General features: G+C 66.2%; 40 protein-coding genes and 3 pseudogenes. 16 read left to right on the forward strand and 27 right to left on the reverse strand.

What is annotated here, in order from left to right:
- Window positions 1-258: transposase (locus D577_RS0112910; protein WP_026289074.1), on the forward strand; the 258-nt coding region annotated here is incomplete at its 5' end.
- A gap of 70 nt (window positions 259-328) precedes the next feature.
- Here D577_RS0112910 and thiI read toward each other — a convergent pair.
- The 3 genes from thiI to D577_RS0112925 form a co-directional block, all read right to left on the reverse strand.
- On the reverse strand, window positions 329-1,828 hold the full coding sequence (thiI, locus tag D577_RS0112915; protein WP_018947885.1) for a tRNA uracil 4-sulfurtransferase ThiI: 1,500 nt from the start codon (window positions 1,826-1,828) through the stop codon (window positions 329-331).
- Window positions 1,825-2,793 carry a DUF523 and DUF1722 domain-containing protein gene (locus tag D577_RS0112920; protein ID WP_018947886.1) on the reverse strand — a complete coding sequence of 323 codons (969 nt, stop codon included), beginning with the start codon at window positions 2,791-2,793 and terminating at the stop codon, window positions 1,825-1,827. The genes thiI and D577_RS0112920 overlap by 4 nt, the downstream gene beginning before the upstream one ends.
- Before the next feature lie 158 nt (window positions 2,794-2,951).
- Window positions 2,952-4,157: a diguanylate cyclase domain-containing protein gene (locus D577_RS0112925; protein ID WP_026289075.1), complete on the reverse strand. Its 1,206-nt coding sequence runs from the start codon at window positions 4,155-4,157 to the stop codon at window positions 2,952-2,954.
- Window positions 4,158-4,332: 175 nt separating this feature from the next.
- On the opposite strand from D577_RS0112925, the gene D577_RS0112930 reads away from it, so the two are divergent.
- Window positions 4,333-5,271 (forward strand): pentapeptide repeat-containing protein, encoded by a 939-nt coding sequence (locus D577_RS0112930; protein ID WP_018947888.1) that lies wholly within the window; start codon window positions 4,333-4,335, stop codon window positions 5,269-5,271.
- A gap of 33 nt (window positions 5,272-5,304) precedes the next feature.
- Here D577_RS0112930 and D577_RS0112935 read toward each other — a convergent pair whose 3' ends face one another.
- Entirely contained in the window at window positions 5,305-5,982 is a 678-nt protein-coding gene (locus D577_RS0112935; RefSeq protein WP_018947889.1) for a hypothetical protein, read from the reverse strand.
- A gap of 117 nt (window positions 5,983-6,099) precedes the next feature.
- On the opposite strand from D577_RS0112935, the gene D577_RS0112940 reads away from it, so the two are divergent.
- On the forward strand, window positions 6,100-6,645 hold the full coding sequence (locus D577_RS0112940; RefSeq protein ID WP_018947890.1) for a hypothetical protein: 546 nt from the start codon (window positions 6,100-6,102) through the stop codon (window positions 6,643-6,645).
- A gap of 103 nt (window positions 6,646-6,748) precedes the next feature.
- Here D577_RS0112940 and katG read toward each other — a convergent pair whose 3' ends face one another.
- The 4 genes from katG to D577_RS0112960 all read right to left on the reverse strand — a co-directional run bounded on the left by katG (window position 6,749) and on the right by D577_RS0112960 (window position 11,845).
- Entirely contained in the window at window positions 6,749-8,974 is a 2,226-nt protein-coding gene (gene katG / locus D577_RS0112945) for a catalase/peroxidase HPI (protein WP_018947891.1), read from the reverse strand.
- Window positions 8,975-9,135: 161 nt separating this feature from the next.
- Window positions 9,136-9,978: a PH domain-containing protein gene (locus D577_RS0112950; RefSeq protein ID WP_018947892.1), complete on the reverse strand. Its 843-nt coding sequence runs from the start codon at window positions 9,976-9,978 to the stop codon at window positions 9,136-9,138.
- A gap of 58 nt (window positions 9,979-10,036) precedes the next feature.
- Entirely contained in the window at window positions 10,037-10,927 is an 891-nt protein-coding gene (locus D577_RS0112955; protein ID WP_244263472.1) for a hypothetical protein, read from the reverse strand.
- A 48-nt stretch (window positions 10,928-10,975) separates the two neighbouring features.
- Complete coding sequence (locus tag D577_RS0112960; protein ID WP_018947894.1) at window positions 10,976-11,845, reverse strand: hypothetical protein; 870 nt, start codon at window positions 11,843-11,845, stop codon at window positions 10,976-10,978.
- Between the two features lie 180 nt (window positions 11,846-12,025).
- On the opposite strand from D577_RS0112960, the gene D577_RS0112965 reads away from it, so the two are divergent.
- The 3 genes from D577_RS0112965 to D577_RS0112975 are packed head-to-tail and all read left to right on the forward strand — an operon-like array spanning window position 12,026 to window position 16,955.
- Window positions 12,026-12,748, forward strand: coding sequence for a TetR/AcrR family transcriptional regulator (locus D577_RS0112965; RefSeq protein WP_018947895.1), 723 nt, complete (start codon window positions 12,026-12,028; stop codon window positions 12,746-12,748).
- Entirely contained in the window at window positions 12,745-13,857 is a 1,113-nt protein-coding gene (locus tag D577_RS0112970; protein WP_018947896.1) for an efflux RND transporter periplasmic adaptor subunit, read from the forward strand. The genes D577_RS0112965 and D577_RS0112970 overlap by 4 nt, the downstream gene beginning before the upstream one ends.
- 14 nt (window positions 13,858-13,871) lie before the next feature.
- Complete coding sequence (locus D577_RS0112975; protein WP_018947897.1) at window positions 13,872-16,955, forward strand: efflux RND transporter permease subunit; 3,084 nt, start codon at window positions 13,872-13,874, stop codon at window positions 16,953-16,955.
- On the opposite strand, the gene D577_RS0112980 is transcribed toward D577_RS0112975, so the two are convergent.
- From D577_RS0112980 to D577_RS0112990, 3 genes are all read right to left on the reverse strand, one after another.
- A complete protein-coding gene (locus D577_RS0112980; RefSeq protein ID WP_026289076.1) occupies window positions 16,945-17,478 on the reverse strand; it encodes a macro domain-containing protein in 534 nt (177 codons plus the stop codon). The genes D577_RS0112975 and D577_RS0112980 overlap by 11 nt on opposite strands.
- Before the next feature lie 248 nt (window positions 17,479-17,726).
- A complete protein-coding gene (locus D577_RS0112985) occupies window positions 17,727-18,674 on the reverse strand; it encodes a nitroreductase family protein (protein WP_018947899.1) in 948 nt (315 codons plus the stop codon).
- 4 nt (window positions 18,675-18,678) lie between these two features.
- Window positions 18,679-19,815 carry a glycerate kinase gene (locus tag D577_RS0112990; RefSeq protein WP_018947900.1) on the reverse strand — a complete coding sequence of 379 codons (1,137 nt, stop codon included), beginning with the start codon at window positions 19,813-19,815 and terminating at the stop codon, window positions 18,679-18,681.
- A gap of 104 nt (window positions 19,816-19,919) precedes the next feature.
- On the opposite strand from D577_RS0112990, the gene D577_RS14385 reads away from it, so the two are divergent.
- Together D577_RS14385 and D577_RS0113000 are read left to right on the forward strand one after the other, a co-directional pair.
- Window positions 19,920-20,072 (forward strand): hypothetical protein, encoded by a 153-nt coding sequence (locus D577_RS14385; RefSeq protein ID WP_018947901.1) that lies wholly within the window; start codon window positions 19,920-19,922, stop codon window positions 20,070-20,072.
- A 39-nt stretch (window positions 20,073-20,111) separates the two neighbouring features.
- Window positions 20,112-20,876, forward strand: a complete 765-nt coding sequence (locus tag D577_RS0113000) for an SDR family NAD(P)-dependent oxidoreductase (protein ID WP_018947902.1) — start codon at window positions 20,112-20,114, stop codon at window positions 20,874-20,876.
- 9 nt (window positions 20,877-20,885) lie between these two features.
- Here D577_RS0113000 and D577_RS0113005 read toward each other — a convergent pair whose 3' ends face one another.
- Together D577_RS0113005 and D577_RS14470 are read right to left on the reverse strand one after the other, a co-directional pair.
- Complete coding sequence (locus D577_RS0113005; RefSeq protein WP_018947903.1) at window positions 20,886-21,218, reverse strand: DUF3634 family protein; 333 nt, start codon at window positions 21,216-21,218, stop codon at window positions 20,886-20,888.
- 208 nt (window positions 21,219-21,426) lie between these two features.
- A complete protein-coding gene (locus D577_RS14470; protein WP_018947904.1) occupies window positions 21,427-21,966 on the reverse strand; it encodes a hypothetical protein in 540 nt (179 codons plus the stop codon).
- A gap of 494 nt (window positions 21,967-22,460) precedes the next feature.
- Here D577_RS14470 and cfa point away from each other — a divergent pair, with 494 nt between their 5' ends.
- Entirely contained in the window at window positions 22,461-23,591 is a 1,131-nt protein-coding gene (cfa, locus tag D577_RS0113015) for a cyclopropane fatty acyl phospholipid synthase (RefSeq protein ID WP_018947905.1), read from the forward strand.
- Window positions 23,588-24,925, forward strand: a complete 1,338-nt coding sequence (locus D577_RS0113020) for an FAD-binding oxidoreductase (protein WP_018947906.1) — start codon at window positions 23,588-23,590, stop codon at window positions 24,923-24,925. The genes cfa and D577_RS0113020 overlap by 4 nt, the downstream gene beginning before the upstream one ends.
- A 208-nt stretch (window positions 24,926-25,133) precedes the next feature.
- Here the strand turns inward: D577_RS0113020 and D577_RS0113025 are convergent, their stop codons facing one another.
- From D577_RS0113025 to D577_RS14475, 3 genes and pseudogenes are all read right to left on the reverse strand, one after another.
- On the reverse strand, window positions 25,134-27,398 hold the full coding sequence (locus tag D577_RS0113025) for an EAL domain-containing protein (RefSeq protein ID WP_026289078.1): 2,265 nt from the start codon (window positions 27,396-27,398) through the stop codon (window positions 25,134-25,136).
- Between the two features lie 213 nt (window positions 27,399-27,611).
- A pseudogene (locus D577_RS14160) lies at window positions 27,612-28,085 on the reverse strand (transposase); the annotation flags it as partial.
- Window positions 28,086-28,112: 27 nt separating this feature from the next.
- The gene (locus D577_RS14475; RefSeq protein WP_018947909.1) at window positions 28,113-28,292 is read right to left on the reverse strand and encodes a hypothetical protein; all 180 of its coding nucleotides are present in this window, start codon (window positions 28,290-28,292) and stop codon (window positions 28,113-28,115) included.
- 167 nt (window positions 28,293-28,459) lie between these two features.
- On the opposite strand from D577_RS14475, the gene D577_RS0113040 reads away from it, so the two are divergent.
- Both D577_RS0113040 and D577_RS0113045 read left to right on the forward strand, forming a co-directional pair.
- Window positions 28,460-28,780 (forward strand): hypothetical protein, encoded by a 321-nt coding sequence (locus tag D577_RS0113040; RefSeq protein WP_018947910.1) that lies wholly within the window; start codon window positions 28,460-28,462, stop codon window positions 28,778-28,780.
- Window positions 28,770-29,075 (forward strand): DNA-binding transcriptional regulator, encoded by a 306-nt coding sequence (locus D577_RS0113045; protein WP_018947911.1) that lies wholly within the window; start codon window positions 28,770-28,772, stop codon window positions 29,073-29,075. Before D577_RS0113040 ends, D577_RS0113045 begins: the two co-directional genes overlap by 11 nt.
- 787 nt (window positions 29,076-29,862) lie before the next feature.
- Here the strand turns inward: D577_RS0113045 and D577_RS0113050 are convergent.
- Genes D577_RS0113050 through D577_RS0113065 form a run of 5 tightly spaced genes read right to left on the reverse strand, consistent with a single transcriptional unit; the run spans window position 29,863 to window position 32,732 of the window.
- Window positions 29,863-30,150, reverse strand: a complete 288-nt coding sequence (locus D577_RS0113050) for a DNA-binding transcriptional regulator (protein WP_018947912.1) — start codon at window positions 30,148-30,150, stop codon at window positions 29,863-29,865.
- Window positions 30,143-30,454, reverse strand: coding sequence for a type II toxin-antitoxin system RelE/ParE family toxin (locus tag D577_RS14165; RefSeq protein WP_081618849.1), 312 nt, complete (start codon window positions 30,452-30,454; stop codon window positions 30,143-30,145). The genes D577_RS0113050 and D577_RS14165 overlap by 8 nt, the downstream gene beginning before the upstream one ends.
- A 36-nt stretch (window positions 30,455-30,490) precedes the next feature.
- Complete coding sequence (locus tag D577_RS14480; protein ID WP_244263474.1) at window positions 30,491-30,733, reverse strand: hypothetical protein; 243 nt, start codon at window positions 30,731-30,733, stop codon at window positions 30,491-30,493.
- The gene (locus D577_RS14485; protein WP_018947914.1) at window positions 30,664-30,945 is read right to left on the reverse strand and encodes a hypothetical protein; all 282 of its coding nucleotides are present in this window, start codon (window positions 30,943-30,945) and stop codon (window positions 30,664-30,666) included. The genes D577_RS14480 and D577_RS14485 overlap by 70 nt, the downstream gene beginning before the upstream one ends.
- On the reverse strand, window positions 30,942-32,732 hold the full coding sequence (locus tag D577_RS0113065) for a DUF262 domain-containing protein (RefSeq protein ID WP_018947915.1): 1,791 nt from the start codon (window positions 32,730-32,732) through the stop codon (window positions 30,942-30,944). The genes D577_RS14485 and D577_RS0113065 overlap by 4 nt, the downstream gene beginning before the upstream one ends.
- 104 nt (window positions 32,733-32,836) lie before the next feature.
- Between D577_RS0113065 and D577_RS0113070 the strand changes: the two are divergent.
- The 3 genes and pseudogenes from D577_RS0113070 to D577_RS0113080 all read left to right on the forward strand — a co-directional run.
- Window positions 32,837-33,316 (forward strand): annotated as a pseudogene (locus D577_RS0113070) (SOS response-associated peptidase); the annotation flags it as partial.
- 165 nt (window positions 33,317-33,481) lie between these two features.
- Window positions 33,482-33,832 (forward strand): annotated as a pseudogene (locus D577_RS13745) (type II toxin-antitoxin system RelE/ParE family toxin).
- Complete coding sequence (locus D577_RS0113080) at window positions 33,829-34,110, forward strand: helix-turn-helix domain-containing protein (protein WP_018947918.1); 282 nt, start codon at window positions 33,829-33,831, stop codon at window positions 34,108-34,110. The pseudogene D577_RS13745 and the gene D577_RS0113080 overlap by 4 nt, the downstream one beginning before the upstream one ends.
- A 291-nt stretch (window positions 34,111-34,401) precedes the next feature.
- On the opposite strand, the gene D577_RS14170 is transcribed toward D577_RS0113080, so the two are convergent.
- From D577_RS14170 to corA, 3 genes are all read right to left on the reverse strand, one after another.
- Complete coding sequence (locus D577_RS14170; protein ID WP_155985583.1) at window positions 34,402-36,006, reverse strand: AAA family ATPase; 1,605 nt, start codon at window positions 36,004-36,006, stop codon at window positions 34,402-34,404.
- Between the two features lie 233 nt (window positions 36,007-36,239).
- Window positions 36,240-39,749 (reverse strand): DNA methyltransferase, encoded by a 3,510-nt coding sequence (locus D577_RS0113085; RefSeq protein ID WP_018947919.1) that lies wholly within the window; start codon window positions 39,747-39,749, stop codon window positions 36,240-36,242.
- Between the two features lie 376 nt (window positions 39,750-40,125).
- On the reverse strand, window positions 40,126-41,202 hold the full coding sequence (gene corA, locus D577_RS0113090) for a magnesium/cobalt transporter CorA (protein WP_018947920.1): 1,077 nt from the start codon (window positions 41,200-41,202) through the stop codon (window positions 40,126-40,128).
- 381 nt (window positions 41,203-41,583) lie between these two features.
- Here corA and D577_RS0113095 point away from each other — a divergent pair, with 381 nt between their 5' ends.
- Complete coding sequence (locus D577_RS0113095) at window positions 41,584-42,210, forward strand: hypothetical protein (RefSeq protein WP_018947921.1); 627 nt, start codon at window positions 41,584-41,586, stop codon at window positions 42,208-42,210.
- A gap of 11 nt (window positions 42,211-42,221) precedes the next feature.
- On the opposite strand, the gene D577_RS14175 is transcribed toward D577_RS0113095, so the two are convergent.
- The 3 genes from D577_RS14175 to D577_RS0113110 are packed head-to-tail and all read right to left on the reverse strand — an operon-like array spanning window position 42,222 to window position 43,683.
- A complete protein-coding gene (locus D577_RS14175; protein WP_081617446.1) occupies window positions 42,222-42,485 on the reverse strand; it encodes a DUF2442 domain-containing protein in 264 nt (87 codons plus the stop codon).
- Complete coding sequence (locus D577_RS14180) at window positions 42,445-42,684, reverse strand: DUF4160 domain-containing protein (RefSeq protein WP_018947922.1); 240 nt, start codon at window positions 42,682-42,684, stop codon at window positions 42,445-42,447. The genes D577_RS14175 and D577_RS14180 overlap by 41 nt, the downstream gene beginning before the upstream one ends.
- 54 nt (window positions 42,685-42,738) lie before the next feature.
- On the reverse strand, window positions 42,739-43,683 hold the full coding sequence (locus D577_RS0113110; protein ID WP_018947923.1) for a LysR substrate-binding domain-containing protein: 945 nt from the start codon (window positions 43,681-43,683) through the stop codon (window positions 42,739-42,741).
- Window positions 43,684-44,232 lie beyond the last annotated feature (549 nt).

A 44,232-nucleotide genomic window follows, 5' to 3' on the forward strand; every position in this document is an offset into this window, starting at 1 on the left:
GGCACCTCGATCCAGCGGCAACCGCGGCTGGCGAAGACGGGGTCAAGCGGTCTGCGACGCAAGCTCTACATGGCAGCGATCGCCGCCGCGCATCACAACGCCGACGTTCGGGATCAATACCAGCGCCTGTTGCGGCGTGGGAAGGCGAAGATGGCCGCGATCGGCGCCGCAATGCGGAAGTTGCTCCACATCGCCTTCGGTGTGCTGAAGTCGCAGCAGCCGTACCAACCTCGCTGTAGCACCGGTTGCAACCAGTAAGCGAGACACGGTATCTACGGTCAAATCCTGCCGGTAGGAGGCCGGCCCTCCGGCCGATTCCGCATCCGGGCTACCCCTGCGCCGGGTCGGCCAGGGGGCTGGTCTCCTGCCTTTTCAGGCGGTTCAGCCCGCCGCGGAAGGCCCGCGCGCGGAACCCGGCCCGCTGCATGCGCTCGGCGATCACCGCCGAATTGCTGCCGCGCTGGCAGTAGAGCACGTATTCGCGGTCGGCGGGCCAGTCGGCGAAGGCCTGCAGCAGGGTGTCGGCCGGATGGTTCTCCGCCCCCGGCCAGTGCCAGCGCCGGTAGGCCTCCGGTGGCTGGCAGTCGATCACCGTGGCCCCCTCGGGGATGCGGTCCACGAAGATCCCCTCGCCCTCGCCCTCGCCCTCGCCCTCGACCCCGTCCGGTCCGTCATCCACCGCCAGCGGATCGCGCTCGCACACCGCGTCGATCGCCTGCTGCAGAATGGCCGGATCCAGCGCCGCCTCGGCGCGTTCAATGCGCGAGGTGCGGCTCTCGACCAGCGGCGGCTGCTCCGACAGCGCGCAGAACTCCGGCACCCGCTCGCACAGCTCGAAGGTGCCGATCGCCCGCGCCCGGTCGGTGATCTCCTGCTTGTCGAAACCGATCAACGGCCGCAGCACCGGCAGCGTGGCCACCGCGTCGATGGTCTGCAGATTGGACAGGGTCTGCGAGGACACCTGACTCAGGGCCTCGCCGGTGACCAGGGCCTCGGCCCCGCTGCGCGCCGCCACCGCCTCGGCCGCGCGGTACATCAGCCGTTTGAGCACGATCTGCCACATGTCGCCGGGGACGTTGGCGCGCAGGTCCTCCACCACCGCCTCGAAGTTGACCACGTACAGCCGCGGACGGGTGCCGTGCGCCCAGTCGCCCGCCAGACGCCGCGCGATCGCCGCCACCATCGCCTCGTGGGTGGCCCCGCCGAGGTTGCAGAACACGAAATCCGCCGTGGTGCCACGACGCATCATGTACCACGCGGCCACCGCCGAATCGAAGCCCCCGGACAGCAGCACCAGCGTGCGCCCCTGCACTCCCAGCGGCAGCCCACCGGCTCCCCGCCGGCGTTCGCTGAACAGCCAGGCCCGATCCTCCTGCAGATCGATGCGCACGGTCACGTCGGGCGCATCCAGGTTCACCTTCCCGGGGCCATTGAGGGCCGCGCCCGCCTCGCGCTCGATGCGGGTGGCCGACACGCGCTTGGTCCCCTGGCGCTTGCAGCGCACCGCGTAGGTCCGGCCGCGCACCGCCTCGGTGAAATGCCGCCGCACGCCGTCCACGATGGCCTCCAGCTCGGGTTCGACCTCGGCCACCACCGGCGAGAAGGTGCTCAGGCCGAATACCCGCGGCAGGATCTCCAGCGCCCGCTCGCGCTCCGCCGTGCGCAGCAGCAGGCGCCCCTGCGCGGTGGCCAGACGATGCGGAATCCCTTCCAGCGCCTTGCGCAGGTTGCGCTGCAGGATGCGGGTGAAATGGCGCCGCGTGCCGGGCGCCTTCAGGTGGATCTCCGGCGCCTGGCGGAGAATGATCAGATCGGATTCGGCAGTCATTCGTTCGCGGGGTCTTCACCCGTCAGCAGTTCATCCGGCGCCGGCCGCAGATAGCTCTGCCGGCGCACCCAGTCCAGTTGCAGCGCGTCCGCATCTTCCCGCAGCCGGCGCACCACCGACATGCGGTCCCGGCGGCCCGCGCCGAAGTCCTCGATGGCGGTCTGCAGGGCCGCGCGTTCGTCCGCGGGCAGGTGCTCGCGGAAATGCCCCAGCAGATGCTGCAGCACGTTCACGTGGGCGCCGCGCGTGGTCCCGCGCGCCAGCGCCCGGGCAAACACCTCTGCATATTCGGCCGCCAGCTCCGCGCGCGGGCGCGTCCCGGCGGCCGCCACCAGGCGACCCAGGCGGTCGTAGTCCGGCCGGCCATGGGCCAGCAGCAGCATCTTCTCGCGCGCATGGAAGGCCGACAGGTCACCGGCAGTCCACTCCGTGGCCAGGCGTTCGCGCAGCCGCGCCAGGGCGAACAGCCGGATCACGAACGCCTCGCGCGCCGCTGCATCGTGCAGCGCGGTCTCGTCCACCAGCAGCCGCGACGGATCGGCCGTTTCCAGCGCGGCTGCGAACAGGCCCGGACCCGGCTCGCGCTGGCCGTTGACCGGCACCGCGCGCCCGCAACTGGGCGAGCGCGCCTTCAGAACGTAGCCATCCGGACCCGCGGGCCCTTCCAGTTCCGGCAACCGCCCATCGACCCAGGCACGCAGGGCCGGCGCATGATCCTGCCCGCTTTCGCGTCCGCGCAGTCGCTGCGTATCCCCGGGCCCGCGTTCCAGCTGCATCGGCTCGCGTGGAGTGCCCAGACCGGCCTCGGCCTCCGGACACAGGGCCACGAGCTCCACATGCGGGAGCAGCACCTGCGTCAGCCAGTCGTCGCGGCGGTGACCGCCATCGTAGCGCACACGCTCGCCCAGCAAGCAGCGCGAGACCCCCAGACGGGGTCGTGGCGGGACAGTGTCGGGATCGTTCATCGTTGCGCGCCGTAGCCTTCCACCGGCCCCGGTTCTCGGTACTTCGGAGCGCATATGGTAGGCGCCCCCGAAGGTCAAAGGAAATGGAAACCTCCGGGAAAGTGCGTCGGCAGGGTCCGGCCGAGCTCTGGCGGGCCTCTTCGCACGGTGCCCCGCCGCTACAAGGACGGCGTCGGGGTACGACCCGCCTTGCGGGCATACATCTCGCGATCGGCGCGCCCCAGCAGCGTATCCGGATCACCGTCCCCCGGCCCGTCGGCCCAGCCCAGGGTCATCGCGGGCGTCACCTCGCCCGCGGCCAGCTGCGCCGGCCGGCTCACCGCTGCTTTCAGCCGCTCGCCTGCCGTCTCCGGCGAGGCCTCGCCCGCCAGCAGCACGGCGAATTCGTCGCCGCCCACGCGCGCCACGCACGCGGTCTCCGGAACCGCTTCTTCCAGCCGCCGGGCCACCACCCCCAGCAGCTCATCCCCCGCAGCATGCCCCAGGCGGTCGTTCACCGGCTTGAAATGGTCCAGGTCGATGAAGGCCACCGAGAACGTTTCGCCGGTCTCGCGGCCGCGCTCGATCGCGTCCTCCAGCTGTCGATAGAAGGCACGGCGGTTGGGCAGGCCGGTCAGGGGATCGTGCGTGGCCTCGTGCTCCAGCCGACGGCCGGCTTCCTCCAGCCGGGAGGCCTGTTCACGCAGGTCATGATGCATCGCCACCAGCGTCCGGCGGGTCACCAGCGTCAGGGCCAGGGCGAACACCAGTCCGCCACCGCCGAACACGAGCATGAACCGCTGCGTATTGGCCCCGACCTCGCGCGCACGTTCGGCCGCGGCCTCCATCTGCGCCCGCTCGTGGGCACGCAGTGCCTCGATCGATGCATCGAATTCGCGATCCAGGTCGAACAGGCGCTCACTGAGGATCGCCATCGCAGGCTCGATCTCGTCGCGCGATGCCAGGTCCACGACCTCGTCCTGCAGCTCCACGATCTCGGGGATCAGCGCATCCTGCTCCTCCAGCCGCTCGCGGGCCACCGGCTCGGTCACGCGCTCGTCCAGGGCCGCGCGAACCTCACCGACGCGGTGACCCCAGCGGTGGTACTCCATCAGCAGGTCGTCACGCTCGAACGGATCATCCGTCAGCACCTGATTCACCATGGTCTGGTGCCGGTTGTAGGCCGCCTCGAGCAGATCGGACGCCAGCTGGATCCGCTGGGCCCGTTCCTCGGTCATGTGGTGGAGCTCGTCCAGCAGCCGCTGGTTCTGCCAGACGCTGTTGGCCACCACCACGAGCATGCCCGCCAGCAGGATCACGAACGCCAGGGTGATGGCACTCACCAGCCGCCCGCCGATCCGCTTCACCCTTTGCGAAAACTGCATGCATCCCCCACGAACGACGCGCGAAATGCACTATGCGAACGCCATCACACCCCCGGCAACACAACCGCGCAAATCGGGCGGTCTTGGACGGATCCCGCCATACGGCGGCGTTCCCGGGTGTCGCGACCCGGCAAGGAGGCCACTACACTGCACGCAGGTGCGGAAGGGGACAGCCATGAGCGATGAGCCGGGCGAGACGCCGGAACGGGACAGCGAGGGCTACGAGCTGTGGTACACCCGGCGCGACGGCGAGGTGCACGGGCCGTTTCCGGCGCATCTGATCCGGCGCTACCTGATCCTCGGTCGGCTCACTCCGGACGACGAAGTCGGGCCGACGCCGCACCTGTGGTACCCGCTGCGCGAGGTACCCGAGCTGATCCCGGAGGAACTGCTGCATGCCGACACCCCGGAGGGGCTGGAACGCCTGCAGCAGGCCCGACTGCGCGAGGACGAGCGCCTGCGCGAACGCCGCGCCCCGGACGAGGACACCCCGCCGGAACTCCTCGAACGCCGCGAGGGCGAGCGGCGCCGGCCCGAGTCGCCGGAAACCCTGACCCATCGCCGGCAGTGGGTGGAGCTTCTGACCCTCCCGGCACAACAAATCCCCGCGATACTCCGCGGGCCTCGCCGCTGGGCCACGCTGGGGGCGACGCTGGCGGTGGCGATCCTCCTGCTGTGGCTGCTGCGCGAACCGCCGCCGGAGACCACCGGCCGCGACTGCTCGGCCCCGCCGGCTCCGGAGGTCAACTGGAATCGCTGCGAGATGCCGGTGGCCGACCTGCGCGAGGCGGACCTGACACGGGCCAGTCTGCGCGAGGCCCGCCTGGGCGGCGCCCGCCTGCAGGGGGCCCGGCTGGACGGGGCCCTGCTGGAGTTCGCCGACCTGACCCACGCAAGCCTCGCCGACGCACGCCTGACGGACGCCCGGCTGCGGGGCGCCACCCTGCGTGGCGCGGAGCTGGCCGGTGCGGACTTCTCGGGCGCCGACCTGCGCCACGTGGACTTTCGCGAAGCCAACCCGCAGGACGCCGACCTGAACGGGGCCCGCCTGGGCCGTGCGCTGTGGCCGGACGGCTCGCGCTGTCCGCCCGAAGCCGTCGGCACCTGCGAGTGATACGCGGTCCGGGCGGTGCCGGACAGACTGGTTTCAGGCAGCCCGATCGAGGGCGTTGCGGATGTCGGGGATGCCCTTGACCCAGTAGAGCAGCGCCACGCAGCCGGCGAAGAAGGCGATCGCGCCCCAGTCGAACAGCTCCTTGTAGCGCACGGTGTCGGCGGCCAGCAGCAGGGTCATCATGGCCAGGTAGGCCAGCGCGAAGGCGAGGTGGATCAACATGTCGCGGTAACCGCCGCGGGCCACCCGGTACCAGACCAGTACGGTCAGATGCCACAGCGCCAGGAACAGGAACAGGAAGGGCAGCATGGTGGCGCCCAGCTCCACGCTGATGGTGGCCTCGCGCCCGCCCAGCGAGGTCAGGTGACCGATCAGCAGGATGGCGTACAGCCAGGCCACCAGCGTGACCTCGACCAGATCCAGCAGGAACAGGACCACGATGCGGCGCGGGCTGAGCCCGGCCAGGCGGGCGCCGTTGTCGGGATTGCAGAAATAGGCCGAGTAGGCGATGAATTTATAGGCAGTGAAGACCGTGACCAGCGCCGTCAGCACGATGCGCTTCCAGAACTCCGGGTCCCGGATGGTGGACGGGTGATCGGTCAGGAACTGCACGTATTCGACCGAAACCACCAGCAGCCCCAGCGCGATGACCGCGAGGATCAGGTCGCTGATCTTCTCGGAAAGGCGGTTGTAGAAGGTATTGGTGTTCATCGCGGATTCTCGTCCCTGTGCATGCGGTGGCTCGATCGATCTCCCCTGCGTTTGAGGGGCGACGGCGGGAGGGGCGCAGTTTAGGCTGTTCGCAATATCCCTTCCACTGGAGGCAGCATGCAGCCGACGAAACCGAATACCCGCACCCGAGCCACCCTGCTGGCGGGTCTGGCGGCCGGTACCACCCTCGCGCTGACCGGCGGACAGGCCGTCGCCGGCGAGGTCGTAATGAGCGGCACGATCGATGGCGACGAACGGACCTGGGAACGTTTCGACACGGATGACGGAGGACCGGCCTTCTTCACCGACCTGCCAGCCGGGGCCCGCCTGTTCAACCTGCACGGGCTGCGCGACGGCAGCACGCCCAACCCCCTGGGCTCGCTGATCGTCAGCGTGACGACCTTCAACGACAACGTGGGCAGGGTGGAGGTCAGCTATTATCACGAACAGGCCGGCGGCCCCGATTTCGTGGGCAACGACCAGCTCGAGAATGTGGAGTACGAGTTCGACCGCCTGGAGGTCGACGGGGATACCGCCCGCATCAGCGGCCGGGTTTCGGGCGAGCTGCACCACCGGGAGAATCCGCTGAGCGAGGAGACGGATCCGTCGCGCACGCGCTCGGTGGAGGTGGAGTTCGACACCACCCTGCCCGAACAGAAGTAAGGTCGGGGCCCGAAAAGGACCGGGCGCCCGCCCTCTGTTCGCCTGCAAGCAGGTTCCCACAGGCGAACAAAGCGGGGCGGGCTCCGGTTTTACGGCAATCGACTTACATCAGATCGAAGCGATCGGCGTTCATCACCTTGTTCCAGGCATCGACGAAGTCCCAGACGAACTTCTCCGCCGCGTCGTCCTGGGCATAGGCCTCGGCCAGGGCCCGCAGCTGCGAGTTGGAGCCGAACACCAGGTCCACGCGGGTCCCGGTCCACTTCTTCTCGCCGGTGTGGCGATCACTCCCCTCGAACAGCTCGCCATGCTCGTCCACCGGCTGCCATTCGATGCCCATGTCGACCAGGTTCACGAAGAAGTCGTTGGTCAGCTGCCCGGGACGCTCGGTCAGCACGCCGTCCTTCGAACCGCCGTGGTTGGCACCCAGTGCCCGCATGCCGCCTACCAGCACCGTCATCTCGGGGGCCGTCAGGCCCAGCAGCTGGGCGCGGTCCAGCAGCATCTCCTCTTCGGCCACGGTGAAGCGCGCCCGGCGGTAGTTGCGGAAACCGTCGGCTTCGGGCTTCATCGGCTCGAAGGACTCGGCGTCGGTCTGCTCCTCGGTCGCATCCGTGCGTCCGGGGACGAACGGCACGTACACCGGGTGCCCGGCATCCGCCGCGGCCTTCTCGATCGCGGCCGCTCCGCCCAGCACGATCATGTCGGCCAGGGAGATGCGCTTGTCCCCGTACTGCTCGTCATTGAAGGACTTGCGCACGCCCTCCAGCCGGTCCAGCACCTTCGCCAGCTGCTGCGGTTCGAACGCCTCCCAGTCCTTCTGCGGCGCCAGACGGATGCGGGCCCCGTTGGCCCCGCCACGCTTGTCCGACTGACGGAAGGTGCAGGCCGAGCACCACGCCGTGGCCACCAGCTCCTGCACCGACAGACCGGTCGCGAGGATCCCGGCCTTCAGCCGTTCGGCGTCCTGCTCGTCGATCAGCACGTGATCCACCGGCGGCACCGGGTCCTGCCAGATCAGATCCTCGGCGGGGACTTCCGGTCCGAGGTAACGATCCTTCGGCCCCATGTCACGGTGCGTCAGCTTGAACCAGGCGCGCGCGAAGGCGTCGGCGAACTCCTCCGGGTTCTCCTTGAAGTGCAGGGCGATCCTGCGGTATTCGGGATCCTCGCGCATCGCCATGTCGGCGGTGGTCATCATGATGCCCACCTTCTGCGACGGGTCCTCGGCATCCGGCGCGCGGTCCTCGTCGGCGAGGTTCTTCGGCACCCACTGCGAGGCGCCGGCCGGGCTCTTGCTCAGCTCCCAGTCGTACTTGAACAGCACCTCCAGGTAGCTCATGTCCCACTGCCGCGGGGTCGGGGTCCAGGAGCCCTCCAGCCCGCTGGTAATGGTGTCGCGGCCCTTGCCGGAACCATAGCTGCTCTTCCAGCCCAGGCCCATCTCCTCCAGCGGCGCGGCCTCCGGTTCCGGTCCCACGTGGGCGGCATCGCCCGCGCCATGCACCTTGCCGAAGGTGTGCCCGCCGGCGGTCAGCGCCACCGTCTCGTAGTCGTTCATCGCCATGCGCTCGAAGGTCTCGCGGATGTCGAATGCCAGCTTCAGCGGGTCCGGGTTGCCGTCCGGGCCCTCGGGGTTCACGTAGATCAGCCCCATCTGCACCGCGGCCAGCGGATCCTCGAGTTCGCGCTCGCCGGAATAGCGGCTCTTCGCGTGATCACTGGTCGCCAGCCACTCGTCCTCGGCACCCCAGTAGATGTCCTCTTCCGGGGCCCAGATGTCCTCGCGACCGCCGCCGAAGCCGAAGGTCTCGAAGCCCATGGATTCCAGCGCCACGTTGCCGGCCAGGATGTACAGGTCGGCCCAGGAGATCTTGTTGCCGTATTTCTGCTTGATCGGCCACAGCAGACGCCGCGCCTTGTCGAGGTTGGCGTTGTCCGGCCAGCTGTTGATGGGGGCGAACCGCTGGTTGCCGGTGGAGGCCCCGCCCCGGCCGTCGGCGGTGCGATAGGTCCCGGCGGCGTGCCAGGCCATGCGGATCAGCAACGGGCCGTAATGGCCGTAGTCGGCCGGCCACCAGTCCTGGGAGTCGGTCATCAGATCGGCCAGGTCCTGCTTGACCGCCTTCAGATCCAGCTGGCTGAAGGCCCCGGCATAATCGAACTCCGGCCCCAGCGGATCGGACTCGATCCCGTGCTGGTGCAGGATGCCCAGATTCAGCTGGTTGGGCCACCAGTCACGCGGACCACCGCCGCCGGCATCGTTGCGGGTACGGCTTCCGTGCATCACCGGGCACTTGCCTTCGGCGTTCGCTTTGTCTCCTGCCATCTCTCTCTCCTCGTTCGGTTGCATTCAGCAGGGAGGGCGCAAACCGGACTCCGGGTCACGGCATCGCCTTCCTCTGTCATGAGGTATAGCAGGATTGAGAATAGATGCCATTATCGTTTGCACATTGTTGTATTAGGCATCAACTATTTCGCCGCTTTGCTTCACAACCGGGCCCGGACGCGCTGCACCAGGCCGGCCGGATCGCGCAGGCCGGGCACGACCTTCGCGTGCCCGTCGGCATCGACCACCGTGACCTTGCCGAAGCCCAGGCGCCGTCCCAGCCAGTGCTGTTTCACCCCGATGTCGCCGACTCGCTTGAGATCGAAGCGCAACGCGCGCTGCCACAACAGCCCGCTGGCCACGTGGAGGTAACGATCGGTCAGCACCGCCTCGGAGTTCACGAAACTGGCCAGCCCCCGAATCGCCAGCCCCGGCAGGACCACCAGGTAGAGCACTGCGGCCGCGCCCAGGCCCCACACCCCGAGCGGGCCGATAGCCAGCAGCGCCGTGATCCCCAGCACCCCCAGCGCCGGCAGAAACACCGCCCAGTGGGCGTTGGTCTCCAGCTCCACATGCGACCCGGGCTCCAGCTCTTCGCGCAGTTCGATGGAACGCCGCCCCAGGATCACCAGCAGGCTGATCAGCACCGCCGGCGGCAACAGCAGGATGCCCGCCACCAGCAGCATGTTGCCGACGCGCGCCCCGGACCACGCGACCCCGGCCACCAGGGTGATGACCGCCGAGATCATCAGCGCGGCCGCCAGCATCCACAGCGCCCGGCGCACGCGCTCGCCACGGCAGACCTCGCGCGCCGTGCGCCCGCCCGGCCACCAGCGGATCAGCGCCGCTGCCAGTGTCAGCGGCAGCAGCACCACGAACGCCGCCACGAACCCGAGGGAACTGCCACCTCGAACCAGCATGGCCCCCAGCAGCGAGATCACCGTTGCCACCGCCAGGATCAGCGGCATCTGCCGCCCCAGTCGTGCCCAGAAACCCTGCGCCATCAAGCCCTCTCGCGATTATCCGTTCCCGAAAAAGGACGCCAGTCTATCAGCGAACGGCTTATTCCTCGGCGGCCGGCGGCTCGGCCGCGCCCGAGAACCCGGGTCCGCGCACGTCCTCGATCTCCCAGCCACGATCCATGTCGCGTCCGGTCACCCACCAGTCATGCACGTGCAGGCGCAGCGGCCCGCGCACCCGTTCCTCGAAGCGCGACGGCAGGACATACGGCCCGACTTCCTCGTACTCCAGGAACGTGGTGTCCACGTGCGCCCCCTGCGTGCGTTCGAAGCCCTCCAGCGTGATGTGTACGCGGTAGAGCCGGTCGGTCTCCGGATGGATCCACATCACCACCTCGTCGCGTTCGGCAAAGCCGAAGCCCGGTTCGATGGTCGCCAGCACCCGATGGTAGCCCACGCCATCCTCGCGCCGGTCCGGCAGGCGCTGCAGATCGGTGGCGCGGTGCTTCACGAAACTGGGGCCGAAATGGAACAGCTCGCCGGCGTCGATGGTCATCGCGGTGGCGGCGACCCGGTCCGGATCGGTCTCGAACTCCCCGTTGTAGTACACGCTGATCGTGCCCTCGTGGCGAAACACGTGCTTCACCCCCTCGGGGCCGGTGTACTCGCGCACGTAGAGCGAATCCGCCGGGCGATAGCGTTCTTCCGAGCGTCCGCGGAAACCGGTATCCGCCACCAGCGGCTGCACGCGCTGTATCATGCGTCCCCATTCGCCGTCGGTGGCCATGTTGAAGTCGCGCGGGTCCTCGCGCAGATCACCCCCGTGGGCCTCCAGCGTGCGCTCGAACAGGGTCTCGGCCGACAGCCCGTCGGCGAACTCGCGCTCCGGCGCGGGCTCCGGAAAGGCGCGCCCGCAGCCCGCCAGCAACAGAATCAGTCCCGCCACACCCGCAAGCCGCCAGCCCGCGGCCACTGTCCGTCCCGTCCGTACCATGGCCATCCTCCCCTGCGTGCGACCCGGGCCCTGCGGCCCGGTATCCGTCTACTCGGGATCCGGGGGCACGCCGGAAAGTTCCACGTGCTCCGACCCCACAAACTCCCACAGCTCCGGCATCAGCCGTTCCATGCGTTGCTGGATCGCATCGGAGACCAGCAGCGTGTGGTCGATGCCCTCGGTCCGGCCGAAGATCGAATGGGTCAGCTCCTCGCGGGTACGCACGCGGTTGCGGATGTCGTCCAGCAGCCGCTGGAACTCCGACGGCGTGGGCTGCACACCCAGCGCCCGGAACAGCTCCCCGAGGCCGCACATCAGGCCCTCCGCCTCCGGCCCCAGGCCGAAGTCCTCCGGGCGGTAATCCGCCTCGCCCACCGAGGCGCGCGGAACCCACACGCTGAAACCGACCTTCTTCAATGAATGATAGACCGGTTCTTCCGAGATCAGGACCAGCATCAGCCGCTCCGGACTGGCCACGAACGACGACCCGCCCATCGACCACTCGCGATCGACCACGAAGCGGTACAGCCGCAGGTGCTCGCGGAAATCCGCCGCCTGCAGCTGATCCAGGATCAGGATGGTGCGCTCGCCCTCGGAATACGCACAGGCACTGGAGACCTCGCGGTCGAACGCCGGGATCGGCGGTTCCTCGCGCCCGCCCTCCTCCGGGTTGGATGCCGGCTGTGCGGTCGGCACCGGATCCTGCGCCTGGGTGAAGTCGTGATAGAGCACGTGCGGGACTTCCAGTGCCGCGGCCAGCGCGTTGGCAAAAGCCGTCTTGCGCCGGCCCGAATCTCCCTCGACGTTCAGCGTGGGGATCACGCCGCCCGCCTGGGCCAGCACGCAGTCCACATGATGGGCGTAGTCGATGTTCGACTCGAACCCGTTGTCCGCCATCCGTTCGCGCAGTGTCTTCATGGGCCTTCCTCGTGGCCTGCCTTCCCCTCAAGGATACTTTCCCGACGGCCGGCAGGGGTATGGGGCCGACCCTCCAACAGACGCCGATCGGCCGCAGCGTGTTCCAGTCGATGGAACGAACCCGAAACAATCCATGAACTCGGTTCACAAATCGTTCCGGGTTCGCTAGCCTGCAGCGTCATGGGAACCGAAGACCGCAAGCAACGCGAGCGCCAGGCACGCGAACAGCTGTTCATCGACAAGGCCCACGAGCTGATCCGCACGGACGGCCTGCTGGCCCTGCAGATGTCGAAGCTGGCCGCCGCCTGCGAATACGCCACGGGCACGCTGTACCAGCACTTCGCCTCCAAGGAGGACCTGCTGGCCGCGGTGGCGACGCGCACCACCATCCAGCACGCCGAACGCTTCCGCCGGCTGCCGGAGCTGCCGCTGGGCACGCGCTCGCAGATGCTGGCGATCGTACTGACCGACCTCGATTTCGCCACCGCCAACCCGGACCACTACCGCCTGATGCAGTACCTGCTCACCGAAGCGGTCTGGGCGCAGATCTCGCAGGAACGCCGGGAGGCCCTGCTCACCGCCGCCCAGCCCATCAGCGATGCCGTGAGTGGCGTGGTGGAAAGGGCCCGGGAAAAGGGGGACCTTCCCGCGGCACGGGAGATCTCCGCCGAAGAGATGGGGCTCGGCCCCTGGGCCCTGAACCAGGGCATGCAGAGCCTCGCGAATGCCCGCGGCCTGCTGGAGGCCTATGACATCGGCCAGCCGCTGGACCACCTGATCCGCCATTTCCACGCACTGATGACCGGCTGGCGCTGGGAGCCGCGCGTGGACCCCGACGAACCCTCGGTGGTGCGCGCGGAGACCGAGCGCGTGCGCGCCGTGCTGCAGGAGACCTTCCAGTGAGCCGCCGTTTCTTCTACATGCTGTTCGGCGTGGCCGTGGTACTGGGCGGGATCTTCGGGTTCAAGGCCTTCATGGACCAGCAGATCGCCGAGTATTTCGAGGACATGCCCGAACCCGAGGCGACCATCAACGCGGCCACCGTCGAGACCGACGCGTGGACGCCCGAGACCCGCGCCATCGGCAGCCTGGAGGCAGTGCGCGGCGCGACCCTGAGCTTCCAGAGCCAGGGACTGGTGGATCGCATCCGGTTCTCCAGCGGCACCGAGGTCGCCGAAGGCGAGACCCTGGTGGAACTGGACACCGCCCTCGACCGCGCCGAGCTGGAGAGCCTGCAGGCCGCGGCCATGCTGGCCGAAAGCGAGCTGCAGCGCGCCCGCGGGCTGGCGGCGCGCGACAGCATCTCCGACTCCGAACTGCAGCGCCGGCAGACCGAGGCGGAACAGGCCCGCGCCGCCGTGCGCTCGCAGGAAGAACGCATCCGACAGAAGAGCCTGCGCGCCCCGTTCGACGGCCAGCTGGGCATCCGCCAGATCGACGAGGGCCAGTTCGTCGGCCCCGGCGACCCCGTGGTCGAACTGCAGACCCTGGATCCGATCCACCTCAACTTCACCCTGCCCGAGCGACGCCTGAGCGAAGTCGAACCGGGCCAGGAAGTGCGTATCCGGACCGATGCGCACGACGCCGTTTTCACCGGCGTCATCACCGCCATCGAGCCGCGGGTGCGTCCCGCGTCGCGCATGTTCCGCGTGCAGGCCACCCTCGACAACGAGGACCATCGCCTGCGCCCGGGCCAGTTCGCCCGCGTGACGCTGGAACGCGGCGAGGCCGAGGAAGGCCTGGTGGTGCCGCAGACCGCCATCCGCCACGCCCCGTGGGGCCAGTCGGCGTTCGTGGTGTTCGAGGACGATGACGGGCAGAAGCGGGTGGAACAGCGCCTGGTCGAGACCGGCGAACGGCGCGGCGACCTGATCCGCATCCGCGACGGGCTGGAGGAAGGTGACACCGTGGCCGCCAGCGGCCTGCTCAAGCTGCAGAACGACACCCCGGTGAACATCACCGAAGACGCCCAGCCGGATGCCGAGCGCGACCCGCGCCCGGACACTCGCTGAGCCGGACCGCGATCATGCGTTTCACCGACGTCTTCATCCAGAAGCCGGTTCTGGCCACGGTGGTCAGCCTGTTCATCCTGCTGTTCGGCATCCGCGCGGTGGTGGACCTGAACGTCCGCCAGTTCCCCGAGGTGCAGAACGCGGTGGTGACCGTCAGCACCTCGTATATCGGCGCGGAAGCCGATCTGGTCGAGGGCTTCATCACCACCCCGATGGAGCGCGAGGTCGCCGAGGCCGAGGGCATCGACTACATCGTCTCCTCCAGCATGGCGGGCACCAGCACGGTGCAGGCCCATCTGGAGCTGGACTACGACCCCAACGAGGCGCTGACCCAGATCTCCGCACAGGTCGACAAGATCCGCTCCGAGCTCCCGGCCGAGGCCGAGGACCCCGTGGTGGACCTGTCGGTGGGCGACGACGTCGCGGCGATGTACCTGTCGTTCTATTCCGAACAGCTCGACAACAACCAGATCACCGACTACCTCGTGCGCGAGGTCCAGCCGGAGCTGTCCACCGTCAACGGCGTGCAGCGTGCCGAGATCCTCGGCGGCGAAGCGTTTGCGATGCGGGCCTGGCTGGACGCCGACCGCATGGCCGCGTACGGGGTCAGCGGGCGCGACGTGCGCCAGGCACTGGAGGGCAACAACGTGCTCTCCGCGGTCGGCCAGACCCGGGGTTCGATGGTCAGCCTCGACCTCACCGCCGACACCGACCTGCAGAGCGTCGAGGAATTCGAGCAGCTGGTACTGTTCGAGGCCGACGGCGACCTGGTGCGCCTGGCCGACGTGGCCGAGGTAGAACTCGGCTCGGAGACCTACGACTCCTCGGTGCGCTTCAACGGTCAGGCGGCCACGTTCATGGGGATCGAGCTGGCGCCGGACGCCAACGCCCTGGACGTGATCGCCGAGGTGCGCGAGGTCTTCGGCGAGCGCGTGGAACCACGGCTGCCGTCGGGGCTGAACGGCGAGATCGTCTACGACTCCACCGACTACATCGAGAGCGCGATCAACGAGGTGCTGATCACCATCGCCCTCGCGCTGCTGATCGTGCTGGTGGTGATCTACCTGTTCCTGGGCTCGCTGCGCAGCGTGATCATCCCCGCGGTGGCGGTGCCACTGTCGCTGGTCGGCACCTTCATGCTGATGCTGCTGATGGGCTTCTCGCTCAACCTCCTGACGCTACTGGCGATGGTCCTGGCGATCGGCATCGTGGTGGACGACGCGATCATCATGCTGGAGAACATCTCGCGGCATATCGAGGAGGGGATGTCGCGCATGGAGGCCGCGCTGCAGGGTGCGCGCGAGCTGGCCTGGCCGATCGTGGCCATGTCCACCACGCTGGTCGCGGTGTTCCTGCCGCTGGGCTTCATCGGCGGGCTGACCGGCACGCTGTTCATCGAGTTCGCCTTCACCCTGGCGGCCACCGTGGTGATCTCGGGCATCGTCGCCATCACCCTCTCGCCGATGATGTGTTCGAAGATCCTGCGCCACGGCGACGGCCAGCGGCGCGGACGCATCGAGACCTGGCTGGATGACCGCTTCGACGGCCTGCGCCGGCGCTACCGGCGGCGTCTGCACGGGGCCCTCAGCGACCGGTTCACCATCGCGGTGTTCGGCGCCATCGTGCTGGTCTCGTGCTATTTCCTGTTCGTCACCTCGCAGTCGGAACTGGAACCGCCCGAGGATCAGGGCTTCGCCTTCTCCATCATGGAGGGCGACCCGCACATGGGCATCGACTACCTGGAGCGCAACACGGCGCTGACCGACCGCCTGTTCGACGAAATCCCGGAGATGGACAACATCTTCATCGTCAACGGCTTCGGCGGCGGCCCGGGCATGGCCGGCGCGACCAACCAGGCGCTGGGTGGCTTCGTGATGACACCGTGGGAACAGCGCGAGCGCGATACCGATACGATCCTGGAAGAAGACCTGCAACCGGCGCTGGACCGCATCCCGGGGCTGGAGGTGTTCGCGGTCCAGCCACCGCAGCTGCCGACCCCGGGCGACGGTGCGCCGGTCAGCGTGGTGTTCAACTCCACGGCCTCGTTCGAGGAACTCGAGACCTTCAGTGACGAGATCACCGAACGCGCGATGGCGACCGGGCGCTTCATCTTCCTGGATACCGATCTCGACTTCGACAAGCCGCGGGTGGACCTGAAGATCGACCGCGAGCGCGCGGCCCAGCTCGGCATCGACATGACCACGCTGAACGCCGACCTCGCCACGTTCCTCTCCGGGGGCTACACCGGGCGCTTCGCGATGGAGAACCGCAGCTACCGGGTAATCCCCCAGGTGCAGCGCTCCGACCGCCTGACCCCGGAGCAGCTGGAGGAGCTGTTCACCCGCACCGCCGACGGCACGCCGGTGCCGCTGTCCAGCATCGTGACCCTCGAGGAGAGCGTCACCCCGCGCCAGCTGAACCGCTTCCAGCAGCTCAACGCCGTGACCCTGCAGGGCGTGCCGGCCCCGGGCGTGACCCTGGGCGAGGCGCTGGAGCTGATCGACGAGATCGCCGCCGAGGTGCTGCCGCCGGACGTGAACGTGGACTACGCGGGTGAATCCCGCCAGCTGAAGGCCGAGGGCGGCGACCTGGTGGTGACGTTCTTCTTCGCCCTGCTCGTGATTTTCCTGGTGCTGGCCGCGCAGTTCGAGTCGTTCCGCGACCCGCTGATCATCCTCACCACGGTGCCAATGTCCATCGCCGGCGCGCTGATCTTCATCAGCCTGGGCGTGACCTCGCTGAACATCTATACCCAGGTGGGCCTGCTGACGCTGATCGGCCTGATCGCCAAGCACGGCATCCTGATCGTGGAGTTCGCCAACCAGCTGCAGCGCCAGGGGCACCCGCTGCGCGACGCGATCGAGGAGGCCGCCAGCCTGCGCCTGCGGCCGATCCTGATGACCACCACCGCCACCGTGGTGGCCATGGTGCCGCTGCTGATGTCCACCGGCGCCGGCGCCGGCTCGCGCTTCGCCATGGGGCTGGTGATCGCCGCCGGCATGGCCATCGGCACGCTGTTCACCCTGTTCGTGGTCCCGGCGATCTACACCTACGTCGCCCGCGACCACTACGCCGACAGCCTCGCCGCTACCCGGTAAGTTCCTTGAGGATGCGTGCGTGGATGTCGCGGTCCTCGTCCTTGCTCAGCACGAAGCGGATGTAGCGCACCGACTCCAGATGCGGGGTCCGGTGCACTACCGTCTCCAGAGCGACACGCGCCGCGTCCTCGACGGGGTAACCAAACGCCCCGGTGGACAGCGCCGGGAACGCGATGCTGAAGATCCCCGCCTCCTCGGCGCGCGCCAGGGCCTCGCGATAGCACGAGGCCAGCAGGCGACTGGCCGGTTCGTCACGCCCGTACACCGGACCGAGGCAATGGATCACGTAACGGTTCAGCAGCCGGTGCCCATCCGTTATGACCGCCTGTCCCGGCTCGATCGGCGCCAGCGGCTCGCACTCACGTTCCAGCTCCGGCCCCGCCGCATGGTGGATGGCGCCGGCCACGCCCCCGCCCGGGCGCAGCCAGGCATTGGCCGCGTTGACGATGGCGTCCATGTCGTGCTGCTCGACGATGTCACCGGTAACGCACTCGATCTTCACTCCCCGAACCACAACCTGCATCATTCTTCCCCCGTCTTTCCCTGATCATTTCCGTCTCAAGCATAGGCCAGCCGGCCCACCCCGTACACGCCCCCCCGGTCCCGCAGGAGGCCAGCCCCCTGGCCGACCCGGCGCAGGAGATTCCCCGAACGCACAATCGGCCGGGGGGCCGGCCTCCTACCGGGGGCAGGGCCCCATCCGTCGTAGGAGGCCAGCCCCCTGGCCGATCCGACGCCCCGCAGGAGGCCAGCCCCCTGGCCGATCCGGCGTCACGTCCGGAGCAGCAATTCCACCGGCCGCCGGGGCGTCGCCCGCGGGGTCCCGTCCGGGCGCCCCAGCGCGAACAGCAGCTGCGGTTGCCCGCGGCCCAGCTGCTCTGCCAGCTCCGCACGTCGCTCCGGCAGCTGCAGCGGCTGATTCAGATAGCGCGCGCAGAACCCGTGACGCGCGGCCTCCAGCAGCACCCGCTGCAGGCCCTGCCCGGCGGCCAGCGACTGCATCGGCCCGTCGATCCCCGTCCCCAGCGCCAGCAGGACCGGCGCCCGGCTCGCCACCCGAGCCTCGGCACGGGCCATCCGCCGGGGCGACACCAGCCGGCGCACGGCCCAGCGGGTCAGACCGCCGGTGAAGCGCCCCACCGGCAGCCCGTCGCCTGCGGCCGCCGGGCGCATCCAGTGCGCCAGCTCCGCCCGCCAGGCCGGGTTGCGCCACTGCTCACGCGTCGCCTCCCGCACCAGCCTTACGATCTCGCGACGCGGCTCCGTCCCGGTCACCGGCCGCAACCAGACGCCCTCCTGGCGCGCCGCGGCGACCAGCGCATCCACCACCTCCGGCGGCACCGGGTCCGGACGGAAACGTCCGCGCCACGAGCGGCGCCGAGGGATCCACTCCTTCAGTAGCGGCAGCGTCTGCAGATCGGCGCCTGCGTGGGTCGTGTTCAGCAGGCGCACGTACGGTCCGGGACCGGCCTGTTCCGGACGCACGTTCAGCCCCCGGCCGTCAGCCGCCGCAGCCACCCGCAGGTTCATCACCGCGCAGCCCACGCTGATCACCCGCTCGCGCCCGCCGGGATCGGAGACCGGCAGGACCCGCTCCGGGTCGGTCCAGACCTCCACCCCATCACGCGCCACGCGGAACCGCCACGGCTGGCTGTTGTGCGACGACGGGGCCTGCGCGGCAAGCTCCAGCCAGTTCCGGATGACGGGGTCGAGATCCATGGGGTCATGCCTCTTCGATCAGGGAACGGGTGCGCGCCGCAATAGCATCGGCCGGATGCGCCATGGCTTCTTCCAGGGTCAGACTCCCGTCACACAGGGCGCGCACGTCGGTCAGGCCCAGCGCGGCCAGTTCGTCCGCATCGGCATCCACGGAACCGGCCACCGCCGCCACCGGCACGCCCGGCCCCTCGGCGCGTCGCAACACCTCGGCCACCACCTTGCCATGCGCGGTCTGGCCATCCAGCCGGCCCTCGCCGGTGATCACCCGGTCCGCCTCGCGCACCGCCGCATCCAGACCGATCAGGTCGGCCACGTACGTCGCCCCCATGCGCGCGGTCCCGCCCAGCACGCAGCCCAGCGCGAAGCCCAGCCCGCCGGCCGCCCCGGCACCCGGTGCATCCACCGGCCGCTGCAGCCATCCGGCGGCCTCGATGACCCCCGCCAGGCGCTGCATGCAGGCATCCATCGCCGCGACGTCGTCCACCGCCAGGCCCTTCTGCGGTCCGAACACCGCCGCCGCCCCCTGCGGGCCGATCAGCGGGTTGTCCACGTCGCTCAGCAGCGTGATATCGACCTCGCCCAGGCGCGGATCCAGCTCCGCGAAATCGGCCTGCACGAGGGCCCCCAGCGCCGCCGGATGCGGCGCCAGCGCACATCCGTCCGCATCCCGGAACCGCACGCCCAGTGCTGCCAGCAGGCCCGCGCCCCCGTCCACCGTGCCACTGCCGCCCAGGCCCACCAGCAGATGCCGGGCCCCCGCATCCAGCGCCGCGCGCATCAGTTCGCCCACGCCCCGGGTATCCAGCTGCCAGGGATCGCGGCGCCCCGCGGGGATCCGGTCGAGACCGCAGGCCGTGGCGACGTCCAGCACCGCCCGGCGACCCTGCGGGTCCAGTCCCCAGCCGGCCTGCAGCGCCGTTCCGTCGGGGCCGGTGACCCGCGCCTGGCGCCATTCCCAGCCCGCCGCCCGGCTTACACGCCATGCGGTGCCCTCGCCGCCATCGGCCATCGGCAGGGCTTGCACCCGGGCATCCGGCCGCGCCGCAAGCACGCCGCGCACCATCGCCGCGGCCACCTCCTCCGCCGCCAGACTGCCCTTGAAACTGTCCGGGCACACCACCACCCGCAGCGGCTCCGCCAAGCTCCCCTCCCGAGTCCGCGACCTGTCACGTCCGTCCGTTGCCACACCCCTCATTATGGACGATGGCACAACGAACCTTCGCCTGACCCACGGCTCGAACGTACATGGACATCCCGCTGTTGATCATCGGCCTGCTGCTGGCTGCCACACTCGCGGCCTTCTTCGCCGGCGTGCTGCCATATCCCGTTGGCTGGATCATCCTCGGGATCGCGTTCATCGGCCGGTGGCTGCATCTGCGAACCCGCGGCGGCAACTGATACGTTGGTCCCATCGAATTCACGACACGGAGAAGCGACATGAGTGATCTGGAAGGCAAGGTCATCGCCATCACCGGCGGCGCCGGGGGCATCGGCGAGAGCACGGCGCGCAAGCTGTATGAACAGGGCGCCAGCCTGGTCATCACCGACCGCGAGGCGGGCCCGGTGGAAGACATCGCCCGCTCGCTCGGCGAGCGCGCGGTGGGCCTGGCTGTCGACGTGACCCGGCGCGAGGACAACGAACGCATGGTCGCCACCGCCCTGGATCGTTTCGGCCGCCTCGATGGCGTGTTCCTCAACGCCGGGATCGAGGGCGAGATCGGTCCGTTCGACAGCCGCACCGATGCCGCCTGGGACAAGGTCTTCGCCGTCAACGTGCAGGGCGTGCGCCTGGGCGCGGAGGCGGCCCTGCCGGCACTGCGCCGCGGCAACGGCGGCAGCATCGTCATCACCTCCAGCGTGGCTGGACTGCGCGGCTTCGGCGGTCTCTCGCCGTACGTATCCAGCAAGCATGCGGTGGTGGGCATGATGAAGTGCCTGGCCGCCGAACTCGGGCCGGAGAACATCCGCGTCAACACCCTCAACCCGGGCCCGGTCGCCAACCGCATGATGGAATCCATCGAAGAACAGGCGAACCCCGGCCATGCCGACGAGGTGCACCAGTCCTTCGAGGCGCGCATCCCGCTGGGTCGCTACGTCAACAACGAGGAATGCGCCGGCATGGCCGCGTTCCTGCTGTCCGACGCCGCCTCCGGCTGCACCGGCAACACCTACGTCGTCGACGGCGGCCTCTGCTCGCAGTAACCCGGGGCCCTAACCCGTCGCGCGCATGCCGCCGCCTCCGCCACCACCCGGTGGCGGGGTCCAGACGTTGCGAAAGGCCTGGTGGGTGTTCTGCGGGAGATCGCGCGAGAAGCGCAGCTGAACGCCTCCGTCCGTGCGTACCGCATGGATCCGCCCGCGCTGGATGCGGTACTGACGTGCCACGTCCTCGCAGCCGCGCAGGAACGCCCTCGGCGGCTTGCCGCGCCGCGCACGGGCGGTGCCGTCACGCAGCTCCACCGTAAACACCAGCCGTGCGTGCCACAGCATCAGCGCGATGCCCAGCGCCAGCACACCAAACATGAAGAGTAACGTGAGCAGCATAGTGGATTGCACGACAGGACAAGGGAAACACTGATCACGTGCGGCTCCGCGGGCGAACAATCGAGCGTCATGTTGACTTCACGGGCCATGGAGTCGCTGGTCAGGGGGCTCCGATATACCCTGCCAGAACCAGCTCCAGCAACACCAGACGGGCCCGAAACGTACGCTCCGGCCAGACAATGGTCAGAGCCGCCAGCAGCCGGGCCGGTTACAGGCTGCGCACGATCCGCTCACTCCCGGATCGCAGCGATGCCACGACCTGATGCGTCTGCTCGGGGTCTTTCGGGCGGGCCACCACGGCCCAGCCGCCGTGCTCCAGCGTACGGCCGACCACCTCGATGACATGCCCCTGGTCCAGCCGGATCGCCAGCGCGGCACCCGCCATGAGGCCGAGCAACGCGCCCACACCGATACCCGGATCGGCGAGCATGCCGGGGGCTCCACCACTCCCCGCCAGGAACGCGAACAGCACGCCGCCCGTCAGCATGCCGAGTCCACCCATCATGACATGGGCCCTGATCGACGTCCGACGGAGACCCCGGGCCTCGGGCGCAATGGCATGGTTGAGAATAGCGCGCCGCTCCGTCTCGCCGTTGGGCGGCCCCAGCACCGTGATCTGCGAGGCCGTCAGGGTGGAACCGTCCAGCAACGTTCGCGCCGCCTCTTCTGCGCCTGCGCACGAACCGAACAGACCCGCGACCTTCGTTACCGAGCGTTCTCCGAAGAACAGGCTCTTCAGGGTGAACATGGTGGTCTCCTGCCAGCCTGCGGCCAGCGGCAAGATGAGTGGTTGCGGCCGGCATGCTGTCCGTCAATGCCTGACCACACTCCCTCATCCTTGACACCCGCCGACCGGAACTCTGTTCGGAAGCGCACATTGATGCCCGACAGCAGCGCTTCGATGACTGCCCCGCAGGGCCTGTGCGGGATTTCAGTGCCAATCAGGAAGGGGGTGCAGTCTGTTTCGGAATCAATCACCTGCGGTGGCCGATTCCGGCGGCACATCCATGCGCCGCCCGGAAACGCCGGTAAATCAGTGTTTACTTGAATGATCAGAATTTCCGCTTCAGGGGTCTGTTTGCGCCCGATTCAACGTCTATCTTCGGAGAGATTCCGGAGATTATCGTGGTCCGACTCCGTTATTTCCTGTTGTTTCAATGGTTGTTACGGCTGGCAAGGCGGCAGGCTTCTCGCCGGGGGAAGGGGCAAACCGGCCATTCGATTGCTACAGGGAGAACTGGCATGTCAGCAAGACAACAAGTCACGGAACTGCTGCGCAGCGCTGACGTCGAGGTCGGCGGCGAGCGGCCCCGGGATATTCAGGTCCACGACGAGCGGCTGTATCAGAGGATTCTGGCCGAGGGGTCGCTTGGCGCCGGCGAGGCCTATATGGACGGCTGGTGGGACGTCGAGCGGCTCGACGAGCTGTTCTTCCGGACCCTCCGGGCGCGCCTGGAGCGCAAGCTGCGCAGCCCGGCGGTGCTCGGCCGGGTGCTGCTGAGCCGGCTCGCCAATGAGCAGAGCCGAAGGCGTTCGCGGCGGGTCGCGGAGCAGCACTACGACCTTTCGAACCGGCTCTACGAGGCGATGCTCGGACCGACCATGCAGTACACCTGCGCCTATTACGGCCCCGACGGGGCCAACGCGACGCTGGACGCGGCACAGCGCGCGAAACTGGAGCTCATCGCGCGCAAGCTGCATCTGGAGCCGGGCATGCGTGTGCTCGAGCTGGGCGGCGGGTTCGGCGAACTGGCCCGGTTTCTGGCTGCCGAGCACGGATGCGAGGTGGACAGCTACAACATCAGCCGCCAGCAGGTGGAGTACGCGAGGGGACTCTGCGAGGGGCTGCCGGTCGATGTCCGGCAGCAGGACTACCGCGAGGCGGCCAGGGAATCCCGGCAATACGATCGTGTGGTGAGCATCGGCCTGATGGAGCACGTCGGCCCGCAGAACTTTCGCGCCTTCTTCGAGCTCGCGCGCGCCCGCCTGAAGCCGGGCGGCCTGATGCTGCTGCACACCATCGGGGGCAACGTAAGCCGCAGGAGTACCGACCGCTGGATCGCCAAATACATCTTCCCCGGTGGCGTGATTCCGTCCGAGGCGCAGCTCACCCGGGCCAAGGAGGGTCTGTTCGTGCTCGAGGACTGGCACAACTTCGGACCGGACTACGACCGCACCCTGATGGCCTGGGACGCCAATTTCGTCGCCGCCTGGCCGGAGCTGAAACAAAGCGAAGGGCTGGACGAGCGCTTCTACCGGATGTGGCGCTATTACCTGTTGAGTTGTGCCGGCGCCTTCCGGGCGCGGAAACTGAATCTCTGGCAGCTCGTGCTCAGCCACGGCGATCTGCCGCGTTACGAGCCGGTCCGATGAGCAGCGCCGCCCGGGAAGCCCACCGCGATCGGGTGGAGGCGATGGCTGCGGCGCTGGCCGGGTCCGACGGGCCGGTGCGCCTCAGAAAGTCCACCAGCAACCTGTTCAGGCCGCGAGAGGAAGCCCGCCGCACGGAGATCGACGTGGCTTCGCTCAACCACGTGATCGAGATCGACGCCGCGGCCGGCGTCGCCGAGGTGGAGGGCATGACGACCTATGCCGACGTGGTCGACGCCACCCTGCCGTACGGCCTGGCACCGGCCATCGTGCCGGAACTCAGGAGCATCACGGTCGGCGGCGCGACCACCGGGGTCGGCATCGAGTCGGGGGCGTTCCGTTACGGCCTGGTGCACGACACGGTGGAAGAGCTCGACGTCATGGTGGCCGACGGGCGCGTGTTGACCTGCTCGCGCGAGCAGCGCCCGGAACTGTTCTACGGCTTTCCGAACTCCTACGGCAGCCTCGGTTACGCCACGCGGGTCCGGCTGCGGCTGATCCGGGTGCAGCCTTATATCCGGCTGGAGCACACCCGCTTCCACGATCCCGAGGAACTGTTCGCGGCGATCGCCGAGGAATGCGCGCACCCGACCTGCGCGTTCCTCGATGGCGTCTACTTCGCCCCCGGCGATTTCGTGCTCACCCGCGCGCATTGCGTGGAATCGCCGCCGGCGGACACCGAGGCCAGCGACTACACCTGGATGCGCCAGTACTGGCAGAGCCTGCGCGAGCGGCGCGAGGACTATCTGAGCATCCACGACTACCTCTGGCGCTGGGACACCGACTGGTTCTGGTGCAGCCGGAATGTCGGCGCCCACCTCAAGCCGGTGCGGCTCCTTCTCGGGCGCAAGCGCCTGTCGAGCGTGACCTACCAGAAGATCATGCGCGCCAGCCGCCGCTGGCCGCTGAGCCTGCTCCACGCCGTGCGCCCGCGCAGCGAGGCAGTGATCCAGGACGTCGACATCCCGATCGGCAACGCCGCGGCGTTTCTGGCCGATTTCGAGGCCGAGATCGGCATCCGCCCGGTGTGGATCTGCCCGTTTGTCGTGCCCGAGGCAGGGTTCTCGTTGTTCCAGCTGCGTCCCGAAACGGCGTACATCAACTTTGGCTTCTGGGACATCGTCCGTTCCAGCGAGCCCGACGGCTATTACAACACCCGGGTCGAGGAACTGGTCGCGAAACATGGCGGCAAGAAGAGCCTGTACTCGCGCAGCACCTACGACGAAGCCACCTTCTGGCAGAACTACGACCGCGAGGCCTACGAGGCCCTCAAGCGCGAGTACGATCCCGAAGGGCGCTTTCCCGGACTCTATGAAAAGGCGGTGAAACGGGGCTGAGGCCGGTGTGACCTCCAGGCGAAACTGCCCTTCGACCCCCGTTCTGTTGCGCGTCGGAAAATCGGGGATGCCCGGACGATCGCCACGATGTTCACCACGATGGCCGCGAACAGCTCGTACACGTTGTGGCGTGGCGCCCGGGCGCAGATGGGTGTTCTTGGGAAGCCCCCGGGCCCTCGTGCGCCTGGAGGCTGCGCCACACCATGCGCTAGAACTCGATGTCGTAGCGCAGCTCCTCGTCCGGCTGACGCAGGAAGTTGCCCTGCACCAGGTCGACCTGCGACTGCCACAGCAGGGCCAGGCCGTCTACGTCCTCGACATAAGCCGCTATGGTGCGCGCGCCGCTGTCACGGGCCGTATTCAATAGCGTCTCCAGGCGTGTGAGCTTGTCGGCGGCATCGTGCAGCCCTTGGGTCAGGGGGCGGGCCACCTTTACATAGTCCGGTCGCAGGCTGCGCAGGAGCTGTGCCGGTTGCTCGCTGGAAAGCCCGAAGTGCTCGACGGCAATCCCGACCTGTAGATCACGCAGTGCCTCGGTCATTCGTTCGGCCTGTTCCGGCTCCGCCACAATGTCTTCCTCTGCCAGTTGCAGTACCAGTGCCCGAGCCGGGAGGCCGGCATGCGCAAGGGTGCGACCAAGCCAGGCGGGCAGTTCCTGGTCGCGCAGCGACCCGCGCGAGAGTTTTACGAAGAACACCGAGTCCGGATGGGTGCGCAGCCGGGCGCCCAGGATGTCCACCGCGTTCGCCAGCACCCAGCGATCCAGCGCCCTGTCGAGGTCCACGTATCCGGCCATGTTCACGAACGGGCCGGGTAGCTGGGTGTGACCTTCCGGATCGCGAATCCGAAGCAGGACTTCGTAGCGCTCGGCCTTATCGGAGCCGGCGATATTGGCGATAGGCTGATATACAAGGAACAGGCGTTGTTCGTGAATCGCCCCGGTAATCACCTCGCGCCAGTCCTCCTGTGCATTACCGCACTCCGGTGTGTTCAGCGTCGGGTCCAGCTGGATGCGATTACCGCCTTCGCTGCGTGCCTGTGCGCAAAGCGCCAGTGACCGGTCCACTGCGTCCGGTGCGGGTGTCTCCGCAAGGGCGGTGATGCCGATACTGACCCCGGAGGAGGGTGCGTGACTCGCGGCACCATGAAGGGCCGGGATTCGTGCGTACAGGGCGTCGCCCCAGTCCGAAAGCGCGTCCGTGTCGGCTCGATGCAGCAGGACCAGGATGGTGTTCTCGCTGAACCGGGTGGTGCGCTCCCCGGGGACGAGACTCGCCGAGATTCGCCCCAGCAGGCGACGTTGAAGCACGGTAAAACCGGCCGCCCCATGGTCGCGAATCAGGCTGGAGGCCTCGTCCCATTCGACACAGGCCAGGGCGACGATGCCGGGCTCGGTAGCCAGCTCCGCGCGCCAGTGATCCAGCAGAGGCGTCAGATCACGGGATTGCAGGGTGGCGGGGGCGCGGGCGGCGCGGCGCCGACGGCGACAGAGACGGGCCTCACCACTCACCTGTTCCGGTGCCGCTTCGGGCGGCTCGAGCGCGGCATCTTCGTGAGCTGCAAGCAGAACGCGCGGGATGTCGAACAGCGTGGGATCCTGGGCAAGGGCCCGAGAGAGCGCTGCGGCCTTGTCGGCCGCAATGTCCGCATCGATCACAATGACCTCGGGCAGGCTCTCCAGCGCGTGGCCAGGAACGTCCTCTTCCGGCGCGACGCTTTGGATGCCAAGGGCCGGAGACTCCTGCAGCGCGCGGGCCAGGGAGGTCGACTGCCCCGTCGTGACCAGCATGACCCGCCACGGGTCCCATGGGCTGGAGTCCACCAGACCCTCCAGTGTTGCCGCCAACTCGGAAGGGATCGTGGGCATCGTCAGGACCGCATCCCAGTCGTCGGCCGTTGTCGAATGTTCGCCATCCCCCGTGTCCTGAAGGACCAGGATATTGGGGAGCCTGATGGCGTCGTCGGGTACCGACGGGCCTGGTGGATCCGCCAGGACTACGCGTGAGTGGGGTGTCACTGCGGGGCTGGAATCCGCGGCCTCCTGCAGGTTGGCGAAGGTGTCCACGTGGAAGCCGGAAGCTGCCAGCTGCAGCGCCAGCTCGTCACGGGCGACCCCGGCGGGGCCGAGCAGCTGGACCTTCAGGCGGTCGGGAACCGGAGTACGTGCATCACCCGCCTCCGATTCCACCGGAACCCCGTCCGATCCGGCAAGATCCTCCGGGAGACTCGCTTGCAGACGAAGGATCAGGGCACCGATGGTTTCCTGTTCATTTCGCGTTGGAGGCAGCGGGCTCTGAAGGTGCTGGGCTACGCGTTCGTCAATGCGCCGGGCGGTGTTCAGACACTCCTTCAGCGGAGTTCCAGCCAGGCCACTGGCAATCACCCGGGTCAGGGGACGCATCTCGCCCAGGTCCACATGGCGGCAGCCCCGCTGCCGGATCGTGTACCAGCGGTCGGCGAGCTGAGCCACCAGACGCGGCAGCTCGTGCATGAAATCCTGACTGGAGTTACCGTCCGAGTGGTTGTGCACGGCCCCCGATTGCGGGGTGCTGCCGGATGGGTCGGCCATGAGCTTCGAACTCCTTTCTGGTGTACGGCAACAACTATAAACAACCACTCAAACAATGTGTAAACCCTCCGGCTCTCGCGAGTTATGGTCAAGTCTGGTGTATGAGCCATGGCTGGTTCAGGCGGCGCTCCGGTCGGTGATGGAGGATCCCTCGTCGTTGGTCGGTTCGGTCTGCTCGATGCCGTCGATGAACGTCACCCCGTTGCGGGTCACGCAACCCCGGGTCTTGTGGGTGCGCAGCCGCACGGTGGCTAAGGTCGATTCGATCGGGTTGGTGGTGCGGATCGACTGCCAGTGCGGGGCCGGGAAGTCATAGAACGCCAGCAGGTCTTCCCGGTCCTTGGCCAGCGTATCGGCGGCTTTCGGGTACTTGTCGCCGTAGGCGGCCAGGAAGGCGTCGAAGGCCTGTTCGGCGTCGGCGCGGGTTTCGGCCATCCAGATTGCCTGCAGGGATGATTTCGCCTTCGGCTGGCTGCGTTTGGGCAGCCTGTTGAGCACATTGGCAGTCTTGTGGACCCAGCAGCGCTGGCGGCGGGTGTCCGGGTAGACCCGGGTCAGGGCCTTCCAGAAGCCCAGCGCGCCATCGCCGATGCCGGTCTGGACCCGGCGCTCCGGCTGCTAGCCATTGCGCACCACCGCCCGGCGACCGTCCGGCAAGCGATCCTCCGCGTAGCTCTCCATGAACGTCTGCAACTCCGCCTCCACCGCTTGCTCAATCAGGTCCCGCGCTCCTCGGCGCAGCAGATCGGTCAACGGGTCCTCTGGTCCGTTCGGGATGTCTGTCGTATCGTGAGCCATGGTGGCGTATCTCCTCTGGCTGGCTGGTTGGTCGCACTTCCATTCCAGCCGGATACGCCGCCTTCCTCAATCCCCCCGTACACCACTTTCGACAGTAACTCCCCCGCAGCTCAGTGACCCCGGAGCTGCAGTTTGCTAACGGTACGGCATTGCCGTATCATTGAGTGATGCTTACGGTTGTGGAAACGGAATTCTTCAGCCGCCTCGTATCGGACTACTGGAACGAATCCGCTCGCGAGGCATTCGCGGCGTACCTGGCATGCAATCCGGACGCCGGCGACGTCGTACCGCGTTCAGGCGGACTGCGAAAAATACGCTGGTCACGCCCCGGGATGGGCAAGCGTGGCGGCGTGCGAGTGATCTACTACAACCGGATGGCGAAAGGGCAAATCTGGTTGCTGCTGATCTACGCCAAGAGCGCCGACGACAACATTCCGGCGCATGTGCTCAGCAAGCTGAGAGAGGCATTGGAATATGATGAAGACTGACCAGGAACTTCGCGAACGCGATGCCCACCGGGACATCGGCCGGGAGCTGCTGGAATCCGTTCAGCAAATGAAGGCCGGTCAATCAGGCCGCGTATGGATCGTCGATGCGCCCGACATTGCGCGTATCCGCATGAAAGTCGGCCTGACCCAGACTTGTTTCGCGCAGCTGCTTGGCGTATCACCCCGCACGCTCCAGGACTGGGAGCAGGGTCGGCGCACCCCTTCGGGCTCCGCGCAAACCCTGTTGAAGATCGCCGACCGCCATCCCGATGTATTAAGGGAACTGGCAGCCTGACGCGGCAGCTACTCGGTAAAACGCAAGGTTTGACCCCCGACGTCCGCACGTATCCCGTAGCAACGGAGATCACCCCACGCCCGTTCCCCGCCGAGGCTGGGGCCCTACCACTGTAGGAGGCGAGCCCTCTCGCCGATCGGGCGTATCCAGCGCCCCGTCGCCCGAAGGGCTGGGCTCCTGCGGGAGGAGGGGCTGCTGCGGCATGTAAACAAGATGGATGCCCTCTTCCGATATTTTTCCGGAGTACTGGATGAATGCCCAACGTGGGAAATCATGGGGGTCAGACCTTGCCTTTTGCCTCTCCCTTGATGCGGGGGCAAAAGGCAAGGTCTGACCCCGACGCCCCGCGCCTTTCGCTGACAAGGCGCGGCTCCTGCCGTGCAGTCACTCTGCACAAGGGAGCTGCAACGCCGTCAGCGAGCAATATGGACCGAGCCCCGGCTTTATCGAACTGATGTGGGGGTTGGCCCCTCATTTTCCCCGGTCCTGCGTTGCGCCGCTTGGCCGTAGAGTGGCTGATGAAGTCCCCTGGACCTGCAGACCGGAAACATGAAACCCGACCGAGAGGCCCCGGTTTTTACTTCTCAGAGGCCGTCAGTGGTCCAACGTTCGGGGTCCACCCCACTTCTTCCCGTCCACCGCCGAGCGGTTGTAGCACCCTTGATGGCAATGGCCTGGGAACAGGCGACTCTTGGGTCGATTTCAGCCTGACAGCCCGTCATGGCCAATGTGCTGGAGCAGGTGCAGCATCGGCGGGACGCGAGCAGCTTTCGGTTCGACACGCTCTTCAATTGAGCTCGCTGAAAACCTCAGGATGCTGTTCGGCTATCCGCAGCAAGGCCACAGCCGAGCCCTGAGGTTCTCTTCGCCCCTGCTCCCAGTCCTGCAGTGTACGAATGCTGACCCCCATCAGGGCGGCAAAGGCCGACTGTGACAGTTTGAGCTTTTGCCTGATCACCTGAGGAGCTGATGGCTCGGAAAGCTGGCGTGTCTTGAGGTCTACTTTCCCCTTCTTGTACTCCTTGATCTCATTCAGGCCTTCGAGAATTTCGGTCCCAATATCACGGTCATTCATCTTTGATCGCCTCCGCTATCTGCCTCAGAGCATGCCCCGGAATCGTTGAGCGCTCCGATTTGTGGTAAAGCGTCAGCATCCATACTTCGTGTTCCGTTTTCTTCCAGTAGTAAACAACTCGCACTCCACCACTTTTGCCAGAACCTGAAGAAGCCCAGCGAACTTTTCGAACACCGCCGGACTCCTTGATCACGACCCCAGCATCAGGTCTCTGCATCAGTAGCGATTGCAACGCCCGATATTCGTCGTCCGTGAGGTACTTCGGCAAAAGCTTGCTGAATGTGCTGGTCTCGATGAAGAGCATAACCAGACTATACGGCAACGCCGTACCGTTGTGCAATCACCCCCGCCCCTCCCGCACCCCACACGCATACGCCTCCATGAAATGGTCGCTGACCAGACGCCAGCGGGTGCGCGTCTTGCCGGGGAGCAGGCGCAACAGCTTCGGCAGCAGTTGCACTGCGGCGTAGGCGAAACCGGCCATGACGCCGCCCTTCACGTACCACGGCAGGGTCACCACGCCGGCCGCCTCCAGTCCGGTGAGGCCGCCCCAGGCCAGCAGCAGCGTGAGGTCGGGTTCCACCAGGAGCCCCAGACGGCCTGCAGGGCGGTCAGGAAGCCGCCGTGGACGCGCCACTTGTGGTGGTAGTCGGCGGTGCGCTTGAAGACGGTGACATCGGCGATGATGTCCTGGTAATCGGCCTCGGTGCCCCGCCACGCCAGCACCCAGCGGCGGCCGCCCTCCTCCGGGGTTGAACCGCAGCGCGCCAGATAGGCGTTGGTGCCTCGGCTCACAACCCCTCGTAGTACTCCCGGATCATCGCCGCCATCTGCTTCCGCCGGGCCTCCAGGAATTCCTGATAGTTGTCCGCGGTCACCTCGCCGATGAAGTCGGGGATGGCGTTCTCGGCCAGGTTGGCCTCAAGGTCGCCCTGGTCGGTGATCTCGCCGATACGCAGCTCACCGGTGCGGATCTGCTCGGCGACCCACGCCATGTACTCCTGCGGGGGATGGTCCTTGATGGCGATGTTGACGGGCGTCTCGGTCAGGGCGAAGTTGGCGATCTGGTTGTAGTCCCACTGCTTCGGGTAGCCGTTCTTGATCAAGTGGTTCTTCGGCACGATGTGGTGCATGTCGCCATGGCCCTCGATCATCTGCGCGACGTTGATCGACTTGGAGAGGAAGCCACGGCCCCCCTTGGTCACCCGAGCGGCCAGGTAGATCTGGAACGCGGGGCTGCGCTTGCTCGGCGAGACCAGTTCCTGCAACAGTGCCACCCCCCAGAAGCCCTCGCCCAGCTCCGACTCCTCAATCACTCGCAGGTACTCGGCGGCCCCCAGCTCATTGATCCGGCGCAAGTCCGTCTCCCAGGTCGACTCGAAGCTGCCCACCGCCCGCCCGGTGAGCAGGGTCATCACGAACCAGCGCTTGATCACCCGCGCCCGCTCCCCTTCCGAGAGCTGATCGTTGCCACGCAGGCGGAGGTAGAGGGCATAGGCAAAGTTGAGCGCGTTCTTGGAGCCGATCATGCTGGAATCGATGAAGCCGGCCGACTTGATCATCATGACGAAGCGCTCAAGATGCGTCTTGCTGACCAACTGGTCCAGGGCGCCGGAGAAGCGCGCATACGCGGCCGGGATGCGCTCCTCGTCTATCCGGCGGGTCTCCGGATCGAGGCCGGACAGCTCGCTCACAATGGCCCCCGCCTTGCCGCGGCTGAACCCCACCAGCCCGGCGATGCGGATCACATCGGTGTACTCGGGCTGGAAAAGCTCGTCGGACTGGTTCTTGAGCCACTCGATCTTGGCCAGGTGCGGGGAATCGGCAAACTCGGTGTCGTTGTCGCGGATGTCGTCGAAGGCGTGTCCCGAGACATTCAGGTGGCAGAAGTAATCGATGAGCTTGCGCAGGTTGCGCCCCTCATCGCCGTAAGTCGCGATCTTGCTCATCACGAAGTCGGCGCTGGATAGCGGTACCCCCTTGGCGTTGATGCGGACGAAGATCTCGGCCACCGTCTCGACGTCGAGATCATCAGCCAGGGAGATCACACCGACCTGGGCATGCTCGATACCGGCCAGGTTCGTGACCGCCGTCTCGACGCGCTCTTCATCGGCGTCGGGATTCTGTTCGAAGTAACCGCGCAGGAAGCTGAGCTGGCTGGAAGAAGAAAAGAACGCGCTGATGTCATGGATCCACTGGCGGCTGTTGCGGATCGCCGGGGTGAGCGTGGCGAACTCTTCGGTCAACGGATTGAACGCGATAGTGATGGGCTTCCTGTCATAGCGCTTGCCGACCACGGGCAGGCCCGCAATTGCGGCGCGCAGCGCCGTGACGCGCTGCTGGCCGTCGATGAGGATCTGCTGGTGCCGGGCGGTCTCGCCCCCCTTGAGCTTGGCGCCCACCGACTGCCAGGTGATCAGGTAGCCGACCGGATAGCCGTTGTAGAGCGAGTCAATCAGGTCACGCACCTGAGAGGTCTTCCAGACGAACGGGCGTTGCAGTTCAGGGATGGCGATCTTGTCGCTGCGGACGTCGGCGAGGACCTGGCTGACGGCGGTTTGTTTGACTTCGTATTTGGCCATTGGAGCAACTCTTGTGATTCACAATTGGTTTCAGGGATAGGAATGAGGGACGAACGGGTCCTCTTTTCAGCCAGTGCGTACCGTGGTCCGACCCCGTTATCTCACGGGTAACGGATGGGCCGCAGCCCATCAACGCCCGCGCCGAGAAGGTCGCGAGCAGTCCGTATTTCCGCAGTGCCTTCGCACATCGGCGCTGCATCGTCCCGGCGGATGGCTGGTTCGAGTGGCAGAAGACCGGACAGGGCAAGCAGCCGCATTTCATCACGTTGACCGACGACGCGACGCAGGACGTGCTGTTCCTGGCGGGCATCTGGGCGCCGACCGCGGACGGTGGGGCCTGCTGCGCGATCATCACCGAGCCTGCGTCCGAGCACCTGGCGCAGATCCACGACCGACAGCCACTCGCGCTGGACGCCGAATGCCGATGGGATTGGCTAGACCCCGAGATCACCGAGCGTGAGCAGGTCCGCCATATCACTCGCCGTATGCCGCCTTCCGCTTTGCGGGCGTATCCAGTTTCCACCCGAGTGAATCGGCCGGCGAATGACGATCGGTCGTTGCTTGATCCCGTAGACCGGGCTTAATCCACCGTTTGCCTGCTCCAGGCCCGTGGCTGGGGGTGTCATTTCCCAGCCGTTGTCTTTCTCTTGATGTTGCAGGAGCAGAACATCCCGAAGCGTTCGTCCAAGTCCGAGTGAATCAACGAGAGCCCCGGGCTTGATGCAAATATACAAAAATTTGTATAGGCTATGAGTATGTCCGGTTCCGGCCCCAAGCCAGTCGTGTTCCGAGCGACGGCACTGGACGATCTCCGTGCTTTCCCCTTGTCGGCTCGACGGGAGGCCGGGCACCAGATCGACCAAGTCCAGCATGGAAGGGACCCCGACGACTGGAAGCCGATACAGTCCGTGGGGAAGGGTGTCAGAGAAATCCGGATCCGAGACGAGGCCGGAGCATTTCGGGTCCTCTATGTCGCCAAGTTCGGGGATGCGGTTTACGTGCTCCATTGATTCTGGAAGAAGACACAAAAGACCCGTAAAAGCGATCTGGACTTGGCCGCTCAGCGTTATCGCGATTTGCTGCAGGAGATAGGCCAATGACCGAGCACCGATTCAACAGTGTGTGGGATGCGATTGAGAACACCCCGGAAGAAGCAGAGAACCTGAAGCTGCGTTCCGCTCTGATGAGGGCCCTCAAGGACCATCTCGTTCGCTCGGAAATGAAACAGGGCGAGGCCGCGAAACTCTTCGGAGTCACGCAGCCGCGAGTTTCTGATCTGATGCGAGGAAAGGTCGACGTGTTTAGCCTCGATGCCCTGGTGAACATGGCAGCGGCCGCCGGCTTGCACGTTGAGTTGCGGGTCCTCGACGCCGCGTAGCTGTGTCGGCATCTCCTGATCGCAGAAGTTCTAGCGTCGGCCTACCGTGTTATGGGTGGGTAGTCCAGCGATCCATGGGGTAGGTGGCTCTCGTGGAATCACAGAAATCATGGGGGTCAGACCTTGCCTTTTGCCTCTCCCTTGATGCGGGGGCAAAAGGCAAGGTCTGACCCCGAAGTCCCCGGGGGCCAAAACAGGCCGCCGTGGCCCTGATGTCCTTCCAAACGCGCTTCGGCGGGATATGGAGTCGGATGCAGGGCCATTGATCAGCGTTTCCTTAGAAGCATTTTGTCACCGTGGTTCGACCCCGTTACTCGCACCATCTGGAAGGAACTCAGCTAACACCTCACGCAACTTAAGACCCAAACCATACAAATCCTCACCCTGATCCGCTTGAAGTGCGTCCGCTATCAAACCCACATAGACGTTTTTATCTATTCCGAGCTTCCCCGCCAATTTTGAAAAGTACACTTTGCCGGGCAACACCCTAAGAAACTCAGATTCGGATGTCCCAATAGCTGAATCTACAACAGCTAACTCCTCATCAAACAGTTCGGCCGGAGGAATCGACCAAACGTCGGGGTCCAATGCTCGCGCATGAACGGCACGCACCTCCTCTTGACTCCCCGAAGCTGTGAGACCATTAATGGCGCGGTAGAACTGATCCTTGCACCTCCGCCGGAACCGCTCGGACGCCTGCCGTAGACGAAGCTCACCAGAAAACTGACTCCGCGCTTCATCAAGGAAATTGTCATATAAAGTATGGGCATCCGCGCTTGATTTCCCGAGGTGACCTGCGATTGCGACAAACAAAGGTCGTAGGCAAAACAAACTTTCGATCTCGTGCACGGGTAGCACATGCACCTGCTGTGGAAGTGACTCCAGATACGAATCTGGAAAGTAGTCGCGATCCACGATACCTATTGCCTGCATCCCCTCCACAAATCCTGCTGATGAGAATGCTTCCGTACATTTGACCACTTCTTTGCAGGAGCCAACAGGAACTACCGCGTCACTCCGCCCCGCAAAGTACGCTCGGTACAATTTCTGATCGTAGCTTGACTCGCTACCTTCGCAAAAGATGACCCGTTTGGCATATATCGAGAACGATGCAGCCGCGAGAATCTCTTCTACGATATCCGGAGGGATCGCCTCCTCTACCAAGACCACTTGCGGATCCACCCCAGGCTTGACGATCAGAAACCCCGACGGCTTTCGCGAGCGCGCGAACTGTAAATCATGCGTAATGTAGACAAATCGGCAGTCGGACCGTAGAGCTTCGAGTTCATCCCAGAACTGCATCGCGAGTCGCGAGTGAAAGTGAACCTCGGGTTCATCTACAACAATAACTCCCGGCTTCGCTTCAAGGGTCCTACCTGCCAAATATAGGGCAACTCTTTCACCGTCGCTCATGGACTGCGCGGAATACTCACTCTCTCCTGAGGCATATTCAGATATGACCTTGGGAGTATAGCCTTTGAACGAAATGCGGCGCCCGGGGAATAATCTTTCCCAAGAATGCTGAAGTCGCATCAGCCGTGTAGTGTCTGGCTCTCCCTTGTTCTTGTAGTTGTCGCGAAAATCCATAGCCGATGCGGAATCTTCGGCCATTAGCTTAGCGAAGAGGTGATTGATTTCAGATGCAATGCTCCAGGGTTTTCTGCGGCGCTCCTTCTTTTTGTTCGTGAGCTCCTGCTCGGCCTGTGCGAGTGACTGCATCGGGATGCTTTCTTGTAGGGCGATATTACGAAGCGCGCCGATTGTTTCGGCGTCGTTCCACTGGCTCAACTCCAAACCATATCGCGTCTTGCCTGCACCATTAGGACCAATAATAACGAGCGGCGCGTTACCTTGGTGCATATCCCCCTTTTTATTGTATTTTATGGCTACGCTCACTGTTACATGTCCTTGGTCGGCAAGATGAGTTGACTGACGCACGCATTGCCTGGAGTCACTTGTGCGCCCATATAGTCCAAAATATATTGATTCTGGCCATTAGGTAGTCGCGTGAATTCAGGTGGATGTGTCGCCAGCGTGGTTCTAACCACCGGTTATATTGCGCGGCTGTTGCTATGCGTGCTTATAGGGCCGGCGATGGGCGGCGATACTTTGAGTTTTCGGATCGATTGTCATATCAGGCGCCAGTGGTCGTTGTCGGTTGTAGCCTGGCCCAGGATCTCGAGTGCAGCAAGGACCTGGTGGATCGACTTCGTTGGTTTGCGCTTGAAGTGGGTGGCCAAGGCGTCCGGGGTTTGGGGGCCGATGGTGAGGAGGCGGCGGACGGCTTCGACCTGGTCGGGCATGGACTTGGGCCAGGTGGGCTTTTTGGCCGGTTCGGTCGGGGTGTCGGCGGCGGCCTCGGGTTTGGCTTCGAGCGTGGCGGTGGTCTGGGTGGCTTCGGGGGCCTGGTAGTCGGGGCGCAGCCAGCGGATGTGGCCCTGGGCTTCTTCGGCGGCGCGTTCGGCGTTGAGGGCGACGAGGCGGCTGAGGAGTTCTTCTTCGGCTTCGGCCTGGTCGGCGGGTTTGTCTGGTAGCGGGGTGGTGGCGCCGGGAGGGCCGACGAGGCGGTCGGCGAGATCGTTCCAGCCGTAGGCGTCGAAGACGGCGCGGTCGAGGTCGTCGTGCAGTTCGCGCAGCAGGGATACGAGGCCCTGTTCGTGGATGGTGCGTTCCTTTTCGGTCAGCGGTTCTTCGGCGCGCAGTTTTTCCAGCACGTTGTACATGCCGGTGAGGGTGAGGTCCGGGTGCTCGGCCTGGCGTGCCTTGCGGTGGGCGTCGATGCGTTCGGCGAGGTCGCCGATGGTGGCGGCCTGCTGGTCGTCGAGTTCCGGGAAGGGGAAGGTCTCGAAGCAACGACGATTGTTGTATCTAGGGTCATTACCTACGCCTAGGCGGCCTCCCGCCTCTAGCGCCCAGGTTACATGGGTCCTTGAGCTCAATACTCCTTGCACCTTTCCATGGTGATGCGCGATAACAATCAAACCTTGGTCGGGCAGTATGGAATGGTCCATAGAAACAAAGAATCGGTGCTTTGCTGTCATCGGGGTGACCAACAACGTCGGCGTACGCTGGAGCGCTTTGCGCATTTCCTGTCTTGGCTTTCCAAATATCCACCATTGGGCGGCGTATGCAGCACCGTCCTTGGTGTGTGCTTTTGCATCTCGCTCTGGCTTCACGCGGTCAATAAGCCAATTGAACAGGGAAGGAAATTTATCTCGGGTCTCGTCTTCCGTGAAACCAAAAAGGTCAATAACGAAACGATCGGTGCGCCTTTGCGCGATATCCCGACCATTAACGAATGGTCTTATTATTTTATTCCTCCCAATCTCGCCATCCAAACCCAACCGAGCCGCCTCTTCGCGTGTTACAGAAAAATCACCGATCAGAGAGACCCCTCGAAAGCTTAAAGCGGAGTTTGCAGCCAATAGCTGTGCGTCTGCGATATTAGGGCCAACGGCTAAGTCCGGAAATAGCTTTCCATAGCGACTATTTAACTTTACTGACCTATCATCCTCTAACGTGCCATTCTCGCTGAGTACGGACGACAATACGCCCGGGTGGTCACCGGGCACGCCGACGGTCATGGCAATGCGCACGGCGGCGCCGTCAGTGCTGTCCACCCACGGGTGGTCGGGGATGGCGAAGGCGAGCGACAGCGGCTTCTTGCTGTCGTTGAGGTGCGGTTCGAGCACGCGGCGGTTGAAGGTCTGACGCAGGCTGTTGGTGGTGATGAAGCCGAAGCGTCGGGCTTCGCCCATGCGCACTTTCTCGGCGGCGATGTGCCACCAGTACATGACGAAGTCGGCGGAGTCCGGGACGATGCCCTTGAATACCTTGCGCACGGCGTCCACGTAGCCATCCCCCAGTGCGCGGCGCATGGTGGCGGCGCCAATAAACGGCGGGTTGCCGACGATAAAGTCGGCCTCGGGCCACTCGGTGCGGCGCGGGTTGCTGTAGTGGTAGACGGGGGTGCGGCCGGTCTCGTCGGGGATGAGTTCGCCGGTGACGGGGCTTTTCTTGTAGCTGATGCCGTCCCAGATCGTCACGGGTTCGCCGTGGTCGTCGGTCATGGGTTCGCGGCTGTCATATTCGATCAGCGCGTCGCGGCATTCGATGTTGTGGAAGTCGCGCAGGATGGGTTCGGGCAGGCTGAGGCGGCCGTGCAGGCGGTAGTGCCATTGCAGGTAGCCGATCCACAGCACGATTTCGGCGATGGCGGCGGCGCGCGGGTTGATCTCCAGCCCGAGGAACTGGTGCGGGTCGACGGTGAGGCCTTCGGTGTCGAAGGTGGCCTGGCCGGCGCTCAGGTCGCGGATGAGGTTGAGCACTTCGCCTTCGAGGCGCTTGAGGTGTTCCAGCGCGACGTAGAGGAAGTTGCCGGAGCCGCAGGCGGGGTCGAGCACGCGCGTCTCGCACAGCCGGTGGTGGAAGCGGTGCAGTTCGTCCAGGGCCTTGTCGGGCTTGTTCTGCTGCAGCCAGGCCTCGGCGGCGACCTGCACGGTGTTCCATTCGGCGCGCAGGGGCTCGATGAGCGTGGGCATGACCAGGCGTTCCACGTAGGCGCGCGGGGTGTAGTGGGCGCCGAGCTTGTGGCGTTCGCGCGGGTCCAGCGCGCGTTCCAGCAGGGTGCCGAAGATGGCGGGTTCGACGAAGCGCCAGTCGGCCTTGCCGGCCTGGATGAGCAGGCCGATCTGGTCGGCGTTGAGCGGGATGGGGTCGATGTTCTGGAACAGGCCGCCGTTGAAGCGCTGCACCTTGTGCATCAGCTGGCCCTCAAAGCCGCCGGTGTTCATCGTCTCCCACAGGGAGCGCATGGCGTCGGGGAAGTGCTCGGGGTTTTGCTGCAGGCGTTCCAGCAGGGCGGTGAAGCTGCCCTTGGGCAGGAGTTCGACGTCTTCGCTGAACATGGTGAACAGGCAGCGCTTGAGGAAGTGGGCGACGCGCTCCACATCAAAGCCGTGCTGTTCCAGGGATTTGGCGAGCTCGGCCAGGCGCGCACTGACCTCGCGGGTGACGCGGGCAGCGTGCTTGCTGGCGTCGAGCTGGTCCGGCGCGAGCCACAGGTGGTGCAGGCGCTGCTGGATCTCGGGGTCGCGCAGGTCTTCCAGGCGGATACGGTGGCGGCTCGGGTCCGGGTAGGGGACGTAGGTGCCGCCGGAGCGGGAGAACTCGGAGTAGAGCTCCAGGCTGCGACCGACATCGGTGACCACGATGAACGGCGGGCGGCCTTCGTCTTCCGGCAGGGCGCGCACGTACTGGTCGGCCTGGTTCTGCGCGGCGAGCATGGCCTTGTCCCAGCCCTGGGTGTGCAGGCCCTTGCCGGTCTGCTTGGCCTCCAGCACGAAGCAGCCGCGGCGGTAGAGGTCGATGTAGCCGCGGTTCTCGCTGCCGTCCGGGTTGCGGATGGTGACGCGGCGTTCGAATACGTAGGCGTTGTCGGCAGTGTCGTCGCTGGCCGGGTCGGGCTGGGGCAGGTCCAGCAGCGCGCACAGCTCGGTGAGGAAGAGCTGGTAGTTGGCGCGCTCGGAGCCGCCGGTGTCGCGCCAGCGCTCGAGGAAGGCCTCGACCTGCTCCGGCGCGGCAATGGCTGCGGCGGGTTCTTCGTCGGCGTGTGCCGGCGCCTCGGCGGTTGCGTCCATCGGCCGTATTTCCTTCGATCTTTCCGGGGAAACGATACCGATTCAGATCGCCGTTGTCCCGTGTCCGACGCCGGGTCGGCCGGCGGGCCGGTCGGTAGGAGGCGAGCCTCTCGCCGATTCGGCCGGGTGGGTCGTCCGGGCCCCGGTCGGCCAGGGGGCTGGCCTCCTACGCGGGGTGGGCGACCCTCCGGCCGATCCGGCCCGGTGGGTTGTCCGGCCCCGGTCGGCCAAGGGCTGGCCTCCTACGCGGGGTGGGCGACCCTCCGGCCGATCCGGCCCGGTGGGTCGTCCGGGCCCCGGTCGGCCAGGGGGCTGGCCTCCTACGGGCGGGCTGGTCGGTAGGAGGCCGGCCCCCCGGCCGATCCGTGTCCGGGCGTTACAACCAGCCGCGGCGGCGGAAGAAATAGAGCATGCCGGCGACCACGCCGAGCATGACGAGCCAGACCACGGGGTAGCCGTAGTAGGTGTAGAGTTCGGGCATCGACCAGGGGCTCTCGGGGTGGTCGAAGTTCATGCCGTAGATCCCCACCACGAATGTGAGCGGGATGAAGATGGTGGCGATGATGGTGAGCACGCGCATGACGTCGTTGGAGCGCTGGTTGATGGCGGACATGTAGGCCTCGATCAGGGTGGCCGCCATCTCGCGGTAGGACTCCAGCAGATCCACGATCTGGATGGCGTGGTCGTGCACGTCGCGCAGGTACGGAAACAGCTCGACGGTAAACGGTTCCAGGTCGTCGCGCATCAGCCGCGCCACCACGTCGCGGGCAGGCCAGAGCTGGCGACGCAGCACCAGGAGTTCCCGGCGCAGCCGGTGGATCTCGGCCAGGGTGCTGGCGTCGGGCCGCTCGAGTACCGCGTCTTCGAGGCGTTCCAGCCACTCGCTGATCTCTTCCAGCACCGGGAAGCCCTGGTCCACCACGGCGTCCATCAGCGCGTAGGCCAGGTACGCGGCACCCAGGCGGTTGAAGTTGCGGTTGACGCTGCGCATGCGATCGCGCACGGGCTCGAAGGGATCCTGCTCGCCACCGTGGATGCTGATGATCAGGCCGGGGGCCACGAACAGGCTGAACTGGTGGAGTTCGATGCGGCCTTGTTCATGCCGGGGGTGGCTCAGGATGACCATCAGCGCGTTGTCGAAGAAATCGACCTTGGGGCGCTGGCCCTGGTGACGAATGTCTTCCAGCACCAGCGGATGCAGACCGAAGGCATTGCCCAGGGCACGGAGCTGCTCGGGCCCCGGCATACCCTGCAGGTGCAGCCACATGAAACCCTCGCCGGTGTCACCCGCACCTCCGGACAGGATCCGGTCGGCATCGAGCTCCGTCAGCCGCTCATGGCCGTAATGCCATGCACAAGCCCGGGCGCCCTCGCCCACGTCTTCGCGTGCATGGGCCCCGTGGCCGGGTGCCGCGCCGGGCTCGGGATAGGTTTTTTCGAACAGCCGGCTCATGACGCCTCCCGCAGAAATGGGCCTCGAGTATAGCCCGTGCGCGCCCCCGCCCGTGGGAGCGTGCTCGCACGCGAACCCATTCGCGGCCAGGGCCCGGCGCAGTCGTTCAGCGATCTCGCAGGCCTCTTCGGCATCGGCGCCGGGCAACAGGACCGGGCATTGCACCCCATGCATTCATGCGGGGCACGGCGAGAGCTGCCGTGCCTATACTCGGGCTGAATGCACAGCCCTCCGCAATCCAGGAAGGAGATCAGCATGGCCAGGCGTGGTTACGGGCCGGCGGCCCGGTGGCAACCGGACGAACCCTCACCGAACGCGGCTTCCGGGGTTGCCGAAGCCCCCTCGGGCCCCGGGTCCCCGCCGCCGGGAGAGGAAAGCCCGGTGGAAGGCCAGCTGGAGTTCGTGAAGATCTCCCCGCTCAAGCGCTTGCCGTTTTTCGGCGAAAAGACCAGCAGCATCGCGGAACTGCGCCAGGCCGGCACGCCGATCGCCCGGCTGCGCCGCCCTTCGGGCGGATTTGCGGCGTGGTTCGGCAAGCCGGAGCTGCATTTCGCCACCACGCGCATGCGCCTGGCCGACCCGCCGGACGCGGGGTTCTTCCAGCAGATTCAGCGCAATGTCGGCTTCTTCGGGATGCCGCAGCGCCAGGAGGTCTGGCGCGCCGGCGCGGGCACGGTCACGCAGATCGAGGAGACCAGCACCGACCGCAAGACGCTCAGCGGGCTGTTCAGCTATCGCGACGATCACTACCAGGTCAACGGCGAACGCACCGACTGGCGCGGGCTGTTCAGCTATACCCTGCGCGACAACCGCGACATGGTCGCCACCTTCCGGCCCAAGCAGGAAACCGGCCTGACCGACGGCTGGTTCGTCGAGGTCATCCATCCGCGCCCGGTCGGGGCCATCGCCATCGCCTGCCATATGGCCATGTGGCTGGAAGAAAGCACCCGCGGCTCGAGCGGCGGCGCCGGAGGGGCCGGCGGAGGTGGTGGCGGTGGCGGCTGCTGACCCCGCGCCGATCAGCCGGTCGCCCTGTTCGGAAACCGCTCCGGGTGCTCAATGATCTCCTGCGTCAGGTCGACATCAATATCGGGCCAGTAGAAATGTCCCGGGGATGGTTCTTCCACATTCACGATGGCCCTGACCGGCTGGTCACGGAACCAGGGGAATTCGTCGTAGGGCATGAACAGTTCCTGGCCTCGCACGAGCAGCCAGAGACCATGCCCCGAAATGTTCGTGACCTCAACTTCCGAAATAGCGTTGCCATGCGCTGACAAGCTCATGATGGTGCTCCTCGATCAGCCACTCGATCTCTTTCAGCTGCGCCCGGTTGTATCGCCATGACTGCGCCAGCTGTAGTTCCGGTTCCAGCCAGAATTTTGCTTCGCCCTCCGCCGAAACCACATGGACGTGCTTGCGCGTTTCTTCTCGCGAGAAGAAAAAGAATCGATACCCCTTCTCTCTGAATACGGTTGGACTCATCGTTGGTATCAGACCTAACTTCGAGGGTAGCAGTATAGTCGAGACACGTCCCTTTCAGCCGCGGCGTACGGAGGCCTGGTGGAGTTCGTCGCGGGCGATGCCGACGAAGTCCTGCATGAAGGCGAGGCCCTCGTCCTCGCGGCGGATGGCCAGGCGCAGGGTGCTCCACAGGCCGTCGGGGCCCATGCGCAGACGCGCGATGGCGGAACGCCCGGAACCCCGCGCGCCGTTTCCCGCGCCCTGCATCTGCGCCTCCAGTTCCGGCAGGGCCCATTCGGGGAGCGAGGCGACACCCCGCCCGCTGGCGACCAGCTGCAGCAGCATGGCCGTCACCTCGGTGGTCCGTCGGGGTAGCGAGATGCCCGTCGGGTGCAGGAAGTGCCGGCAGATATCCAGGCGCTCCTCCTCCACCGGGTAGGTGATCAGGGTCTCGCCCTCGAGATCCGCCGGCTCCACGTAGCTGGCCCCCTCCAGACGATGCCCGCGCGGCACGATCAGCAGGTTCTCGTACTCCAGCAGGTCCAGCGCGATCAGCTCCGGGTCTTCCACCGGATCCGGCGACACCGCCGCGTCGACCTCGCGTTCGCGCAGGGCATTCAGGGCATCGAAACCATGGCTCAGGCTCAGGTCCAGCTCCACCTCGGGCCAGTGTTCGCGGAAGGCCGCCAGCGAGGGCATCAGCCACTGGAAGCAGCTGTGGCACTCCAGCGCGAGGTACAGCCGCCCGCCGCGGCCGTCGCGGATGCGGGCGATGTCGCGCTCGGCCGCGGCCACCTCCGGCAGCACGCGCTCGGCCGCCTGCAGCAGGCGCGTTCCGGCCGGTGACAGGCGCACCGGCGTACTGCGCCGTTCGAACAGCACCACGTCCATGCGCTCTTCCAGCTGCCGCAGCTGGTGCGACAGCGCCGACTGGGTGACGCACAGCGACTCGGCCGCCGCCGTCACGCTGCCCAGGCGCACGATCTCGTGCAGTGCCCGCAAATGCCGGATCTCCAGCATGCCACCCTCCTTCATGAACCTGACTCACATACTACGTGACAAAAACTTGTTTTACTCATGCGTGGACAGGGTAGAAACTAATCCCCGTGCTCACCCGCAGTGGCGCCTTCATCGGGGCGCCGGGGCGGAAGAGCCTGCCACGCTGCTGACATGCTGCTGTATCTGCGTGACATCTCCGTTGGACCGGCACGTCGGGGTGGTGTCCCGACACGCCGCGGGAAGGGAGTCCCCCGCCGCATCGACGCTTTTTCTTGGCTGGGTGTCGATGCGGCTTTTTTGTGCGCGCTTTTCCCCGGCACCGCTGCCCCGTGTGCCCCGTGTGCCCCGTAGGAGCGCAGCCCTCTGCGCGATCCGGCGCCGGGGCTGGCCCGATCGGCCAGAGGGCTGGCCTCCTACGGCCGGGGGAGGTCTCGTAGGAGCGCAGCCCTCTGCGCGATCAGGCTACGGCGAAAGATTCCGGACCGGGAACTCGTTCGCCTGCAAGCAGGCTCCTGCATGTTGGTGGCTGTCCTATAATGTGACCATCAACATAGTCAGGAAGCACGAAAT

Origin of the sequence: Thioalkalivibrio sp. AKL17, from assembly GCF_000377885.1 — a bacterium.
GTDB classification, from domain to species: domain Bacteria; phylum Pseudomonadota; class Gammaproteobacteria; order Ectothiorhodospirales; family Ectothiorhodospiraceae; genus Thioalkalivibrio; species Thioalkalivibrio halophilus.

Coding starts and splice junctions, on each gene's coding strand:
- thiI (WP_018947885.1), bottom strand. CDS start 1,828: ATGACTGCCGAATCCGATCTGATCATTCTCCGCCAGGCGCCGGAGATC.
- D577_RS0112920 (WP_018947886.1), bottom strand. CDS start 2,793: ATGAACGATCCCGACACTGTCCCGCCACGACCCCGTCTGGGGGTCTCG.
- D577_RS0112925 (WP_026289075.1), bottom strand. CDS start 4,157: ATGCAGTTTTCGCAAAGGGTGAAGCGGATCGGCGGGCGGCTGGTGAGT.
- D577_RS0112930 (WP_018947888.1), top strand. CDS start 4,333: ATGAGCGATGAGCCGGGCGAGACGCCGGAACGGGACAGCGAGGGCTAC.
- D577_RS0112935 (WP_018947889.1), bottom strand. CDS start 5,982: ATGAACACCAATACCTTCTACAACCGCCTTTCCGAGAAGATCAGCGAC.
- D577_RS0112940 (WP_018947890.1), top strand. CDS start 6,100: ATGCAGCCGACGAAACCGAATACCCGCACCCGAGCCACCCTGCTGGCG.
- katG (WP_018947891.1), bottom strand. CDS start 8,974: ATGGCAGGAGACAAAGCGAACGCCGAAGGCAAGTGCCCGGTGATGCAC.
- D577_RS0112950 (WP_018947892.1), bottom strand. CDS start 9,978: ATGGCGCAGGGTTTCTGGGCACGACTGGGGCGGCAGATGCCGCTGATC.
- D577_RS0112955 (WP_244263472.1), bottom strand. CDS start 10,927: ATGGTACGGACGGGACGGACAGTGGCCGCGGGCTGGCGGCTTGCGGGT.
- D577_RS0112960 (WP_018947894.1), bottom strand. CDS start 11,845: ATGAAGACACTGCGCGAACGGATGGCGGACAACGGGTTCGAGTCGAAC.
- D577_RS0112965 (WP_018947895.1), top strand. CDS start 12,026: ATGGGAACCGAAGACCGCAAGCAACGCGAGCGCCAGGCACGCGAACAG.
- D577_RS0112975 (WP_018947897.1), top strand. CDS start 13,872: ATGCGTTTCACCGACGTCTTCATCCAGAAGCCGGTTCTGGCCACGGTG.
- D577_RS0112980 (WP_026289076.1), bottom strand. CDS start 17,478: ATGCAGGTTGTGGTTCGGGGAGTGAAGATCGAGTGCGTTACCGGTGAC.
- D577_RS0112985 (WP_018947899.1), bottom strand. CDS start 18,674: ATGGATCTCGACCCCGTCATCCGGAACTGGCTGGAGCTTGCCGCGCAG.
- D577_RS14385 (WP_018947901.1), top strand. CDS start 19,920: ATGGACATCCCGCTGTTGATCATCGGCCTGCTGCTGGCTGCCACACTC.
- D577_RS0113000 (WP_018947902.1), top strand. CDS start 20,112: ATGAGTGATCTGGAAGGCAAGGTCATCGCCATCACCGGCGGCGCCGGG.
- D577_RS0113005 (WP_018947903.1), bottom strand. CDS start 21,218: ATGCTGCTCACGTTACTCTTCATGTTTGGTGTGCTGGCGCTGGGCATC.
- D577_RS14470 (WP_018947904.1), bottom strand. CDS start 21,966: ATGTTCACCCTGAAGAGCCTGTTCTTCGGAGAACGCTCGGTAACGAAG.
- cfa (WP_018947905.1), top strand. CDS start 22,461: ATGTCAGCAAGACAACAAGTCACGGAACTGCTGCGCAGCGCTGACGTC.
- D577_RS0113020 (WP_018947906.1), top strand. CDS start 23,588: ATGAGCAGCGCCGCCCGGGAAGCCCACCGCGATCGGGTGGAGGCGATG.
- D577_RS14475 (WP_018947909.1), bottom strand. CDS start 28,292: ATGGCTCACGATACGACAGACATCCCGAACGGACCAGAGGACCCGTTG.
- D577_RS0113040 (WP_018947910.1), top strand. CDS start 28,460: ATGCTTACGGTTGTGGAAACGGAATTCTTCAGCCGCCTCGTATCGGAC.
- D577_RS0113045 (WP_018947911.1), top strand. CDS start 28,770: ATGAAGACTGACCAGGAACTTCGCGAACGCGATGCCCACCGGGACATC.
- D577_RS0113050 (WP_018947912.1), bottom strand. CDS start 30,150: ATGAATGACCGTGATATTGGGACCGAAATTCTCGAAGGCCTGAATGAG.
- D577_RS14165 (WP_081618849.1), bottom strand. CDS start 30,454: ATGCTCTTCATCGAGACCAGCACATTCAGCAAGCTTTTGCCGAAGTAC.
- D577_RS0113065 (WP_018947915.1), bottom strand. CDS start 32,732: ATGGCCAAATACGAAGTCAAACAAACCGCCGTCAGCCAGGTCCTCGCC.
- D577_RS0113080 (WP_018947918.1), top strand. CDS start 33,829: ATGACCGAGCACCGATTCAACAGTGTGTGGGATGCGATTGAGAACACC.
- D577_RS0113085 (WP_018947919.1), bottom strand. CDS start 39,749: ATGGACGCAACCGCCGAGGCGCCGGCACACGCCGACGAAGAACCCGCC.
- corA (WP_018947920.1), bottom strand. CDS start 41,202: ATGAGCCGGCTGTTCGAAAAAACCTATCCCGAGCCCGGCGCGGCACCC.
- D577_RS14175 (WP_081617446.1), bottom strand. CDS start 42,485: ATGAGCTTGTCAGCGCATGGCAACGCTATTTCGGAAGTTGAGGTCACG.
- D577_RS14180 (WP_018947922.1), bottom strand. CDS start 42,684: ATGAGTCCAACCGTATTCAGAGAGAAGGGGTATCGATTCTTTTTCTTC.
- D577_RS0113110 (WP_018947923.1), bottom strand. CDS start 43,683: ATGCTGGAGATCCGGCATTTGCGGGCACTGCACGAGATCGTGCGCCTG.